Below are 57,671 nucleotides of genomic sequence, written 5' to 3'. Positions count from 1 at the left end.
GAGAAATGTAGTAGAAAAAATGCAAAAAGAATACCAAGTGGACGTTGCTGGCTTTGGAAATCGATTGAGAATTGAGCACCCCAAAGTATGGAAGAAGGTCAAAAAGGATTGGGATAAAAGATTTAGTGAAACTACTATAAACTATGATGTGAAATTAACCATTAACGATTATGGAACATCAGGAGGATTAAAGAAGTGAGCCCTCAGGATAAACACATTGAACCTTCTAGCCTCCATTAAATGTGAACAATGAAAAGATTAAAAGAAGATGTTTAAATTGCAAAATGTCTAAACATCTTCGTTAAATAGGTCTTAAATACTCTATTCGTAAACGACAAGTAGTCCTGATAACACAATTTTTATCGTTATTTGGGGCTACTTGACGTTTACTTTTATTTCTTGTTTAATTGCTTCAACATTGCTGCACGACTTTTATTTCCGTACACTCCATCGACAGGATTACAATAAACAGACTGGAACCTTTTCATCGCTGAAGTTGTAGCCTTGCCCCATTGTCCATCCACTTTTCCACATTTGAAGTTAAGGGTATTTAATGCCTCTTGAATTTGTTTAACAGCAGTTCCTCTGTCGCCTTCTTTATAAACTCCATTTGGTAAGCTCACAGACTTCACAGGAGCAGTTTTGACAGGTGCTTTAGGTTTTGTAGTGGCTTTGCCTACGTTTTGCTTAGAATCACCGGATTTCACTTCTACATCCTTAAATACAGGTCGTTTACCATTTTGTAAATCTTTAAGAGTTAATCCACAAGTCATTTGGAAATGGGGGCTATCCTTGAAACTTTTCCAATCTCCACCCCATTCAAATCCAAGTTTCTTAGCTTCTTCAACTACTTCTTTCCAATCTGATAATCCATCTTTATCAAAGTCAGTGTATGTATCCCAAACAGCTTTCTTCCCATCAGGGGTAATTAAACAGAAATCAATTGCCAAGCCATAGTTGTGCATGGATTGACCACCTTTAGCATTTGTTACAATACTTCCCTTTTTAGTTCTTCCTTGAGCATAAATTGCATTCTGTTCTGCAAAGGATCTAAAACCATGAGTAATTTTCATTTTATATTTCGTAAGCCTTTTATTTGCATTTACTTCTAATAATTTTGCTTGTTTCTCCACATAAGGATTTAATTCGTTCAAGTTAACCATTATAATTCCTCCTCGATTTTATTGGTCTTTAAATCCAGTCCCGTTAGATGGGTTATTGAAAATACCTGCTCCTATTAGTACAGCCAGGATAGCATTGACGTACTGATCATACTTTTCTGGAGTTAACACTCCTAAGTCGTTCATAAATAGACCACCTAATGCTGCAATCGCAATCCATAACGGATAGTTTTTTAATCGTTCCATGTTAAATTCCCCCTTTTAAAATTAAGCCTAGTAATGCCAAAACAATTGCTCCAACAATGATTCTCAATATCCACGTTGTGTTACTTTTAATTGAGGAAATATCCTCTTTAACATCTTTAATGTTGGATTCTGCAACTGCCAATCGCGTCTTAACATCAGTCATGTCGACCTCCAGACTTTTCACACGATTTTCCAATCCAATCCACCCCTTTCATTGCAATATAAAAAGCCGCCCATAAGGACGACTTGGATTTCTTGCTTATTTATTTATCCTGCTGTAAATACTGGTGCACCTGCATCTGATACAGTCATTTTGTAACGTGTTCCATTTGCACTATACATATATGTTCCTTCAAATCCACCAACTGAATTATTCAATATTGCTCTAGTCAATCCAACTACATCGTTATTGAATGTCTGGATATTTTGAGTGCCAGATGTACATTCGATTCCATACTTTTGATACGTACCTCGTACCTTGTTATTGTAAACACGACCATTTTTTGTAGAACTGGATAAGCTCATAGAACTTCTTGTACTTCCACTTGCATTATCAAGTGCAATGTCAGTAAGTATGTTATTATGAATTTCTACTCCATCTAGACCAGAAATAAGGAATCCAGTACGCCCCCCTCTTTCAGCTCTATTTCCACTAATATAATAATCCTTTGTATACCCTTTACCAAGGTGTTCCGCAATATCACCATCATTTACGAATAATATTTCTGTGGTTAGATCAATTGCTAAATTATCTTTAATTTGAACGTTATTACAGTATGCAGACATGATAAATCTATAAGCTGTTCTACATGAATTACCCTGAATCAATACATTGTCACAGAAATTTATCAAGATAGATTCATTAGTAGTCCCTCCATAACCTTCGGAGATGTTATTAAGTATTTGAACATTCTTAAATTTAGCAACTACACCGTTATAAGCCCATGCAGCAAGGTAAACATCTCTTTTCTTTGACTGATAAAAATAATTGCCCTCAACGATAAGATTCTTACCTGCTTCTGGAAGACCGTTATCGTATGAACCTTTACCATCTGGATTTGAGAATCTTACTCCATATTCACAGTTAAGAAACGTATTATTCCTAATTGTAGTATTTTCATATTTGTAAGGTCGAACTCCTGCATAAGTCATACCGTCAAATGTGTTGTCATAAATGCGAATGTATTTGATGAAACTGCCCGGTGTATGTCCATGATTTCCAACACCACAAGGATAAGCAGGACGATTAGCACTTGCTCCAAAATAGTTATTTCTTATTGTAACGTTCATACAAGGTGTGCCATCATATGCACCAAAGGAGCTGAATCCATCTTCTGTGTGGGATGCAACTTGAATAGCTTCACGGAAATATGATGCACCATCTCCATCGACTGTATAGTTAATGTCATAACCTTTAAATTTACAACCTTCAATCAATACGTCTCTACTTGAGTTCAAATCAACTGCATGAGCACCACGTACATCTAGAATCTCAATATCACGTAGAACAATATTATAACCATGAGCAAGACCAATACCGTTGAATGACTTGTTGTGGTTTAAAATATTTCCGTCTAATATTCCACCCTCAATAGTGATATTTCCGTTTCCGTTATACTCTGTGAAGCTATCTGTTGACTTTCCATTTATAAACCAACCAGAATTATGATCACGTAGAAGCCTTGCATTTTTGTCCATGATAATTTTCGTATTCTTACTTAGATACAACTTATTTGTAAGTCGATAAGTACCTTTGGGAATATGGCAATAAACCGCCCCTTTAGTTATAGCGACATCTAGGATAGCTTGTATGTAAGGAGTATCATCTTGAATTCCATCACCCTTTGCACCCTTTTGTTGAGGTGTATACATAGGGAAATAAACGTCACCTGCACCTGAAACTTTAAAATCAAAATCATTCATACGTTCTTTTAGGGATGGAAAAGTTACACCTAGTCCATTCGTTCTTGCTTCTATTGTTTCAGCTACTGTCTGATTGTTATTAGCTTCACTAATCTTTGCTTGTTCTGCATGTTGTAATGCGTTTTGTTCGTGAATAATTGTATTACTTAGTGCTGTTTCAGCATCAGACACGATTTTATTTAAAGCTGTAAAACTATTTGAGCTTTCAAGTGTTTCTGCATTAAACAAACCTTTAACTGCTGTATATGCAAATTTGTTTGTAACAGCAATCCTATCTAGCGAATAGTACACCATTACCTCTGCCTCATGATTGCCCTGTACTTCAAAAGCTTCTGTGTTTAAAACAACTGTACATAATCCTTTTGCTGGATCAATTATCGTACAATCCTGAAAGACTAACTTATTATCAGGTTTCTCTATTTCTATTCTTACTTTTACACCCTCGGCTAGAATGACTGGTTCGCCATTTTGTTCAATAGTTATTAGTAATTTTGGTGTATTTAAATCATTTGTATTTATAGAAAACATGTTATTTTGAACTTTTTTCATCGTGTCCAAAGTTATCGCATATGGTTTATACATTTCATTTCCCCTTTCAAAAACATAAAAAAATAAGCACCCTATAAAGAGTGCTTAAACAATTCCTCCACTTACAATTTGTCCACCAGAATAATAGTGTTCATTCTTTGTTGTTCCAGTAACAGTATGACTACCTGATTTATGGATAGTGGAACGAGCAGAAGTTATTCCGTTTGTATTGCCTGTGCCAGTGTTGTTAGATTCGACTGTTATTTGTGAATTGAAATTAGCAATAATTCCATTTACATTATTTGATACAGTACAACCAGAGATAACACCCCTACTTGCTGAGTAAAGAATCCCATTCAATCCACTTGCCTTTTTATTAACTTGTACTACACAGTTATTCGTATTTACGTAAGAACAACGATCATAAAGAAATCCATTAGTTATAGCTGTCGTAGCTTCTATTCCACTGATATTAAGATAAGCATCTATATTGACTGCATAAAATGAATTTATCTTTACATTAGTAGGAACTTCTTGATTCCCTACAATTCTAATATCCGAACCTTGTTTATTTCTTAAAACTAAATCCTCTTCATATACGTCATCAGTTATAAATATGGTAACTGCCCCACCTGTAGTTGATTGAGGAATCATATCTAATGCTTTCTGAATTGTCTTAAAAGGTGCAAATGAAGTATTTCCTACGTTTTCATCCCAACCCCAATTCCCATCAACGTAGTAATATTTATCTTCGGCTTCATCGATATTTATTTTCATTTGCAATCTTTCTTGATATTCCATTAAGGCTTGTATATTAACTTTGTCATCTAAAATGTCTTTTTCCATTGCAGTTAAATGTGCAAATAATGAAGGATGCTCTTCCCCTTCTCTGGACATTCTCGCAGCTACTACTTCTGGATTACCTCCACCAGTAGGGTTAAGTATTACTGATGTCAAGCGAGCATCCATCGTCTCATTCTGTTTGTTTATTTCTATAATTTCATCTTTAATTCCCTCAAAATTTTCATCTAAATCATCTCTGTACTGTCTGTTAAATTGTAAGTGATCCATTTTTTTAGGATTATATACCATTATTTATTTCCCCTTTCTTATAACTATTTCTTCTGCTCCATTGAAAAGAACATTTCCAATTGTGATAACAGGTGGAGTATCAACTCCGGGGTAATCTAATATCTCTACAACTCTCGTATAGATTTCAATTCCTAAAGCCTCATGGATAAGCCAACCTGCATCCCCTTTCCCAATCTCCTGACCAATCTCACCGACAACTGTATGATAATCAAACTTAATGGAAATTTTAGGAGTATCTTGAAGTTTAGAAGCTATGTGGTTTCTTAAATTTTCAGCAATCGTGAATGTCTCATTGCTAATTGGGTCTGCGTGTAGTCTGCCAAATACAGAAGCATTGGGGCTTTCATATGAAACACTAATTAAAGGTTTCCCATTAGCATCTAGTTTCCCTGTTCCTTCGATATATGTAGTTAAATCATTCGTATCAATTTGTTCGTCTACTGCTGTGATATTATGTTTGTATCTAAATTGAAAGTCGTTATCTACACCTATTCGCTTTTTTAGGGTAATGTGAAATTTCTTTACTTCTAATTCAGCACCATATTCCTCTAATACCTTTTGAAGAAGAGTGTAAGAATCGTCTTTCCCAAATTCCTCAAATACTACTCCATCAAAAGTTCCTTCAACTGTAAATGTAAATTTTGTGTTAGCTGTAATGAGTGTCATTGCTTGCTCAATACTAACTGTATTATTCAAAGTGGAATACACTCGATTCTTTTCCAAGTCAAACAATACGTGTAAGCAAGATACGGTTTTATACTGTGTACTCGACCTTAATTGTTTTCCTACTTGCTTTACTCTAAAATAATCATCATCGACTTCAATCAAGCATTGTCCCTGTATTAAATCAAAAGATTCTTCATTGCTAAATGACCGATATATATTAAAGCTAAGTGACTTATCACCATTCAAAACCCATCTTCTTTGCGGTAATTCACAATCAACTAATGGCTCAATTTGTCCATCTAATGAGTGAACAACTAACATGTTCAAACCCCTTTCTTATAAATAATAAAACCGAAAGTCAAAAGCTATTTCAAAAGTTGAAGTTGCACCGCTAACAGTGAATTCATTCCAACCTTTTACTAGCTTTAATGACATTCGGTTTGTATCATTAAATATACTTTTATCATTTTTCTTAAAGAAAACACGATCTAGTTTAATTGTGTCGTGTGAGTCCGATGTGCCATAATACTTCCAAGATTGACCAAGAGTAACATTACGGATTGATAAATTCTCCGAAGCACCTTTAAACGTGATTGTCATTGGTTTTTCTCTAGGGTCAACTTCGATATCTCCTGCATTGTAGACTCTAAATCTATCACCAGTAAAAGTATACATTTGGTCTTCTGCAAGTAAATGTTGACCAATTCCCCAAGATTCAGAATCAAATGTTAATGGAGTTAATGTGCTTCCTGTAGACTCACACATCCCATCCATAGCAGTGAAGGTAATGGTATGTTTACTAATAAGTGCAACGTCTTCGAAATCCCAACTTTCAATGTTAACTCTCCACCGTTTAAAAGGCTGTCTTGAATCAATTATGTAGAATGGTTCTTCACTATCAAATAATGAATGCAACTCATCTCTTCTCAAAACAAAATCAGCATTATCACGAGCTTTAAAATAAAACTCAACGTTTATGGTACGAGTTGTTAAAGCATTTGAAGCAGGTAAGGAACCTCTCCTACCATCAATTTCTTGAAAGATAGGAATCCTTGTTGGCGCAGAAGGTTGAAATCTCTGTAAAGTAATTAATTCACTTGTATCAATTAATTCTTCATTTTCTTTTTGTATATAAAGTGTCACCCAATAACCCCCCTCGGTCTTGACATACGAATATCTTTACCTAGTAAATCATTAATTGTATCGAATGTAGCTTCTCCAATCGTCCTACCATCTAGATTGATTTGGATAGTTCCACCTTGATTTCCGTTTTGATTTGAATTTGACTTCATACCATTTGAAGAATAAATAGAATTATTTGAATCCGGTGCTCTATATCCTGCTTCAATATTTGTCTTTATGTCTTTAATATCTGGTGTAGCTGTTTCGGACAATCTTTGAACTGATTTTTCAACCACTCCTAGACCACTTTCGATACCTTCTGCTGCCCCGATTGGAACCCACTTCATGAGCGCTTTTACTACCCTTGAAGGAGAATGAATTCCAAGGAAATCCTTAAGTCCATCTGGTACTAATTCGGCTAATGATGCAACTTTATCTGATATTGCCCCTGCCATTGATCCAAGACCGTCTATCAAGCCTTGAATGATATCTGAGCCTATTCCTGCTAAGTCGATTCCTTCAAAGAAAGCTTCTATGTTGTTCCAAATATCCTCGGCTATTCCCTTAATAGCATCCCAAGCGCCTTCCCAATCGCCCTCTAAAAGCGACATTCCTGCATCGATTAGTCCAGTTATTATGTCTACACCTGTGGAAATAGCAGTTTTAATTAAACCCCATGCAATTTTTACTAGTCCAGAAATAACAGGCCAAACTACCTGAAAAATCCCTTGTATAAATTTCATTCCAGATTGAATATTTTTCCAGATATACGACATGAATCCTTCAACAATAGCCATAATAGTTGCACCATGTTCATCCCAAAGTGCAGAAAATTTAGCTAATATTTCTTGACCAAAGGAAACTAATGCATCCCAAATTGGAATAAGTATGCCATTCAAGATAAAATCCCAAGCTGCTTGTGTCCCAGATTTTATAGCCTCCCAAACCGCAATTACCGCTGTACTAAACCAAGTTGTCTTAGTCCATAGCAAATAAAGAACTGCAATGAGTCCTACGATAATCCCTGCAACTAATAATACTGTTCCTGCAATAGACATAAATCCTGCAACGATAGGCATAATTATAGGTGCAATCGCTGCGAAAGCTGCGGAAAGTCCACCGAATAATCCAATACCAATTGCTAATGGTGCTAAAATTAAGAATAAAGCAGGTAATAACATTAAGAATCCTTGAATAATTAACGCTATCATTGGATGAGCTTCATTGAATTTGACCACTAATGCTGCGACTGCTGTAACAAATTCAAAAACCTTCATCATGACTGCTGCGAAAATCTCAACCATAGGCTGAAAAGCTTCTCTTATCGTTGACATCATGGTTTCTATTGATTCGGAATAGCCCGGAATACTTTTTGAGGCTTCATGTAATGCACCATATACGAGAACGGATGCACCTGCAGCGATTAAAGCAACACCTGCCATACGCAAAAGACCGCCATTAATTAACTTAATCTGATCATTTAAGTCTTTCATGTTGGCATTCGGCCCTAATTTTTGCAAGGCAAGATAAACAGGAGTACCCTTCTTCGCCATATTTTCCATACCTTGTGAAATCTTCAAGAATCCATTGTTTAACTTGTATAAAGGATTGTTCATTTTGTCAAAGTTTTGAGCAATTTTTTCACTCGCTGTACTACGTGCTTGCATTGTAGCAATACCTTCGATAAAGCCAGCCTTCATGAAATCATTATTCTTCATCATGTTATCAGTAATTTTTTTGTGTTTACTTCCCAAAGAATTGAGTTCATTCATAAATTGCGCTGTAGTACCTTTGTAATCACCCATACCTTGCGATAGCTTAAAAAATCCGTACTCAACTTCCAACAAATCTTGCTTGAAGGGGTTAAGTACGGATTGGGCATCTTTGTAAGCTGATTGCATTTCACTAGACATCATGCCCCATTTATTAGAAAATCCTTGAACATTCTCACCCATTGACTTAGCCATTTCTGATACACTTGTACCCATGCTATCAATAGTGCTTGTAGCTTCACTAACACCTCTTTGAATCCCACTTACATCTACACCTATTTCTACCATTAGATCTGCTACTGTTTGTGCCATTACCCCACCCCCATTTCTTTTTGCAACTCATCTAAAATGTGTTTACTTTCATCCGGCGTGGTTTTTTGAGGAGTTTGTTTCTTGTCGGGGTTATAAAAATCTTTTGGTTTCATAGGCTTCTTCAAATGTGGTGCTGTTAGCCAGCTTGCTAAAATAGATAGCCTTGTCATTTCTATTTCATGCATTTTTTCAATTTCCTCGACTCGTCTTTTCTCTCTCCATTTCCAACCATCATATAAGTCAATAAATTCAGACGGAGTTAATTTCCAAAACTCTTCATGACTTAGATTGAGCGCACCAAACGCTATGTCATAAACAAAATCCCAATCTAAGCCACCTATTAGTTTTTTGAGTCTTCTCTAGCTTGTTTAGCCTCAGCACGTTTCATCATAAGTTTGAATGCTTTTGAATTAGTCAAAGCTTTTACTGCTTCTTCCATATGTTCTTGAATATCAAAATCTTCATTTTCTTCCATTTCCTGCTCAAGCATTGCACCAACATGATGTGGTTGTAAGTTTGGATTCTTCCATAACATACCTGCCCAATAAAAATTACGAACTGTATTGAAGCCGATAGTTGCACCCTGTACAACACTAAAAATTCCTTTTTGGTAATGTTCCTCTAAGTCAGAAATTGCATTGAATGTAAATTTAAGAATGTATTCTTCACCGTTAATTTTAATTTTTGAAAAAGTTGCTTGTGTCATTTTATATTTCCTCCAATTTAAGCCGCTTGAAATTATCCAAACGGCTAGTTAATTTTATTTTTAATTAATTTTACTTGTTATACTACTGGTCTAATTGCTCCTGAAACACGTAAAGACGCTGTATAAGTTGTTTCTCCATCATAAGGAGCAGACGTTTCCATATTTGTAATAAGACATGTTGCTTCTTCTGTCGCTGCATCATCTTCTTTAATTTGAACTTTAATCATTTCTCTGTCACGGAATGCACCTTTCAAACCTTGATAACCTGCTGATGTTGGAATATATAAACCATCACATTCAATAGTTGCACTGTAAAGACCATGACCAAATTCGGACGCACCATTTGAATCCTCTGTTGTTAAATCAATTTCTCCTACTTCTTCGGCAAGAGTTGCATTTCTTTGTCCACCTACGGGACTGTATACTGGTAATTGCTCTGTTCCTGTGTTGATAAATAGCAATATTCTTACGTTTTTAGTTTCTGCCATGCTTAAAACCCTCCATTATTATTGTGAAATTTTAAATCTAAATCGTATTACACCATGACGAGTTATCTTGTCTGGATCATTGTAAACTTCCATGAAATCGAGTTTAGAAAACTCAATAGAAAAACCATCATCAAGTGACAATGGCTGTGAAAGACTTTGTAATATTAAATTCATGATTTCTTTTGCTTCTTTTTTACCGCCATGCTGTGACCAAATGTGTAATGTATGAGTAACTTCCTCACCAAACTCTAATTTTGTTGACCAATCATTTACTGTATCCTCACCAATTTCTATGTAAGGAAAAGGCTTAGTTTCTGGAACATTATCTAATACCTTTACGCCTTTAGCATTAATAGCTGAATCAGTTGATAGTCTTTTGTAAATACCTTCTTGTAATGAAAGTAACGCTGTACGTCTAAACATCACACTTCACCTAAAGTATCTTTAAGATTGCTTAGGAATTCTGGTCTTTCTTCTTCGTGTGCAGGAACCATGAAAGGTTGAGCAGGAGTATCATTAGTACCAAATTCAAGTGGTACTGCATACTCCACATCATCGCCCCTAGTACCGATTAATGCACTCAATCCATCTGATGCTATTTCAACTTTAATATTTCGTTTTGTATGTCCAGTATCCACTGCTACTCTAGTTTTTCCGTTTGCTTGAATCTTAAAAGCTGTATCTGTTACAATTTCAATTGCTTCTTGTGTCTTATCTTCTCTGTATGTTTCAAGCTTAGTAGTTAATTGATCCAAACCTTTAAATTTTGTTTTGAATTTCATGCCTTCACCTACTTTTCACACAATACAAGTAATATTTCATTTTGCCCGCCTTGGTCGATTACATCATTGATACGTAACTTTTTCTCACCATGTATAACCCTCATAGTAGAATTAATTTCTTCATCATATTCCATGAATACTTTATGTCCCTCTGTAGTTGGTATAACAAGTGCGTCAGATGCTTCTTTGAATGTAAGCCAACCTAAATATTCACCGCCCACTCCATCAGGAATGTTACCCTCTTTTTCAATAGTTACGATATGTGGAAATTCGTTCATACTCTTATCCTGTTGTATGGCTGTAGGAGTCTCATGATGGAAGGAGGGAAGTCAGTATCAAAGGAATAGGCAACATCACCAAAAGTGCGGGTTTTCTGTCCTACTTTATTCATGTTGAACTCAATCATTTTTGCAATAGCAATCTTAATTCCACCTTTTACGGTAACTACACCTAAATCATTGGTGAAATCGTTGTTACAATGCTCTTGGATGAATTCTAAGAATAAAGGTATTGCAACATCAATATAAGCATCATGCTTACTGGTTGTAATACCTGCAAGCTGTTTTACTATTTCTTTATCCACTTAAATCACCCTCTCGCTTTTTGCTGAGTGGCTTTTTTCTCTTTTTTAGTTACTTTAACTTCTTCAACAACTACTTCTTCTTTTTCAATATCCTCTTGAACCTCTTCAACTTGAACTTCTTCAACTATTTCTTGTTTTTTAAGTTCTTCTTCTTCTCTACGTCTCCTGTTGAAACCAGTTATACTCAAATTAATCACTCTTTCTAATAAAGACTAAAAAAGGGAAGGAGTAATCTCCCTCCCCGTTTAAAATTAAGCTAATTTATGGACATATTTAACGATACGAATATTCTTGTTGTCATACACTTTATTCCAGTTTACAGCATTACCAAGTTCTGCATTTGTTGGAGAAGAACCAGCCACACTTGCAGATTGGAATGCGATACCACGAGGATGCAAGATGAAATGTTGACGGTTGATAAGGATGTCTTCACCTTTCAAAGAATCACGGTCAGTTTCAGTTGGTACTGGAGCTGAACCATTACCTTCGCCTACTGCACCTTGACCAAATAGGTATGTAGTGTAAACGCCATTAGTTACAGGGCAACCATCATCAACAATAACCCTTTTGTCAAGATAAACAGGGAATGATACACCAGATACAGGGTCTTGTTTGTAAGTAATTAATTGGTCTTTTTGCAATTTAGCATAAGTAGCACTATGCATAGCTACAGCAGTTAAAAGACCTGCAGCATCACCTAGTTTATATTGAGCATCAATGAAACCAGTAGCAGAAATAACTTCTTGTCCAACTACAGCAGATACATCATGTACATTTCCAGCCATAGAAGCTGATTCAAAAGCACCTTTAAGAACAGCAAATAGTGTCTTTTGGCGTTGTCTTGCCCAATAAGTTGCAACTAAATCACCAATCGCTTTCATTGGATCAGCACCAGATAATGCTTTAGCAAGGTCATTTACTCCCCATGCCTTACCTCTCATTAATAGTACAGCTACATCTTGACCTGTTGAAATCTTTTGTGGAGTTAGTGCTCCATCATCACTTAATACTTCATCATCACCTGTAAGGTCATTGAAGAAAGGCATGTTAATAGTTTTCCCACCGCTTGAAGCTAGGCTATCAAGTTCATTATTTGGAACCACGATTCCACTTTGCACTAGTGCAGATAGTTCAGCAGTACGGTTAATTACATAAGGATTAAATACCTCAGGGACGATAATATCAGAAATTTTTGTTGACATAAAAAATACACTCCTCTAAATTTAAGTTTTTTATTTTGGTTTTTTATTTTGATTGTGAAGCTAATTGTTTTGCTAAATTTGGATTTTCTTTTAGAATCTTCGCTTGTTCAGTAAGATTAAAAGTATCCTTATTCCACGGATTTTTCACACCAAGATGATTTTTATTATCACCGGGTGGCTTGTACGAACCATTAAGTCTTTCAGTTACTTGTGCTTTAATATAAGTTTCCATCGCTGTTTCAAATGCACTTAAATTACTAATTGTTGTTGATTCATCTTGACCAATAAAGAAGTCAATAATTTGAGCTGGAATTTTCTTTTCTGATGCTACAGTTAAAGCTTTATTTTTCAATGACTCTCTAACTTTTTCATTTTCCATTTGTTCAAATTTCGCTTTAAGATTATCTAACTCTAGTTCTGCAGGTGTCTTATCAGGATTACGTTTCTTGATTTCTTCATCAATCAGGGTAGGCATTGTCTTTTGTTTGAACGTCTCCAAACCTTTTGAGTAATGTCTATCCTTTTCAGAATCTAACCATCTTTTTGCTTCATCGTTTGTTTCAAGTAGCTGTTTTGCTTGCTCAAATCCAAATTCTTGATTAGGAGCATATTGCTTTACCAATCCAAGTACATCTTGATTCTCTTTGTTCTGCTCTAAAAATAATTTAACGTCTTCGATATTCATTACATTTTCCTCCATGTGCCCTTACAACACTACGAATAGCCCAATAAGTGCAAGTATTTTTTTACAATACAAATAACCCTAACGATAGTTCGCAGGGGTACTTTACTTGAAATTTTTATTTTTCATCCATTCATCATAATTTGAATAATCAACGATAGGTTTAATCTCATCTTCATTCTTAACATTCTCTTTTTTAACTCTAGGCTTCCAATCATCAATAATTGGAATGATATCTGACCTACATTGTACGTGTGTATCTTCAGGTATCCTTGGATGCTCACCAAACTTGTATTTAACACCATCATGGTCACGACAATACTTACTTGTCTTCTTATCTAAAGTTGCATCAAACATAACCTCTTTGACTCTTCCTGATTGCTCATACACTTGATCCTGTGCTTGTCGTGAAACCCTTGCCACTTCATTATTAATTAACCTTTTAGACTCATATGCCGTTACATTAAAGATACGTTGGACTTCCCTAGACAGCTTACGTGGGTCTGTGCCTTGCATCATAGCTTGTTGAACACTGAATCGTACTTGTTTAACTAATTTCTCTTTGTTCTTCCATATACGACTACTGAACATTTCTTCCTTAATTGGAGTATTAACGATTGCTTTAATATCATTTTCCTTTAGGGGATTTAGCTTAATAGCCTTCTCCAAACCCGCTTCCAATAGGAAACCTGTACGATAATAAGATTCAAAAACTGTTTCATTGAGTATCTTTGTTGTAATTTCAATTTCCTTATTACCCATAATTTTAGCTTCTGCTTTTACACTCTTATCAATTTGTCTTAACAACTTAGCTCGCTTAGTCAAAGGAACATTCAACTTACCATTCACTATGTAAGGTAATAACATTGAATCGATTCCAGTTTGAGTTTTCTTCATAGACGATTTAAACACTTTGAATAATCCATTTATATTACCTGATACGAGTAACTCTATAATTTGACGAATAAGTTGGAAATACTTATTCAATGGTATCCGCTTCCTCTAGAGGAACTTCATCACTCGCTGTATCGTCTGAAATAGCGTCTAAATCTGGTTCAAATCCCATCATATTCTCTTGTTGCTTTATGAACTTCTCATACTCCATTTGAGGATTTTCAACAAAAGGTAATAACCCATAAATAGTTTCCAATGACATAACATCCTTGAATTTAGAAGCTATATCGGCTAATGCAAGTAAATCCTGGGGAATATTCATCGTAAATTTCAGCTTAATCAAACGGTAATTATAATCGATACTGTCTGTTGCTTTTAAAATGGTAAAGTATTCTTTAAGTCTTGATTTAATGACCTGTTCAAGCATCGTATGAATAGTTGAGCATTTGTTCTCTAACGTAATCAATCGTCCTCTGAGGGCACTTGAGCTGGTGTTCGAGGTCATTTTTTCGTTAGTATCAATATGTGATGCTAACTTGTAAATATTCTCTTTGATTTCTCTTAGTGAGCTATTTGCAAAAGCATCAGGTAAGTTTTTAATAAGATAATCAATGTCTGAACCAGTTTGTAATTGAATAACTCCTTTTTTACTCATTGCTGCTACATCATCTTCATTATTAAACTTAGTACCAATAACTTTTAGGATGGCCATTCTGAAGTCACTCAACTCGTTGCACATGTTTGAAATTGTACAGTTATATGCATCGATTAATTCTTTAATATCATCTAGCATTGATCTTCGATATAAATTTGCTTCTGAAACAGTTACAGGAACATTCATGAATGCGTGTTCACTACGTCCAATTTCTTTTAAATCGTCACCATCCATCTCGTAATGGATCACTTGTTTATTGGGTAGATATAAGTCACACATTTCTTTTTCAGAGAAACGATTTTTCTTGAAAAAGTTCATAGCCAACTCAACAGTTTTATCTGCGTCTTGACCTTCCAACACAAAACAGTTTAATGGTGTTAATACGGTTGCTTTAAACTCATTATCCTTAAAATATCGTAATTCAAATGAGTGCCCAAAAATATTTGTATTTAAAACTAGCTTCTGGTCATGCACCTTTTCCCATGTAGAGAAATCGGTGTCAATTCGGTCAATGTATTCTGTATTACCTAGCTTATCAATGTAATTAACTGGATTATTTAAGCTGTAAGCTAATTCATCAGTTAAAAACTTCTTGAAAAAGTTAACTACAATCTTCATATTGGATCGATTTTCACTAAATTGATAGTTATTTAAGATATCGTGCTTTCCATCATAGTAATTTTGATACTTTGTGTAAGCTAATTGCTGTTCTCTGAATGCTTTAACACAGTTATCCAATAATTCTTTATTAATTTCCACTAACCCACCCCCTAAAATCCAATTTTACTCCTATCAAATAATACGATAGGTACAATTACTTCAATTTGGTCAATCCTGTTTGCTAATTCTGCTAATACATCGGCTGCGTCATCATGTAAGCTAAACTTTTGACCACAGAAAGCCATGACTTGATCCAAAAATTCTTTTTCTACACGTTCCTCACAGAATATGATTCTTCCATTATTCACATCAGATACTATTGTAGATATTTTTTCATCTTTATTGCGTCTTTGCATTTCATTGATAAATGTAATATTTCTAGATGATAATTCATCATCTTTTTCAATACGTTTCTTAATATCATCTACGTCCAAACCGTTGTATGTATTTTTCTCAATGAAAACGTGTGTAAGGTCTTTAAACTCTTTGAGTAAGGCCACTACATGTTCCACATATTCATTAAACTCTTCAAACTTACGCAAATGAGCATTCCTAATGTACTTAAATCCATTATTAGAAAGAGACCCAACCGCAAAAGCAAATGAGTCACTGCGTTTCTTATCCTTATTCTTAACCCCTGCAGTATCCACAGTTAGCATTGTCTTAGTAAATTTATGTGCTTCTACATCTTCCTTCGATTGTGTGATATTTGATTTAAACCATCTGTCACCAATATTCTCAGACGTACACATTAACTCTTGCATGAAGGCTATACGCTTATCAAAGTATTTCATGGCAAGTTTATAGCACTCATACTTACCTTCCCACAGCGTCTTATAGTACATCTCAGCTTTGTTGTCATAATAATACTGTTTAGCTGCTTCTAATGGATCATCACGCTTAGAATCGTACAGAATACGCTTAAACTCTTGCCAATGTTCATGATTCTCAAAATAATCGTCTACATCAAAACCAACTACAGCTTTATGGAATACTTTATATTCAGGATTCTTTTTAATGGAGTCGATATAATCACCCGGTGCTAATGGAGTACCAATTACAATAAATTTAGTTGCTGATTTGATTAATTTACCATCACGGTAAGTCGCTTCATCACCAGCCTCTTCCACTTCTTTTTGCCAACGTGAATATTTCTTAGCTTTACTTTCATCTGTCAGGATATCGGATTCAGATATGTAATCATCAGCGATAACACAAGTTGGACGGAATATCCCATTAGGAGCGATATAAGATGTACCACGAACAGAAGTTTGAGAAGAGTAGGCTTTAACCTTTGTATCATTATCCAATTCTAATTCAAGCTTATTAACTGTACGATTACGTGGAACAACTAATGTACCGAATGTATGTAGGATATAAGGTGTTTGTAATGCTTTCTTCGTCTTATCTACAAATTCGATTGCATCTGCTTCCAAGTTTGCTAATACAATAGTATAAGTGCTTAATTTATAACAGTGATTGAATGTAGTTAAGGCAGTATCGATAATAGTTGATTTCCCAATTCCACGAGGTAAGATAAATTCTTGCTTATCGTGAGTATGATCAATGAATATATTCTCCAACACCTTCCATATGTCATAGTGAACAGGAGCAAGAGGCCTAGATGTATTCGTATCCTTGGGAACAAAGAAATCCTGTAACCACATTAGACAGAAGTATTCGAATGAACGTTTACCTAGTGACCATGCTAAGCCTTTATTATCGAATAGATTACCGTCATGCTTTTTCATTAATGTGCCTACACGTTGAATAGCGATATGTTTATCTATGCCGGATTTAATGAAGTCCTTGTATAGATACTTTCGTAATAAGTCCCGATTCTCAGGAGTATTAATAATGTCAGTCGTTATTGCTTCCACCCTCCAAACTTTGAAAAAATTTTATAAAAAATTGTAGTGTCCCTCGACAGGATTTTTTCCATTTTCAAAAAAGAAACACCCCCCATACTTTTATTGGGGAATTTCAGGCTAGGAATCTGGGAGAGAATAAGATAATTATTTTATTTTTTAATTAAAAAATATTTATTATTTTATTTGTTATAATTATTTAATTAATATTATTTATTTTATTTAATTGTTCATGCAGTATCCTATACATACATCAGTCACTCATCATACACATCAGCAATCATACATCGAACATCACTACTCATTACGTTATACATACACTAACCTATATGTACCAAGGGATAGCGTACTGTTATGCATACTGTGTGTAGTGTGGGTAGTGTGTAGCTATTACCTATCAAGTACATATACTCAACAGCTAAAGCTTATAGCATCAAGGGTTAGGTATCTACTTCCTATAAACAGCATTATGTTAACAGGCGTGAGTATTAGCTGTAATGACTATTATGAACCACACTCAGTATATGTAGGGTGAATAGTAATGCATATGATATACAGATAAAAGAAACGTTTTATTCAATCTCCTTATACTCCGCTTCCACTACATCACCCATATCCTTCAACCAACGTTCATGTTCAGTATCTAATATATCCTCATCTACCTTAGTTACTGTATTATCCACGCTTATCTCAGTCTTATTGGATAGCTTACCTAGACTTCTCTCAATAAAGAATTCATACCCAGACTTCTTAACCATATCATTATTAGATTCACTGATCAGTTTCCAATATCCATTAACAGCATCCACTAATTTAGATTCAATTAATTGATGTCCAAAATTTCTATGTTCCCGTTTGAGTCTGTCCACCTCAGCATTAAAATTATCATCCTTCTTCATCCAGTTATATAAGGTTGTTCTACTCACTCCGACTGTCTGAGCAATCTCCTTTTTCTCAATGTTCCCAGTAGCTAACAACTCAGCAGCAGTCTGTTGTGCAATCCCTAGATTACTTACACTATCCTTATCCACCTCATCTCCTACCCCCTTTACATGTTTAATAAGAAAGGACAATTTACATCCCAATATTAATCATTCATCAAAGAAATTAACTTCAACCATCGCTGCCATTATATCCACTTGAATATGTGAGTTTAGAAGCTGTTTAGTGCCTACATCAGCATTGTAATACGATGTTGCTATTAACCCTTCATCTTCACCTTGCAACTCTGCAGCAAACGCATAATTCTTTATCTTACCTTCCCTTGCTTGTTCGGTAATGTATTCTAACTGTTCGATTAAATCTTCATCCTTGTTAGGAAAATGTATAATTTTAGCCATTACTTATACCATCTTTATTATTAAATTATCAAACTCTAATAATTTCATAAATTCTTCAACATACATATCATCAAAGTCGCTTACTTTCATATCATATTTGTCCACTAGATACTGTCTTGCTTCTTTTAAAGATGTAAAATCCATTTTGTAAACCACTCCCTCTTTTTCTCCAAAATAAAAAACACCCGATTTTTACTCGGATGCCTTCAATAGTTATTTACTTTCTAAAAGTTTAGTTAGTTTTTCATCAATACTTATTAATAATGAATTATCAGGTTGTCCTTCTGCCATCCTAGAATAAACTGCATTGCCTACGATCTGATCTAAATCTATTACCGATTTTTTAATTGATTCTCTAGTTCTTTTTAATTCCTTTATTAATTCTTTTTGTAGACTTTCTTCAGACATCCTAACAAACTCCTCTCCCTGATTATCGCCAACCGTTAGTAGAAGATATTGAAGACTGTTTATATTCAACTATTGAAAAAGAGGTCACAAGATTCATGTTAATAACATTTAATACGCCTTTATTATCCTCATGCTCATACCAATCTTTATTAGAGACAATAAAACTGTATAACATCTCTTTGCTTTCTGCATCAATGATAAATGAAGTAGAGTTTTCGTTATCAAATTTAAATCTCACTCTGAATTTTTGCATTTTAACCCACCTCCTTCTACCTACAACTTTCGACGTAAGGGATGCAATTTCCTGCATATTATTCCCTATAAATGTTATAATTAGAAGAATGAAAGTTTGGTACAGAAATCATTTACTCTCCTTTCCTCAATAAATTTGGTATATTAAGGTTATAAAGATTATTTTGGAGGTATTTATATGAGAAAAGAAAACCCTGCTTCTAAGTTACATAACCTACTTGAAATAGCATACAAATTTCAAACAACCTCAACTTTTAGAACGGTATGGTCAAACGTTTATGATATTGAGCCATCAGACACATCAGCCATGTTACTAAGATACAATGAAATGTTACAACTATTTTTTTCTACAAAAGATTACATAGAAACCACTCCCCGTTTGAACACTGAAAGGAATATGGTCTTTATTAATAAAATCGGACATGTACTTGCGTTTATTGATTTTAACTCTAGCATTTCCCAATTTAAGCAATCTTTAGACTATGAAACTCTTACTGCACTTTACTATTTAGCTGAAAACATCTCTTTAGTGCACGACCTAGAAGATTCAATTATTAGCGATGAACAAATTAATGAGTTAATTGAAGAGGTAGATACGTTAATTTCTCACATTACTGAGTCAGATTTATCCAAAGGAGTTAAGGAAATTCTAGTGAAAAACCTACATAACATAAGAGAATCTTTACATAGGTATTTCATTTCAGGAATTGAGGGAGTTCAAACTGCTTTAGAACAATCATTAGGCTCGTTAATCATGAATAACCAAGATATCCGACCCGAAGTGGAAGATGAAAATGTTAGAGGTGTATTTAAGTTTATGGGTCGATTAAACGAAATAATCTCAACTGCCAATGGAGTAAAAGATTTTATCGCACCAATAACCAAATTTTTCATTAACGAGTAAATCCAGCTTTCAACTGGATTTTTTATTTGCCCCCTTTCGCCAAGAAAAAAACACCCGATTACTCGGATGCTATTAGTTATCTACTATTCTTGTTAATCTTTTCTGCAGTTTTGATAGCCTTTTTTAAGTGTTTCTTCCTTTGACTTAAATTACCCTTTTTGTCTGGTTCTACTAATTTAAATAGTTTCAATGAAATCATCTCCTTTTATTAAAGGCTATGAAACTATTTATTTGAATATGTCACTATATTATTCCATCTAGTCCTCTGAAATCGTAAACCATAGGCACCAATTCCGAATCATTTTCTTCAAGATATGCCCACTTGGAAAAACCATTTTTCCCATAAAAATTCAGCAATTTTTCATCTTTGTAAGCTTCTAACACTATAAAAGAAATTCCAATTTGTTTCTTGGCATGATATGTATTTGCGATTACCCATTCTAGAATTTGTGAGCCAATACCAAACTCTTGATATTCTTTTTGAACCCCTATCGAATAAAGTTGAACGGCCGGGTAATAAGTAGGAAATTCCCCCTGTAAAAAAACCCTTGTGTTACTTTTTGAAATCCTGTCTGCTAAGAGAGTGCAAAAACCCACTAGTTGTCCGTTTAAAAAGAAAAGATTTGTATTTGCTTTACCTTCACTTAATAAGATTGCAGCATAATTCTTAAGTATATAATCGATGTTATCATTACCACAAGAAAAACCAGAAACTATAGATTCTGGCTTAAAACTTGTCACACTTAAATTCCCCATAGTCTATTATCCTCTAGAATACTTTAATTTTAGATGCTGACTCTAACGAGTTTTTTAAAATTTGCTGTCTTTTTTCTTTGTTTTCAACAACAGGTAAATTATTTAAATTAGAATATTTAGGGGCAATGTTAATAGATCTAAGTGGCTTGTTAATAGTAGGTCTAGTAGCAATAGTCATAATTACCCTCCTAATACAACTCTATTTTAGCTAATTTTAACAAAAGACAACTTGGAATACTAGTAAAATATAGATCTTACAGGGCAAAATATCCTTAATAGTATACATATTCCTCTTAGAAGGTTAAATAAACCATAATTGAGATAGTTTTTATATAACTCTTTGTGTAATAATCAATTTATACTCATTTCATTCACACATCCATTTAATTAATTCGCTTCTTCAATTTCAATTGATCCAGTATAAGTATTGGTTAACTCGATTTTATGTACAGCTTGATACTTAGGTAATCCGTGTTTTTCAATCTTGTTATATACGATTTCTTCAACCATCTTCATATCTTCATCAGATAATAATCCATTTTCTTTAACATTGTTATGTTCAGCGAACTCACCATATAAATAAGTGGCAGCCACATCATAAGCGTACCCTGAGAGTTCTAGAGCGCTCTCAAACTTATTAATATTAAATCCCCCAAGGTAATACTTCTTACCCTTAATCCTCGTCTGAACCTTATAAATCGCCTTATCCAAGCTAACTCCTTTAAAAAGTGAAGTATTATCTATTCTCACCCTTGAATTCTGTTGATTCTGTTGGTTTGAACAAGGCCTTAAATTATCAAATCTATTGTCTAATTTGTCCTGAATTTTATTATCAGTATTTCCAATGTGATCTGTATGCTCACCCTTAAAATTAGTAATCAAACGATGCATGAAAATCATTTTCCCATTCACGCAAGTATACACATAGCCTTTTGCACTGCAGAACCATCTGTAACCGTCTATTTTGTGTTTAATGAATGATTTAACATCTGTAATAGCGACTCTGTCCGAATACTTACCCAACATTGTAATGTAAACTAAATCCCCAACAATAATAATTTTATTTCTATCTGATATTTTCATTTAATAAACTCTCCCTTATTTTAGAATGTAAAAAAAAGACGACTCCCATTGGGAACCGCCTTGGTAAATAATTATGTATGTACTATTAATCCTATTTTAATTGTTCAGGCTTATTGTTCGTCCACGCTAACAATATGTCACTAATTTCATCAGAGTTGAAAATCCAATACGATTTCCCATTCTCATGAAGTCCTTTACTCATTGGTTTAATTCCATGAGCCGAGATAAAGCGCAACAAATTAATACTGAAGCACTTGAACGGCTTAAATCCATTTCCCATTTATAAATCATCCTTTCTATAAATTTCTTTATTAGGTGAACTACACCACTTTGATCGACTGTATATTTGATACGTTTCTTCATGATTTATCCACCCACTTATTATGTAATTTTATATACTTGCAACTTATGCATTTTCGTGTTATTGTATATTTACGGAATCGTATTTGGTTTTTTAATAAAAATAAAAAAGAAGAGAATTCTTGCCCTTAGTTGTGTATATTAGCTTTCTTTTTCTCTCCCTAATAGACCATTATCTAATCCTACAAAGAAGGCTAGAAACCCTTTAGTGTCAAGGTTCCTAGCTCTTTTGGATATTTATGTCACGGTCAAGCAATCTTTTTATTTTTCTCTCTTTGTTTTTTCTTCCTCAATCTTGCATTCTCCCTCTCTCTTACTTTTTGACATTTCTCACTACATGTAACCTGAGTTTCTCTAAGCTTTCTAAATTCACTTCCACAATGATCACATATAGCAGCCTCATTTAAATTACGCTCCAAGTTACGCTCAATAATTTCCCCAAAGCTCAACCATAGCGTATCTTTATATGCACTGTCTTTGACTCCATATAGATATTCGATCAAAACATCTGTTATGTATGTAGAATTCGGGTTAATTTTTAAAAGTTCTAGCTTTATGTATTTATAAACGTACATTTTCCCTTTTTTCTTAAACTCACCATCATTAGCTTTAATCATTTTATTCTTATTCTTATCTAATTCCTTGTACCTTTTTATAATATCCATATCTTCAGTCACTTTAATCTGTTTGCGGTTCATAAGAAACCTGTAGTCGAACGTACCCCCTGCCACTTCTTTAAAATGAATATTATTCTTAGGTATGATTCGTTCCAATCTATTCACGGTGCTCTCATTAATAAATTCAACTTTCAACTTAGTTTTTCTACTCTTTTTATTTTTCCTTTTGTCATAAAGGAAAAAGTGTGGCAATTTTAGTTTTATGTATTCCTTAATTTTTTCATCAATATGAGGTGGTCTAATTGGACGAAATAAAGATTTCGCGAAATCAATTTCAAAATTATTTTCCATACACATGATTTTAATGATGTCTAGATCAAGATTATTAGAATTCCATGCCTTGCAAATGTTGTTTGAAATTTCACCGATATTAGCTTCAAACGAAAGAATTAGACTATCGTAGATGTTCTGATTATTAATTTCTTGTGCCTTTGCTTTTTCCATTTCGTAATACAAAGGAACAATTTTATCATTTCTCATGTTGCGCTCAGCTACATGTAGGAGTGTTTCGTCTTTATGTTCACTCAAAACTAAAACTTTATCGCCATCCCAATCATTTTGAATCAGTTTACTAAGAGGACTATTGTTCGAGACATAAATGGCATCCGTTTTAAAATATTCATTGATTTTCAAATTATCCGAACTAACCGTAACGTTATCCTTGAGTCCCCATTCACGTGACAAATGCGGGCTCCTGAGTATTCCGACCTTTCCTTCAGGTTGGAGACTACAATAGACTTCATTTTCTTTAAGTAATGCCTTAGCTTCTCCATTGAATAGGAACTCACAGAAACTATATAAATCAGGAATGACAAACGTATATGATCCATCCACATTCAATTTTCCTGTTTTAGCTTCATTAACCAAAGATCTCTTTTTAGTCATTATCGCTTCTTTGGAATATGCATCATTGAGTAGCTGTGGATACTTCAGTAATGCCTTCTGAAAGCTTCTCTTGCGTTCATTTGCTTCTGTTGCACCCAAGACCTTTAACATTGTTAATTTATCTTCCCCAAGCACCTTTATATCTTGGATAGAAGAAGAAGCTATCTCCTTTAACTCATCATCCGAAACATCTGTTAAACTTTCTAACATTTGATAATTGATTTTTCCATCATTGAAATCATCCTCTTCCTCATTCAACTTGGCTGCTTTACAGTTATACTCTTTAAATCGCTTCTTATAATCCTCCCATGAATCAAAATAAGCGTGCATCTTCCATTGTGACCTAGTAAAAATAATCGATATACCATCATCTACAACATCCCAAACTTTATTATCAATATCCGTTACTTTTGTATTTCCATGTTTAGTAAAATCGTAGACTGCGAGTAACCCTTTTATCCATGGTAATCTGCACATGAAGTTTTTTTCTGATACGCTTGGTAACATCATCCCAACTCCATCTGTAGCTGTAATTGGAACGTTCATTTTTTCACGCTTAATTTTATAAGTATCCCTGTCTATATAGTCAACTTCAGAAAATACATTCAATTCCAGATCCTCAACAACAATACATTTATCTATATCAAAACTATCTACATCAGGATTAGGGAAGCTCCATTCCTCTGACGCCGAAAATATTAATGCTTTGTAACTCAAATATTTGTTAACGTTACATCCTTTTTTCTCACTATTGTTTATTTCTTCAAGACTTAATCCACAAGTTAATGAATCCTTATGTTCATCCCATAACTTCTTCTTGATCCACACACCTTTTTTCTGTCTAATCTGACCAGCACTTGAACTCATGTAAATATATTTCTCTCCATCAGGATTTACGAAACCATCTTTAATCAATCCTTCTAACACTTTTTCATGATAAGACTGGATGACCATTATATCCTCTGACAATTCATCAATTTTCATTTCAAGTGTCCTGCTTAATACGGAATCAAACACCGAGATGATTTGGTTTTCCTTCATCTCTTCCTTTCTTAGAGTACGATTACCAGTGTGATTATCGATTAATTTGTATAAATCCTCTTTAAGTTCATTGATACCCTTTTCTGTATCAGATCCATTATTAACCTTTTTAATTTCTGTGTTTATTTTCTTTTTTTCCACTTTAATTTGTTTCTTAGTCAAACTTTCACCCTCAGCCAAATTGGATTTCATCTTGCCTAACTTTTTCTTATATCCTTTCAGATTCTGGATTCGCCTAAAAATTTTATATTCCTCATCATTAAAAAATGAATATGTCCCTAAAGAATAAATAAACACCTGATTTTCTAAACCTTTTCCCATTAAATCATTCTCCTTTTGTATAATTGTTTAATTTCATTTCTAACTAACCGATTATGTAAAATTAAATTAAAAACTTATGATATGAATAATGTAATTCCACATTTCGAAGCGTATTTTTTCGAAATTGAAATACTGTATATTGTTTTATCTTGTATGTATATTAATATTTTAAATTGTATACTACTTACAGTACTGCCAATGCTGCACTAGGAGTACCGCACCTCTGCATTCTAAATTTCTACTTCTGCATTCTTAAACGCTACCTCTGCATGTAGAGTACTTAGAGAAAACCCTTGTTTTTAGTGGAGAATATCAGCCACAAAATAATGATTATTATAGCGGTCATATTGCAGCTCATCGTCTATGTATTCATGAGTTGGTTCCAGTTTATGTTTGACTATTTTAAGCAACTTCGCTTTCTTTAATTGCTTATTCGCCTCTTCCACTTTTGATTTCGATATACGAAACCTCTTAGTCATTGACTCAAAACCTGAAAAACAATAATCATGTCCGTTTCCGTCTAGGTTTTTATTGATACGACTCTTATAGTAGAAAATTTGTCTAAAGGCATAGGTATCAATCTGATCGTTATTAAAGTATGTAAAAATTGAAGCTGATAATTTTGTAAATGTTCTACCTTCTGCGATTGAATCATTAAATACGATATTTATTTTCCCTTTAGTGGGGACTTTTTCGACTCTATTTTTAATTAAATCCAAACTATGTAAGTGATTAATCCTCTTCTTAAAAGTTCTCGTGTCGGTTATTTTCAAGAAGTTCATTAAAGTACGATGATCTAATTTCAGGATATTTCCCTTATCCTTCGGGTTTCTAAAGTGTAAAAAACACAACCTTGCATACATTGCGAACTCTTCATTGTTCAAAAAGATTTCCTCATTTCTCACAATTTTAGTAGGCACATGCACATATAACTTTTTCCTTTGGGTAGTTTCTTCCATACGCATCCTCCTGAATAAATTAGCTAACTGAATAATTAGTTAATTTAACGTTTTAGTATGTTCTTTCATGATATTCTCGATTTCTTTACACCTTGGATATAGCCTCAGTCTTCTATCGGATAAGCTAATTGCAGATAAGAGATAAGAATATCCTTCACACTTTATTTTTCTCATAAGGAATACATCGTAAATAAAATTAAGTCTTCTTTTTTTACCATTTAAAATTCCCCTTTTCCAATCGATTGTATTAATTGCATTTAGGGTAGGAGCACCTACCCCTATATGTATTTCAAGTAACTTAATATTCCGAAATTCACTTCTACCTTGATTGAATTTGATACCCTTCATCAAAATTTTTACAATATAACCACCTCCTCGGTAGAAAAATTTCTATTTTATTTCTTCTGATAATACTCATAAATTTCATCAAATTTTCCCTCAACGTTTTTATCTTTAATCTCAAAACCTCCAAAACCATGATCCCGATACAATAGAAAATCGATTACATCAGATAACATTCTAACTTTCCCTCTTTCTTTAGAATCCAATATAGATAGTACCCCTCTCATAATATCTTGATAAGAATGATTGAATTCACCCAATTCGCGCTCTAATAACTGCTGGACATCTTCTATTACAGATTTTACTTTTTCTTCTTCATGAAGCTGTCTCGATACATCTTGTTCAGGACTATAGTATTTTGTAATGACATGTTCTACTCCATCATCATCTACAAAAAAATCCTCATACTCTTCAAAGGTAGCATTTCTGTCTATGTATATCCTTTGAAGTTCCAACACTTCCGAACCTTTTAATAAAGATTTTCCAAACCATCTTTCATCTAGGTTAAAAATTGCTGCGATTTTAGGGATATGCTTCTTTGGAATAGGTCTTCTTCTTTTGCCAACCCATTCATTTACCGTTTGCCTTTTGACATCCAATTCATTTGCAATATAAGCCAATGAAATTTGAAATATCTGAGATATTTGCTTTAAAGGATGAATAGTTTCCATATTAATCAACTCCATAAACTTACTTGTACGTCTTTCTATATTCAATATACTATTTACGTACATGTACGTCAAGAGCATTTGGAAATTTTTATAAAAAAACTTAAAGCATCTCAGGTATTAATCTAATAAGTGATTATAAATGTTGGTTTTTGCTAATGAACCTTTAACTTTTTGCATAAATAAGATACAATTTAAATGATGCACAGTTTAAAACATACAAGAGCGTAAACTGCTGTTTGTGTGAATCAGCGTAAAACTAATGAAACAAAGTGTTGGACACGTTGAAACAAAAGTATTTTGGAGGAATGTAAATAAATGATTACAGTAAATAATGTTGGTTTACGCTATGGCGATCGTAAACTGTTTGAAGATGTTAATATAAAATTCACGCCTGGTAACTGCTATGGCCTGATTGGTGCGAATGGTGCGGGTAAATCCACTTTCTTAAAAATCCTTTCCGGTGAAATTGAAGCGCAATCCGGTGATGTCCATATGGGGCCTGGCGAACGCCTTGCCGTTCTAAAACAAGATCACTTCGCTTATGAAGAGGAAGAAGTCCTAAAAGTTGTCATTATGGGACATGAAAGATTATATGAAGTCATGCAAGAAAAAGATGCCATTTATATGAAGGAAAACTTCACGGACGAAGACGGAATGAAAGCGGCCGAGCTTGAAGGTGAATTTGCCGAATTAAACGGCTGGGAAGCTGAACCTGAAGCTTCAATCCTCTTAAAAGGCCTTGGGATTACAGAAGACTTGCATACAAAGAAAATGGCTGAATTGAACGGTGGCGACAAAGTTAAAGTATTGCTTGCCCAGGCACTATTCGGTAAACCGGATGTTCTTTTACTGGATGAGCCTACCAACCACTTGGACTTAAAAGCGATCAAATGGCTGGAAGAATTCTTAATCAACTTTGAAAACACTGTTATCGTAGTTTCCCATGACCGTTACTTCCTTAACAAAGTTTGTACACATATCGCGGATCTTGATTTCGGTAAAATCAAAGTTTATATCGGTAACTATGACTTCTGGTATGAATCAAGCCAGCTTGCCCTTAAACTGACTCAAGATGCCAATAAGAAAAAAGAAGAAAAAATCAAAGAGCTTCAAAATTTCATCGCTCGATTCAGCGCCAATGCATCCAAATCGAGCCAGGCGACATCCCGTAAGAAATTATTGGACAAAATCAGTTTGGATGACATAGAGCCATCTTCGCGCCGCTATCCTTATGTCGGCTTTACACCTGATCGTGAAATCGGGAACGACCTGCTTCGTGTAGATGGAATCTCGAAAACGATCGATGGCGTAAAAATATTGGATAATGTCAGCTTCACGATGAATAAAGGCGACAAGATTGCATTTGTGGGTAAAGATGAGATTGCTAAAACAACAATGTTCAAAATCTTGGCAGGTGAAATTGAACCGGATAGCGGCTCATTCAAATGGGGCGTTACGACCTCTCAGGCATATTTCCCTAAGGATAATGCTGAATTCTTTGAAGGTGTCGATTTAACTCTTGTCGACTGGCTCCGTCAATATTCGCCTAATGACCAGAGCGAAAGCTTCCTGCGCGGTTTCTTGGGCAGAATGTTATTCTCTGGCGATGAAGTCACGAAAAAGGCTAGTGTACTTTCTGGGGGCGAAAAAGTCCGCTGTATGCTTTCCAAAATGATGTTAAGCGGTTCGAACGTCCTAATGCTTGATGAACCTACTAACCATCTGGACTTAGAGTCGATTACGGCATTGAACAACGGTTTGATCAGCTTTAAAGGGTCAATGATCTTCTCTTCTCATGATCATCAGTTCATCCAAACTATAGCGAACCGAATCATTGAACTTACTCCAAAAGGTACAGTCGATAAGCAAATTAGTTATGATGAGTACCTTGAAAATAGCGAATTGCAAAAACAAGTGGCTGAAATGTACAAATAATACTTTTATGAAAGCACATCCTTATCGGATGTGCTTTTTGTTCCCGCTACAATGGTCATACAGTGAAAATACTTTTGATGATACAGGATACCTTTTAACAGAACTCTATAACACTCTCAGCTAGTCTACTTTCTCCGGCTGTTAATACCGCCTCTGAAGTAGGATATTCCTTTAACATCAATAAAGAAACCTTCGAATATAGATCCCCAAAAACCTTCCGGTATTCAGGAAATACTTAATCTAAAATGGTGTGAAACTGAAGTTTAACTTCCACATACATATTCGTTACGATTTCCTGTTGTCTTGACAAATTCCAAAGGAAAAGCTGAATTCCTCTAATTTTATGAGGTTCAAAACCCTCTTTGTAATACAGCACACACAACTGGTACGCATCGATTGCGTCCGTTTTTACATTCCGTAAACTGGCTTCTTTGCCTGATAAGAAATAATCGGATTTAGTAAGATATATCGAATCCCTTGTTCCTCCAAGTATTGAATAACGGGAGAATGGTAATGCCCTGTAGATTCTAAAATGACCATAGGCATCTTCCCTGCCACCTCCTCAACTTCTTTTAGAAAGTCTAAGAAATGATCCAATTCCTCCTTGGTATGCTTCATTGAAAAGCTCTTCCCATACGGTTTAGATTGTTCTAAAAATGCCTGAACTTGGCTCTCTCTCCTTTTGCCGCATCCAAACCAACAACAGGATTCATTGTTTTTTCCGCCTCTACTTACTAACTAGTACCCCCAGTCCTCCATGCGGTGTCGTATAATAGATTCAATTTTAAAAAAGTCAACCAGTAAAAACTGGCTAACCTTTTAGTACGAACACACCCGCTATCTAATAAAAGGTTCCTCCAACATTTTATCCAAAGAACAGAGATGATGTCACGTTGTGAATCAGGTGTGAAGAAGGTTTTGGATTTGGTGGAGGTTTCGTCTTTATAGTCGTTTTGTTATACTCTTAATCATTGACCGGGCAATAGTTCCGGCTACATCCGCACATTTTAAGAGATGTCCTCTCTCTGCCCTCCCATTTTCCTCTTCTTTTGCATTTTATAAGTATAGACATTTGATACACGAAAACATCATGTACTGGCTGGCATCGATCTTTTTCTATCTGCCTGCTGTAGTGACTAACGAGATTATATGGAGATGAGCTTATGAATTTAAAAGATCTAAAAGGGAGCTACGATGCTATTTATAGTTTAGGTCATAATTGTTTAGCTGGCATTCAGCTTAGAAATAACAATCTAAGACCATTTGCAGGAGTATTGGATTGGGTGGGTTCTCCTTCTCTACCGGATGTAACCCGGCTTCTGCAGAATCAATTTGCTGGTTTCCTCGAAAAACCCAATTTGGAATTTCGGGGTTACGCTACTGATAAGGATTTGCTGGTGTCAGATAATGCTTATAAAATATATTTCAATCATGATTTTAAAACAAATGTAAATACTCCTACTAATCTGGCCGCATATCCTGAGGTTAAGCAAAAATATGACCGGCGTGTAGCACGTTTTAAAGACAAAATGGCTAACGGCCGGAGTCTGCTTTTTATTAGGACACAGGGAACGTTAGAAGAAATTGCAGAACTTGAGAAGGTGTTATCGCGGGTTGTTAAACATGACTTCCGGATCCTCGTTGTAAATCATACAAAAGTTAAAGGAATTGTTGAAAGAAACTGGCCATTGCAACGAGTCTGCGTAGTCGAACTACCAGATACGGGCTTTGGCACCGGAGATATGTTTCATGTCAATGATGCCCTGTGGAAGACTTTATTATCTGGCATAAACGTAACGGTTTAAATACTGTACCAAAGCGCCCCCTTTAACTCCTCAGATATGGTTTCTATCTAAATTTTATAACAAGGTTGATTGGGGAGGAAGGTGCGAGACTCCTGCGGGAAAAAGCGCTTCTAGGGTAGACCCCGCAGGCTCAAGCCGAGGACGGACCGCCCGCGGAAAGCGAGTGCCTGGAGTGGAAATCAACGTCCAAATTGTACAAGCCATAAAAAAACTATAGAAAACTCGATTTTCATCGAGTTTGTCTACAGCCTGAGCACATCCACAAAAGATGTGCTTTTTTGGTTCCCCATACTTGCTACCTACATTTATTTCATACCTTTAATGCATGGAAGGTATAAAAAACACGTTGCAGTAAATATAATAATATTCCCGAAAGATGAGCACTGAATAATTTCATCGATAAAAAGGTATATTGGTAAGGAAGGAGTGAGTTAGAATTGGATGGTCATACAGTGAAAAATATCTTTGATGATACAGGATACCTTTTTTTATATGATAAATTCAGTTATCATTTTTATGTATCCGGATTGTTCGACTTAGTGGATCAAGAAAAAACAATCTCGGATTTTTTAAATTCTTATGGCTTCGATGATAAGAATCCTCTCTTTTTTGACGACTTTTCCTTTTATTTTAATTGCTTTCATTATTCCCAACAAAAACAAAAGCTGATAAATTACTTGAAAACCGAGTATGACGAACATATATGTTAAGTACAAAAGAGCAGATAAACTGATCCTGCCTTTTTAAACGAGCACTATTCAAAAAAAGGTAAGAGCAAATAAGTGCTCTTACCTTTCTTCATTTTATTCTATACTGTTACTCTTCCTTGCCTGCTGCCATATTCATGTTCGCTTCGACATTCTCCTGGTTGATGATGGTAAATGGTAAATTCCGCTTTCCTGAGAAATTCTCAAGCAAGTCTTTGACATCAATTCCCGAAGATGCCTTTAATGACTCCTGCAATGTTGCCATTCATTCCGCTTCCACCTGTATCCACTACAGTGATCTTGTCTATTCGCCCTTAAACGAGCGCTTCTGATTTTCTTATAATTTAATCATGTTTTATTCACGGGCATTTTTTTCAAGAATTACCTTCACCGCTTCACTAACCGTCTCAACGATATATACTGCTTCTTTTTTGACATCTTTATGGGCATGCGACATCGCAAAGCTGTTTGGTGTTAGTTTAAACATAGGGATGTCATTAAAAGAATCACCAATGCATGCGATCTCTTCGGGCTTGAGTTGCAAGTGTTTTATAAGGATTAATAAGGCATTTCCTTTACTGATGTTTTTCGGCATAATGTCAAGACAGCCTTCTTCAGAAACGAATGTATCCACATCTTCGTGAAAAACATCTTGAATTGCTTGCTGCATTTCCGATATTTCCTCATGATGGCTCAATACCGTAATTTTAGAAGGAGCAAGGGATTGGCCAATTGCCTTTACCATGTCACTTTTCTCCTTAATCGGAAAGAAAAAGCGTTCCTCGATTTGCCGAATGACATCATCTATTTGTGCCACATAGTTGGTGTTATCGGAACAAATGATTGTGATGTTACGATCTGAACAAGCCGATTCATACAGTTTTTTTGCGATCTCATGTTCAAACGTTTGCGAGTGAAGAGAAACGTGTTCATTGGTTATGACAAACGCTCCGTTTTGGCTCACGCGGTGGAACTGGTCTCCAATTGCCTTAGCCACTTCCATAATTTCGTTGTCCATTCTTCCTGAGGCAAGACAGATGTCTACATTTTGTTTCCGTAATTTTTTCAATGCCTCAACGTCATGTGGAGCCACTTGATTCTTTTTATCAATTAACGTTCCATCTAAATCACTAACTAACATTTTAATCATCTTTAAACTCCTCTCGTTGTAAAACAATTCTATGTCAAAATTGGTCATATCTTTTACATTCATTAGCTGGAAATTAACCAGTTATTATCCAACGCTCTCCCACTGATGAATGTGCCATCTGCTTCAAAAATAGTGGAGATTTAAAAATAATTCTCCCCTTGATCAGAAAGTTTTTATTCTGTATCTGTAACTAGCACTTCCACACCCTGTTCTTCTAAAAATCTATATAAATTATTGGACATTGATTGATTGGTAATAATGGTATCAATGGATTCAAATGTTAAAGCTCTGTAATTCTGTCGATGATTGTGTTTTGTATGATCTATCAATAAGAAGACTTGATCAGCATGTTTTATCAATTCCCTCTTAAAGTGAATTTCTTCTTCAGATCCATAATAAATGCCGTCTTCCGTAATACCTGCTGCTCCAATAAACACCTTATTGAAATGGTAATCTTTTAGTTTTTCTAAGGAGGAGAATCCTGTGACATGTCGAGTTGATTTATTTAAAATACCTCCCAGGAAGTGTATAGTTGTATCTTCTGATTGAGCCAATACATAAGCACTATCAATTGAATTGGTTACAATGGTCACTTGTCTCGCTTTTAAGAATTGAGCTATAAAATTGACTGTGGTTGAAACGTCTAGATAAATCATCTCATTATCCGTTATCATACTTGCAGCTTTTTTTCCAATTAATTTCTTTGTTTCTGATTCGGTGTTTAATCGATACCGATAATCATCAATTTTTTTATGAAATGATGGTAATGCAACTCCACCATGAGTTCTAACTACCATTTTTTGCTTTGTAAGCTCTACTATATCCCTTCTTGCAGTATCACGGGAAATATCAAATGATTCACACATCTGTTTGATGTTCATTGTTTTGTGAGTTTCTAAATAGTTAAGGATTCTTATCCAACGTTCTTCTTGATTCATTTTCAACCTCCTCAACTTTATAATAAGCTATTTTAAGTTATAATAAAAGTCATTATAAGTAAAAATTCACCTATCATAAGTTGTTTTAAGTTATTTAATATAGATTGATGCTAGTAAAGTTTCCTGGGCACATCGTAGTTAACAATCGCTCATCCCAAAGTACGACGACAACTACTTTCATCCAGGTGATTTTGAAAATGGCCGTTATTACAATAAATTAAGACTCTTATTGATTAAAAATCTTTCTACAAATAAGGAATCCTTATTCATTATTAAACGTTTCGTAAAGACTGGCCAGTAGAGGAAAGCCGTTGGAAATTCCTTTGGATTTCAAAGAATAGTCAAACTAAAGTGGCAACGTTTTTGATAATACAGAAAGAAATACCATTCCTTATCGAACTGCTTTCATCAATGAAGCGATGGTTCCCCCTATTATCCGACCTATTTGTATGCATTACACTACTCTATCCATGGTTGATAACGTTACGGGGATTATCACTTACAATATTTAGAAGCAATCATCGATTCCTTTTTAATAAAGCCAATAATATCTTAATTAGTCTTATTCTAATAGCATGCTCAAGAAGTGCGCCCTATAAAATTTCACCTCCAATTGTTAGTAGTGTCTAACAATTGGAGGTGCAGTTCATTCCTTAGTGTAGGAAAAATCGGCTTTCTTTATATCAAAATTTGCTTAGCATATGTTTTTCGGAATTATCCAAGTTGGAGTAATATCTCCGGTATTAGTCAATGTATATCCTCATTATGTCCTCTACTTATGGGTTGAAAAAGGGCTAGGAAAAGTGTAAGGGACAAGCATACATAGTGAGGAGGTATGAAGATGATTGTGTGTCACGAATGCAAACAAAGTGTGCTTGAAAAGCACTCTTAGTACGCAATGTTGCACCCAAGATGAGAGAAGGCCTCTCCAACCGCTATACAGGTAGAGATTGCAAATCACTTTAAGGTGATATAGTCAAAAATTATGGTATTGAGCGTTAGGGAAAGGCAGTGAATGACATTTTCAGGTAATTATTAAGAAGACGAATACCATTGAACCGCTGAAGAAGTATCGAAAGTGTAGAATTGTTATAAAAACTGAGGGGGAGTCGTTAACTCAGGATGAGTTCGGAAGAAACCTGCTTGCTTGCCGTTCCGTGACCGGTATAAAGGCGGCGTAACTTTAATACTTTCACCCAGCCGTTAAAGCTGTGGAAATGCCTAAGAAAGCAGGCGGTACAAGAATACTTGGAATTCCAATGGTTGCGGATAAAATTGCACAAATGACAGTGAAATTATATTTTGACTTCGGTCGAACCAATCTTAAAACCACATCAGTTCCTTCACACTGCCCGTTTTCGAATACGATCCAGTTCCCTCTTCCGCCATCCAAGAAAGTATCTGGAAACCAAATCCTTAATGAATGTACCCAGGCTATCTTTAAACTGAGTAGTGTCCAATAAGGCAAATCCATCACAACGATATCTGCTTGAAGATTTTCCTTGATGTCAATCCATTTTTCGAGAATTTCATCTTCATTACCAAAACGATCCAGTGAATGGATGTACCCCTTTACGAATCAACTTTAATAATTGAATTGAACTCGATTCCTTTTTTAGATTAATAGTATCAATACGTCCATGATTTATTAATTGTAATTATCTTGGAGATTTTGCACCACAACCCTTTTTTATAAGCTGCCAATCAATTTCAATATTTCCTTTTATTCTTTGAAGAAAAATTTAAAACTAATTGCTGTTCTTCTATATTAATACTCTGAAGAGCTGATGTATTAAAGTCTGGCTCTTTTTTTTCCATCAGTTTATATATTTCTTTTCCTTTTACTGTAGGGAATAGTTTTTTTATTTTTCTGTTCTCCCTATCTCCTACTCTTTTTATTAATTCATTTATTTCTAACTTTTTTATAGCGCGAGCTGCTGTAGTTCTGTCTACTTTAATCACTTCAGCTATCTTTTCTTGAATCATTCCAGGGTGTTCACAGATTTGAATAAGATACAAGTACTGTCCCTTAGAAAGTTGAAATTCTTTATATAGTATATTGCTGAGTGCATCTAAGCACCTTGCAATAACTTTAATCTCTTCAATAATTCTTTCCATGATTCTTCCCCACTTATTTTTCAAATAAGTTTATATAGAGCATAATCTAGAATTGCTTCTCTCTTTATCCAAAATAAGTCATATAATAAGACGTTATTAATGCTGAAAATCTATGAAACTCTCCAGATTGGCAAAATATTGGATCATCATTATTCAAATTAACTCTGTGCACAAGGAGGCCTTTGCTTCATTGGGGATTCTATCCAATAAAGGTCGATCATTACGAACAGGCGCAGTTTCAAGCGGTTATTTATCAATTTGTTGCATCTCTGAAGATTACAGAATTTACCTACTAACTAAACCCCAGTATCTTGCTGTAGTTAACAATTGACCGAAACTATTGATGAAAAAGCAAGCGTTGCTTGAATGTATGTAAATGTTGCTTTTACATATCATGCAAAAGAAATCATTGTAAAAGGTTTACGCTAATCCTGTTCTTTATCAAATACTCTGTACTTATCCGCTAACATCATTCCCATTTGAAGAGTACGATACCACCAGAAAACGCAGATTAACATCGTTTAGGATACTTCTGTGTTAAAATCCCAATCTCTCAGTAATATAAATAAGAAATTGGGATTTAATTATTTATTAAGGTACTCCCCTCTTGTTGAATAAGGGTTATAACCTAGAAATCTAGTTATCTACTCTTGATATTATATAGAAACGCGATTCATAAATTTACTGGGTTTCATAGTTGGATTCACGAAAATACAATTATCACTTATCTTAAATCTTGATCGCATTGAAAACATTGGATAATTCGTACTATGAATCGAATTCCATAACATTTGCAGACAAAGTATCATTTTTACGATATTTGACTAATCAAAGATTGTAATTTGCCTATTATTAATATCTAACACTTCAACCTTCACAATACCACCAAGTTTATGTGACACTAAATCAGACAATTCTTTTAGCGCCATATGAAACTCATCACTTCTTGTTTCATCTATTAATTCAATACAGAGAAATGCATTTTTCGTATTTTCTGTTAGCATCGTCCTCAGAGTTTCACGCCAATTCCAGCATCTGCATATTGCTCCGTCATCATCTTTATAAACGATTTCACCTTCATATGGTGAAGCATTTTCATCATTTCCCAATGGGATAAACGGTTCGTTTCCATTTGCCTGCGTTAGCCGAATATCGCCTACGAAAGTGTCGATATCTTCTCCACCGCATGGAAGCCCATAACGCAATGAAATTGAATTGTAGATGTCAACAAGCGGGTTTATTGTTCCGATATGATTGCCAATTTTCACTCTTTTTAATAAAGCTTCAATGGAACACCTTGCCCCTTTCTTTGTTTTGAATTTCTGAAAAGCTTCTCGCCAAACGAATATGACTGGATTACTACTGAATTCCTCCAGACGGAGAAATTTATGTGCTTCTTTCTCTGCCTCCTGCAGCAGCTTCTCGTAGAATTCAAAGTCCTTTATAGAATTATCAATCCCCTGGCAAATAACGGTGCCTATTTTTGCATGAGGGAATAACAACCAAAAATCATCTTCAATGATAAAGCTAGACATAAAATATCTCTCCATTTCATTTTACTTATTGTCTTAGTAGAATCGATATTTGTTATGTAACAACTCGATGAATTTCATCAAACACTCTTATGTTTTGGAGGGGCTCGCAAAGGCAGAGAATACCCCTAGAACAATATATAAATAACCAGTTATCCGATTCTGTAACTTAGAATTCACATCACTGCCCAGAATCCGCTTTCTAATACTTGCTGCAAGAACTGCATACAGACCATCACTAATAAAAGCTAGGATAATAAATATAATTCCTAAAAGCAAAAATTGTATTGTGACCGATCCAGCAGAAGGTGATATGAATTGCGGAAAGAAGGCTAAAAAAAAGAGTGCTGTCTTAGGATTCATTACTTCTACGAGTGCTGATTCGTAAAATATCTTTAATAACTTTTTACGAGGGGCTTTTGGAATTTCTGAAGTCGTTCCATCGGATATAGAAAATAAAGTCTTACACCCCAAATAGATAAGATAAGCAGCACCCAAGTATTTAACGATATTAAAGGCTGTTGCTGATGTCATAAGGATCGCAGAAACTCCAATTGCTCCAGCTAAAACGTGAACAGAACCACCAAGAGATACACCAAGAACTGATACTATGCCCGCTTTCTTCCCTTGATCTATACTTCTTGCCATAATATACAACACAGCTGGTCCAGGTATTATTAACAATGTAGCAGCAGTAATTACAAATAGCCAAATATTTGAAAACTCCATAAAATGCAACTCCTTGTTGTATTTTGCACATGATTTATTAGGCTCCTCCTTGAATGGTGAACGCCAGGTTACACTTTTTTTATAGGTTCGCTTTCATCAAGGAGGCGATTTGTTGCTCATTTAGAAAAGGAAGTTCCAACTGTTTTATAATGAGCTTTTGTCTGTGTAAGGAATGGTTTTGACTTACCTTTGCTTTCCCTTAAAATGTGATAAACACCATTTTTACTTTTAGGGGTGCCACCAGCAAACCCTAGTAATATGCCAATCATTCAATTCACCCTTTCCGTTGCCCACGCATCCATTGCGCAACCTGAATTTCCCCTTGTTCATTTGATTTTTCAAGCTCTGTAATAATCGCTTTGTAATCGGTGTCATTACGATTTTGACTCATTTTGGCTGCAGCTTGAATAGATGTGATTTCAATTTCAAAGCCAACTATTCCTTTCATTTCACTCTTAAGCAACTCTGGATCAAACGATTCCCAGGTCCGACCATTTTCTCGGTGAGACTCATAGTGATTAAGCATAGTATCCAAGGAGGAAATCAGCTCGTCTTCAGTGATTACACGTGCTGATCCATACGCATGTACAGCTAGATAGTCCCATGTAGGAACCTCTTCGCACTGATACCAACTTGATGAAATGTAAGCGTGCTGCCCTTGAAAAATCAGTAACACATCACTATTATTTTCTAAAGTTTTTTTCTGCATGTTTCCGTATGCAATGTGCCCAGTCGCATAGATTTTCCCTCCATCTTCCCGAATTTCCAAAGGAATATGAGTAGCCATGGGACGATGTTCATCAACAGTAATCAATAAGGCAAACGGGTTAGACTTCATAATTTGAACTGCCTCTTCATTTTTCATACGATATTGCTTAGGAATGTACACAATAATCATCCTTTCAACTTGTATTTGAGTTTTTAAAAATATAAGGATTAAAAATAAATATCCGATAGAAAAATAATATGATACAAATTGACATGAAAAAAGGTACAATAATAAAAAAATATACATGTCAGAGGGAATGCAAATGAATAATACCATTTTCACTTTTAATGATAACTCCCCAAAATACAAACAAATCTACGAGAAATTTAAATCATATATTGAACAAGGAGACATTTTGGCGAATGAGCAATTACCCTCCATTCGTCAACTTGCAGATTCCTTACATGTAAGCCGTAATACAACTTTACTGGCATATGAACAACTTGTTGCTGAAGGATATATTCGTGGAGAGGGCAGAAAAGGTTATTTTGCAAATGAGTTAGAACCCCTAATATTTCAGGAGCCATTAACCTCATACAATAAAAAGCAGACTGAGTCCAAGAAACCACCGGTAGTTAATTTCAGGGCAGATGCCGTTGATCAAGCACATTTCCCACTAAAAATTTGGAGGAGAATTGCTAATCAAGTATTAACCTTACAGGATAGCTTTCGATACGGAGAACCATTTGGGGAAGAATGCCTGCGCGAACAAATCGCCACATATTTATTCCAATCACGCGGAGTGAAAACGAATGCAAATGCAATTATTATCGGAAGCAGTACCCAACAAATGCTTGTATACCTTGGACATATACTGAAGGATGAATTCCAGAGTATTATAGTTGAAGACCCTGGTTACGACGGCGCTAGGGAAGCTTTTCAATTCCATCGTTTTATGTTTGAAACTTTGCCTGTTTATGAAACAGGTGCTGAGCTTTCACAATTAGAACAAATGAAATCACGATTAATCTATGTAACCCCTTCCCATCAAAGTCCAATAGGAGTAAGTATGTCTATTCAACAACGGCAAATCCTTATTCATTGGGTTAACAAGATGCGTGGATATATTATAGAAGACGATTATGATAGTGAATTTCGCTATACACAAAAACCATTTCCTGCTCTTGCCTCCATTGATTCAGCAAGAGTCATTTATTTAGGGAATTTCTCGAAGTCCTTTCTTCCGGGAATTCGTTTAAGTTATATGGTCTTGCCACAGCCATTATTAAATCGGTTTAAAAATAAGTTTCTTCATTTTGAAGCTACTACCTCCCTGCTTAGCCAGCTAACGATGGCTAAACTTATGGAAGAGGGAGAATGGAATCGGCATATTAAACGAATGCGCCTTGTTTATAAAAGAAAAATGCAGCACTTAGTATCCGCATTAAAAGAGCAATTCGCTCAAAATATATCCATTATTGGTGAACAATCTGGTTTGTACGTATTAGTCAAAGTACATCTGAAGCATTCAGAAGAATGGTTAATTCAACAAGCTTCCTTTCATGGCGTTACGGTGTATCCTACGTCCCTCTACTTCATTAAAAATAACACCGGCGGACCAATGGTTAAACTAGGTTTCAGTAATCTTTCTTCCAATGAAATTGATGTGGGTGTGAAACTCTTAAAAAAGGCATGGTTCAAAGAATAACTCCACAATTCTTTGAACAAACGAATTGTAGCTGTTTTATCCTGTTTTACTTGAGATGTTTGGTGTTGTAAAAATAATCTTCATAGGGACCTTAAAAATCCCTAGCCTTATTAGTTATTGGATTTGGAGCGAGCTTCATATTTTTATCCTATGCAATGGAAACACTTCCTATGGGGACAGCTTATGGACTATGGACGGGAATTGGTGCGTCAGGTGGAGCAATATTTGGAATGACCTTATACAGATAACCCAAAGATTAGAATAAGTGGTTTTTATCAGGATATTATTAAGGGCAGCTGTAGGTCTAAAGCTTGTTTCTTAATAAATAAATTGAAGCCTAATTTCCATCTGAAATTAGGCTTAATTATTCAACAAATCTACGACATTAGTTGAACAAGACAAAGTCGAATAACTTTTATTTTTGTAGATTTTTCTTCATTAGAAATGCTATTTGTAGATTATCTTGTTGAGAAGTGTTTTCCAAATGCTTAATAATTAATCCTTGACGTTCCACAGGGTGATTTTGACTTAATTTAGCTTTCGCTTCAATTTTTGTGATCTTTATTTTAAATGCTACAATCCCTTTACTCATTCCTTCGATAAATCTGGAATCTGCATCGTTTAAATTGTATGGGCTAACTGGACTTTCATATTTGTTTACCATATCATTTAGAGAATCGAATATGACTTTTTGATCTTCGACAATCTCCATCTTTCCATATAAATGGATAGAGACATAATTCCAAGTAGGAACTGCCATCGTTGTTTCATACCAAGACGGAGATATATAACAGTGAGGACCTTGGAAAACCGCAAGAACTTGTTGGTATTCCATATCCTTCCATTGTTCGTTTGGTCGGGCAAAATGACCATATAAAGCACTTTCACCTTTATTTAACGTGAGTGGAAGATGGGTAGCGTATGGTTCTCCATTGTGTTGAGAAAATAAAGTGGCAAAGCTGTACTTTTCGATAAAATCATAAATTATTTCTTCATCCTTGAGTTGAAAATGTTTAGGGATATACATGATTTAGCGCCTCCTTGATAAAGCCTTTGTAATTTGCGGCTATCTCAAATTTTAAGTATTATATGTGATATTTTATTATGTAAACTGACATCTAAAAAGGTACAATTATTAATAAATGAACATGTCAATGGTGAATTTTTCTAATAGTGAATTAATTACGATTAAAAATAAAATAACTTCCACCCTATAAAATAAGGAATTTATGGGGAGCTATACAATCAAAATCCCTAAATCACGTCTAATTGCTGCTTCAATTTTGTAGTAACAAATAGAACGTGATTTCTGTTTAGCAAGCCCGACAAGTTATCCAACATCATAGAGAGCTATTTATGAACCAAAATAAAAGATAGTTACTGGTGTTTTTTAATTGTATCCAGCAATCAAGCCAAATTATGGAATAATCCCTTAAAATAAAGTAACTTAATAACTAGATTGTTTTATTGGAAGCATACAGATAGCCAATAATTATTTTCATTAGAAAGGATTGAAATAGTATCGAATTAAGACATTTAGAATATTTTTTAATGGTCAGTAAAGAACTACATTTTACAAAAGCAGCTGAAAAATTAGGAATTTCGCAACCAACTTTAAGCCATCAAATTAAAATGCTTGAACAAGATGTAGGCTATGCACTTTTTAACCGTATTGGTAAGAAGATTGAACTTACTAAGGTGGGAGAAATCGTCCAACAAGAAGCTTTGAATATTCAAAATTCCTTACAAAGTATATCTTCTCAAATTAAAGCCCTTACAAAAGTAGAAATCGGGGAATTGAAAATTGCTGTGTTACCAGGAGAAATAACTGATTTGGTATCTACTTTGTGTATTAAATTTAACCAATTATATCCGAACATAAAAGTGTTTGTTCAAAGTACGGATCAAGTGGAAAAGGCTGTTTTAGAGAATCAAGCTGATTTTGGTATTGGTTTTGAATTCAATCGTTATGAGATGTTGCTGGTGACGAAGTTGTATGATGAAGAATTTTACCTGATTAGTAATCAAAGTAATGGAGAGCAGAAGGTTTCATTTTCCGATGTTTTAGACAGTTCTCTTATTTTATTTCCAAATATCCATCAATGCAGAAAAATACTTGATAAAGCGAGTTTGGAGGCTGGCAGGCAGATAGAACCTATTATAGAAACGTCTAGCATTGAATCTATCTTGAAGCTCGTTCGAAATGGGGTTGGCCGCAGTTTTGTTTCGCGTACATTATATGAATTTTATGATACAGAGGATTTATTTTTCCAACGCATTGAAAAACCATCTTTGACTAGAACTGTTTATCTCGTGATGAAAAAGAATCGGTTTATCAATTATGCAGCACGTAAGTATATTAAGTTATTATTATGTGAAATCGAAAGGCTGCGTTTTCATACCGAAAAAGATGAGATAGCTTCTTTGAAAAGTTCTATATTATAGTTTTTATCTATTATTATCATAGAAATGAAAGGATAGATAAATGATAAATTCCTCTTTACAATGAATACAAGTTCATGAGGATGAGAACTATCAAATTGTAAAGGGGATTTTCAATTATGTTTCAAGAAGTAGCAGGTATTAAAATTCCAGATTCTCGATTGGCTAAAGAAGCAGCAGATCTTTTACGCGAGCATGGGGACGACTTGTTGTGGAATCATTCAAATCGTGTGTTTTTATTTGGTGCAGTCAACGGAAAAAAAACGAAGCATAATTATGATTTAGAGTTGCTATATGTTAGTGCATTATTCCATGATTTAGGCTTAACAAAAAAATTCAGCAGTCCAGATTTACGATTTGAAGTAGACGGAGCAAATGCAGCGAGAAGCTTTTTACAGCAGTATCAAATTCCAAATGAGTCGATTCGTCTTGTATGGGATGCTATTGCGTTACATACGACACCTGGCGTTGCAGAACATAAAGAGTCTGAAGTGGCACTACTCTTTTCAGGTGTTGGTTTAGATGTGATGGGAGATGGCTTTGAACAATTCCCTGACGACTTGCGTGAAGAAATTATAAAAGCCTTCCCACGTAACAATTTCAAAAAGGAAATTATCCCAGCGTTTTATGAGGGCTTTAAGCATAAGCCAGAAACTACTTTTGGCAATATGAAGGAAGATATTATTGAATATTTTAGTCCGGAATATAAAAATAAAAATTTCTGTGATTGCATTTTGCATTCACCATGGACAGAATAGGGTGCAAAAATGACAACGTAACAACGAATCGTGGTAGAAAGTTTATACCCAAAAGGTAATATCTACTAAGGAAGCTACCAACTTCATTAAAGATGGTCATAGCATAAGTATGAGTGGTGTTGTGCCTTAAAAAGACTGATTAATTTGAATGAAGCCATGCATATTCTTGATTAAAAAATAAAGCACACGAAAGCCACAGAGACGCAGTTATTATGACAATAAATCCTGGCTGCCTATTACAGATGAAACTTGGTATTGAACGTTAAGGACTCACACGAACCACGCGTGCCCTCATCTAATTGAATTTTTATTTGAAGCTGCCCGGATCGGGTTATTAAATTCCTTTTCTATTGGGCAAGGACTCCAGCCCAATAGAATTTTTAGTAAATAAGGTCTTTTTATTTTTAAAACGCATTCCACACTTTTTTGTTGAACATTGTATAACCGTATTTCACAGATGTTCAATTCCTTCATAATGTTTTGAATAGCCTGCTCATCTACACCGCCATAGAAGGATATTTCAGCGTTTGCCGTTTTGATATTGCAAATGCTAGTTAAAGGATCTTCTGAAGAAGTAGATCGTAAAGATTTTTTATTTTCGGTATGTAATGTAACGGGGACAATCGTTAATTTTTGTTGCGGCATAGGAAAAGCACCTCCTTTGATTGATACAAGTACCGTACCAGGAGGTGCTACGTATTTAATATGCGCTGTTTAAATGAGGGCTTACCTTTAATCGTAGTTTACGACCCACTATCTAACTGTTTGCGCTTAAAGATATAAGTTATCCTCTATCCTCCAAAACTCAGTTCGAGTGAGTGGCTAACTCTTATTCGGCGGGAATCCCACCCGATATATGTCACGACCTATGCTCGATCTCTCTGACAGGCACCGGATGCTGATCCTAACTAGCAGCCGAATCGATGTAAAATTATCGAAACCAAATCCACCTATTCAACACTTTAACACAATAATTGGAAACTTTAGCTGAGTGGGGTCCTGACCTTAATTTTGTATTTTGTTTGGGAAGTATAAATTTCGCCTGCTAAAAGAAGAATATCTCCAAAATCTTCAAACTCAATCGCTCCTGGAGCAGCTTGGGTTTCAAACGTTATTCCGCCGTGTTGAATTAATTTTTCTCCGTGCATAAGTGGCACACCTTTCACAAAGTTTGCAGTGTAAATGACAACCGCAGGCTCTTCTGTGTATACCTCGACTGTTATTTTCTGGTCAGGACTAATTAATTTGGCTGCAGTTTGATGAAGTCCTGAGCACGTAAGGAAGAATGGATGATCGATTCCTTGAACCTTTTTAACTTCTGCGTCAATTTCTTCAAAGGTTGATTTTAATTTCTTTGGGGTCCGAAAATCATAAGGTGTGCCAATTGTGCTTCGCTTTTCCCCAGTTACCGTGGTATCGTCATTTACTGGTGCAAATTCTTCAGAAAAGATTTGTAAGAAATGATCATCGATTGGATTGCTGGGATGTCCTGTTAAGTTAAAATAGACGTGATTGGTCGGATTAAAAATTGTGTCTTTATCACTATTTGCTTGATAGCTGACTGACCAAATATTTAAGTTGTCTAATGTATAAGTCACACTTACTTTCAAATGCCCCGGAAAACCATTTTCGCCATCAGGTGAGTGGGTTGAAAAGATGATCGATGCACTTTCATCCGTCTCCTTCACTTCATAATCCCAGATTTTTTCATCGAATCCAGGGTTGCCACCGTGTAATGTATTCCCTAATTGATTTACAGATGTTTGGTAACGTGATTCACCAATTGAAAATTCGCCATTTTTTATTCTTCCAGCGACTCTTCCTATTGTTGCTCCATAATATGTTTCTTTTTTGTAATCCTCTATCGAGTCAAATCCCAATACGATATTATTACGACCCGTTTCCGTTAGGACGAACAGATTGACGATTCTTGCACCAAAGTTTGTAACTTCCATTCTTACTCCATGATCATTTTCTATAGTAAACAGCAAGGCTTCATTTCCAAACGAGCTTTGTGATGCTTTCATTTTTTTCGGCTCCTTCCCTATTAAATTCCTTCATATAAATAAAAGCTAAAACACCATGAATTGCACAAAAAGTTCAGCAAACATTTTAATAGTTGAAAAGCCGAAGTAGCAACTTCGGCCTTAAGAAAGGGAATCATATGAGTAAATCAACATGTTCATGATGTGTATGTGTAGATCATAATTACAGAAGTATTTTCCCTTATGACCCCCTGATTTAAAATGCATGCTTAACTCTCCAATTTGCGTATATCTTCTTTGAATTCTGCTCCAAATCTCATAGGTCTAATTTAAGCACTTTTTCCCTTAGCTTGTCTTCTTTCTCCAATTTTTTCAATTTCCTCCAATGTATGACCTCGAGTTTCAGGAACGCATGTCCGGATAAATAAAACACCAAGTAAACAAATAGCACCAAAGATTGCAAAAACAGCTTCTTGAGACATCGAAGCGGTCATGATTGGAAATAGCAATCCAACCAAGAAAGAACCAATCCAGTTAAATGATGAAGCTAATCCTGACGCACGCCCGCGAATTACCAGCGGGAAAATTTCTCCAACTATGACCCAAGTTAAAGGAGCCCACGTGAATGAATAAAGTGCTACATAGATACTTAAAAAAACAACCATCATCATCGGATTTTCATTAGGAATTAATAAATTCAATATTGCCGGCAAAATAAAGGATAGCCCCATAATAGTTCCGCCTATTGTTAATAAAGTACGGCGATTAAATTTATCAGCAATCATAAGGAATATTAATGAACCTAGTACGAGAATAACCCCTTGAATAATTGGCCACATCAATACTGAGCTGGCTTCATGCCCTGTTGCTTTTTCCACAATCATAGGAATATAATAAAAAATTGCGTTTGCGCCCTGGAATTGTTGAAACGCAGCAACACCCACACCAGCAATTACTAAATAACGGTATTTGTTACTTAAAAGTGTACCCCATGATGCTTTTTGATTTACCTTTGCTTCCTCTTTAACAGTTTCTTGAATTTGTTTTATTTCAGAATCAATTTGTTCCTTGTTAGAGCGAATATAGCCCAACACCTTACGAGCTTCATCAATTTTATTGTTCTTAATTAAAAAACGCGGTGATTCGGGTAACCTTAACACTCCAATAAATAAGATCAAAGCAGGTACTGCAGCCAAACTAAGCATCAACCGCCATGCCATTGTTCCTGGTAAGTCTTTCAATAAATAAGCAACAATGTACGAAAGCAACATTCCAGAGACAATCATTGTTTGATTAATTCCTGACAGACGTCCACGTAATCGTGCAGGCGCCATTTCCGACATATAGGCTGGGACCAATGCAGAAGCAGCACCAACTGCCAACCCTAATAAAATCCGAGCAACAATCATAAAAAGGATCCCATTATGAGGGGATATTCCTGCCAAAATGGATCCAACAGCAAAAATGATAGAAGATATTAAAATCATTTTGCGCCGTCCTAAACGATCAGAAAGTTGTCCGGCCAGGGCACCTCCAAAAATAGCTCCAAACATCAACGAAGAGGTAATCCAGCCAATAGCACCAGGGTTGTTTTGAAGGTTCCAATCATGTTGCAGAAAAGGTAAAGCACCCGTCATAACGCCGATATCATAACCGAAGAGAATGCCTCCAAAAGCCCCAAAAAAATAAATGAATCCACTTGAGATTTTCTTTTCATTAACCATTAAAATTCCCTCCTCAAGGTTTTAAAATTATATTTTTAAAAAATCCCACTACTAAAAATATTGAGAGCTTTCTAAGAAAATAATAATAGTGTTTTCAAACTACAAATATATGCTAGTAGATTCATCCTAAAAATTATTTATTAGGATGAATTCTGTGTCGTTATTGTGCTATTAAAACGCTTTCATCTTTTTCCTGAAAACCACGAACACGCTTACGAATAAAGGGATCATACTAATGGTTACTATTTCCACTCTCCAACTTCTGGAGTACCTATTTCTTCCCTCCTAGGAAGCAGAGCCTCCTAGGAGGGGAGAGACATTACTTAATAACTACGTATTCCAAACCAACAAGTTTTGCATAGGTTATGATTTGGTCTGTTGTTAAGTTCAATGAAACAACTGTATGGTGACCGCCACCATTCTCAAGCCAAGCTTTCACTCCATCTTGGAAGTTTGGCTTCACTTCCCAAAGTACACGGGCCACTGGAAGGTTTGGTGCTGGAACAGTTGGCTCAAATGCAGAAACTTCATTAATCAAAAGTTTATAGTTTGTACCAAAGTCAGCCATGGAAACAACGACACCGTCTCCTGCTTTGCCGTCGAATACTAAACGTGCTGGATCTTCACGATCACCTATACCTAATGGAGATACGACAATTTTTGGTTTGTTACTTGCTAAAGATGGGTCGACTTCAAGCATATGTGATTGAAGGATGGATTCTTGTCCAGCAGCTAATTCATATGTGTAATCTTCCATAAAGCCAGTTGATTGGTTATGGCTCATCACTTTCAGCAATCGATCAAGTGCTGCCGTCTTCCAATCTCCTTCACCCGCAAAGCCATATCCTTGTGCCATCAAACGTTGGACGGCAAGACCAGGAAGTTGTTTCATCCCATATAAATCTTCGAAGTTCGTTGTGAAGGCCGTGTAACCACCATCATCAAGGAAACGTTTAATCGCAATTTCATAGCTTACCTGTACCTTTACGCTTTTCTCCCAATCTTCCCTACTGTAGGTACCATAATCAAATTCATAAAGGCCTTCGTATTCTGTAAATAAAGCATTAATTTCTTCATCAGTAACCGCCTTTACATATTGAACAAGGTCTCCGATTCCAAAATAGTCAACTGTCCACCCAAATTGGATTTGGGCTTCAACCTTATCCCCTTCGGTTACTCCAACGTTGCGCATGTTGTCTCCAAAGCGAGCGACCTTAATGTTGAAGCTTTCGTTATAAGCAACCGCTACATCCATCCATTGTGCAATTTGCTGTCGCACTTCAGGGCGCTCCCAATAACCTACAACAACTTTATTTTGTTTTTTCAAACGGGCATTGATAAAACCATATTCACGGTCACCATGAGCGGATTGGTTTAGGTTCATAAAGTCCATATCAATCGTTGCCCAAGGAATACTTTCATTGAATTGTGTTGCTAAATGAAGCAATGGTTTTTGTAATAATTTTGTTCCACGAATCCACATTTTTGCAGGTGAGAAAGTATGCATCCAAGTGATGACACCGGCAACTTCGTTACGATAGTTGACTTCTTTCATGATGCTTGTGATTTTATCTGCACTAACAGCTAAATCTTGCAATACAACTGGATAAGGTAAAATACCGCTTTCATTTAATTCATCGGTTATCGTTTGTGCATGCGCCTTGACCTCTGCTAACGCTTCTTCCCCATATAGATGTTGTGATCCTACGACAAACCAAAATTCCATTTTTTCTGTTGTTAACATAATAATCCTCTTTTCTTCATTCTAATGGTTTGGTAAATTGATAGAGTTAATCTTACTTTTGACCGTAATAAGCATATTTTCCATGTTTTCGTAAATAGTGTTTATCCAAAATATTTTGTGGTAATTCTTTTGCAAAATGATTTAATTCCCGTGTAAATAAATTCATTTTCGAAACTTCATCCAACACCACACTATTCATTACGGCGGATTTTGCATCTTTGCCCCAAGTAAACGGACCATGACCATGAAGTAAGACACCAGGAACGGCTAAAATGTCTAACCCACGATCTTCAAATGTTTCGATGATTAACTTCCCAGTCTCCACTTCGTACCCACGATCAATCTCCTCTTGTGTTAGGTATCGGGCACATGGGACGGATCCGTAAAATGTGTCTGCATGAGTGGTCCCCATCGCTGGAACATCAAGGCCTGCTTGAGCCCAGATTGTTGCCCAAGTTGAATGAGTATGCACAATGCCGCCGATTTCTTGATAATACTTATAAAGTACTGCGTGAGTCGCTGTATCTGATGAAGGCCTCAACTCTCCTTCAACAACATTGCCATCTAAATCAACAACAACCATATCACTGGCTTTCATCGTTTCGTAATCAACACCACTAGGTTTGATAACAAATAAACCACTTTCACGATCAATGGCACTTGCATTTCCCCATGTATATTTCACGAGTCCATATTTAGGCAAGTCCAAATTTGCTTGAAATACCTCTTCTTTCAGTTGTTCTAACACGTCAATCCCTCCAGTTTTCCACTCATAACATCAAATTGTCTACAGCGGCCTGCTCAATCACTAAACCCTTCCTGTATCTTTCAATAAATGCTTCAAATCCTTTAACATCTACTTGATCAGGATAAATTTCTTGCCCATCAACCTCTTCGAATACTTTTTTGTCGAGGAAGTCTTCTAAACTTTCTTTTTGATCTTTATTCATCATGTAAGATGCAAGAATCGCCATTCCCCACGCGCCGCCTTCTCCTGCTGTTGACATAATTGATACTGGAGTATTCATTGCAGCGGCAACAATTTTTTGTCCAACAAGAGGGGTTTTAAATAAACCACCGTGAGCCAAAATACGATCAATTGCAACATTTTCTTCCTTTGTCAAAATACCCATTCCGATTTTCAAAGCACCGAAAGCAGTAAAAAGGTGCGTCCGCATGAAGTTTGCTAAATTGAAATGACTCTCAGGCGAGCGTACAAATAATGGTCGCCCTTTTTCTAATCCTGTGATATTTTCACCTGAGAAATAACCGTAGCTAAGCAAACCTCCACCATCTGGATCCGCTTCCAAAGCCTTATTCAACATTACTTCAAATAATTTATTTGTATCAACCTTTTGTCCCATTGCCTCAGAAAATTCACGGAACAATCCCAGCCAAGCATTAAGATCACTTGAACAGTTATTCGCGTGAACCATTCCAACTGGACTTCCGTTTGGTGTAGTTACCAAATCAATTTCTGGATATACTTTTGAAAGTTCTTTCTCTAGTACAATCATGGCAAAAACGGAAGTTCCTACTGAGACGTTTCCGGTACGTTTCCTCACACTATTAGTAGCAACCATTCCAGTTCCAGCATCTCCTTCTGGTGGGCAAATTGGAGTGCCTGTTTGTAAATTTCTTGATCTATCCAGGATTTTCGCTCCAATTTCGGTTAATTCACCCGCTTGCTCGCCAGATATGTAGACTTTAGGGAGAATCTCTTTTAGCTTCCAAGGATAACCTTTCAACGCAATTAAATCGTCAAACTGCTTGACCATTGATTCATTGTAATCTTGCGTTGATTCATCAATTGGGAACATGCCTGAAGCATCTCCAATGCCAATTGCTTTATTACCCGTCAATAACCAGTGAATGTATCCAGCCAAAGTCGTAATACAATCAATGCGAGGCAAATGTTTCTCTTCATTTAATATTGCTTGATAAAGGTGAGCAATACTCCATCGTTCAGGGATATTAAATTGAAATTGATTAGTTAATTCTTTTGCTGCAACACCAGTTGTTGAGTTACGCCAAGTTCGAAACGGAACAAGTAGCTCCCCTGTACTGTCAAAAGCCATATACCCATGCATCATTGCAGAAAATCCAATAGAACCTATTTTCCGAATTGTAATTCCGTAATTTCGTTCAACTTCTTGCTTCATTTCACTATAAGCTGTTTGCAGACCAGTGATAATATCCACTAAGTTGTACGTCCAAATTCCATCTTCTAAGAGGTTCTCCCACTCATAACTTCCAGATGCGATTGTTTCATAACGATTATCAATCAACACCGCTTTAATACGTGTGGATCCAAACTCAATTCCAAGTGAAGTTTCTCCCTCGGTAATCGCTTGTTTAATTTTTAATCGATTCGTTTGCACGTTAATCCCCCTCCTGACAGCGCTTTCAATAAAAAGGAGGCGCTTAAATTTATTAACAACCATATTATATTTTTTGTACGTACATTTGTCAACAGTCAGTAATATTTATACTTACAACTTCCGAGGAAAACCCTCCATCCTCACCATAAAGTTAGTAAAATAGGAATAAAGGAATTTATATGACATAAAACCTAAGTGGTAAATAGGAGGAATTTATAACTTTTCAATAATTTATACAAAAAACTAAGGCGATTTGTTTTAATTTAATCAAAACTATGTTAAAATATGTCCGCACAAATATTTTAAGCATTTAATTAGAATGCAAACAACTATGAAAGAAGTGAGGTTTAATGAAACCAAAGTATCAGGTAATCATTGATGATTTAAAAAATAAAATCCTTACAGGTGAATATAGTGTAGGGGAACAAATCCCTACTGAAACCGCCATGCAAGAAATGTACAACGTTAGCCGACACACTGTACGAAAGTCCATTTTAGAATTATCAAACGAGGGATTCTTAAGAAGTGAAAAAGGATCTGGTACATATGTTAGTAACCAATATCAATCAAAATCTGGTGGCAATTCCAAAAATAAAACGATCGGTGTAATCACGACCTACATTTCTGATTATATTTTCCCTTCTATTATCCGCGGAATTGAAAGAAGATTGAATGAAGATAATTATTCGTTACTATTGGCCAGTACAAATAATGATGTCGAACAAGAAAAAAAAGCCTTGGAAATGATGTTGTCATTTGGCGTGGATGGTTTGATTATTGAACCTACAAAAAGCAATCTATACAATCCCAACATCGCTTACTACCTATTGTTTAAGGAACAAGAGGTTCCATTCATCATGATCAACGCTTTTTATGAAGAATTAGAGGTTCCTTTCTTTTGCCTAGATGATGTGCAGTCAAGCTATCTCGCAACAAAAGAATTGATTTCGAAAGGACACACCCAAATTGGACTCATTTCGAAAATGGATGATTTACAAGGAAAGTATCGAATGAAGGGATATATAAAAGCACTTGGAGAAGCCAAATTACGCTTTCAACCAGAGCAATTGCTTTCGTATACTACAGAAACGAAGCTAGACCTATACACGAACTTGAAAGGGTTCCTAAATGAAAATAGAGACGTGTTGACTGCCATTGTTTGCTATAACGACGAGGTAGGGTTGGAAGTAGCAAATGTATGCAGACAACTTGATATTTCTATTCCCGAACAATTATCAATTATTGGCCAAGACAATTCTTATATTGCGAAAAATGCTAATATCAAACTAACGACATTGACACACCCACAAGAACATATGGGACATGATGCAGCTGATTGGGTCATTAAGAAATTACAAGGAAAGAAGGATTTACCAAACGAAACCTATTATCAACCAATATTAATTGAAGGCGAAACTGTCAAAGAGTTAGAAATACAATAATCTTAGTGTGTGATCAATCACTATATAAATGGAATTAAAGGTTTTTGGGAATGTTTGTCTAGTTCTTATAGGTAACCAATCATACCTATGTGGAGGTAGTCAAATGATGAAAACCATTCAAAAGGAACCCTTAACCCAGAAATCCAAGAAATAAAAAAATGCTTGCACGGTTTAAAAGATTTACGGATGTTTTAACGCTACCAATGTATCTTGATTTATTTTAAAGGGTCGAAACTATGCGGAAATCGCCGATATGATAGGATCTACCCAGCAAACGCTGTACAATTATATACTGGCTATCGAGCTAACCGATTAAATGGCCTAGTTCCCGGACAATCTCCTGGAGGACCTTGTCAATTGACAGAGGAGCAAGAACAGGAACTCTATCAGCTGATCGTTGATAAAAAACCTGCTACTTACAGTAGTTGATATTACTTCTTGTTTTTGAATTAGAGAGACGCACCTGCACTTCTACATTTTCCATTTTCGCTGTAATTTCATCAAATCTTCCAGCCCAAGTTGGACTATCTTTTTCTGGAGAAAGATAAAGCCTGAAACGCCAACTAATTTCGTCTGGTATAAAAGCAAAACCTTCATAGCTATCGTATATCCAATAAGAAGATGGTTCTGGAAGGTGTACCCCAAGAATACTTACATTAGTTCGTGCAAAACTTGGTGGGCGTAACTGCACTTTATAAACCAATGCTGTTACTTGATTGGAGTCTATAGATAAAAAGATTACAAATGCAAAGGGAACATCCAGTAATGGCCTGTAGGTTTCATTTCCTCGATGGCTACCTCAAGTTTATTTAATCTTTGAAGCTTTTCCATCCATTTTAATAAACTAGCAAATCCATCTTCATTATTTATGCAAGTGGATCTCCGACATAATTCCACGGAAATTCACCTGCTCTAGCACATGTAATTGTTGGGCAATATCCACTCTAACAACAAGGTGTTTATCGGAATTTCTCTCGATTAGTTGATTTTGTTTATCTCGCATTTTAAACATTCATATTAGGGTTCCCCCTAAGGTTTTGGGTTAGAGTGGTGTCTTACTCATCTCTTACTAAGGAGCCCTGTTTTTTTCGAAGCTGAAAAATAACGAACTACAGGAATGCTAACCTGCCCCGTTTTGTTCCAAAAGAAAAAGGCTGCCTCAGCAACCTCCCTTTTTGAAGTATGCACCTATTAGTTCAGTAAGGGTGTAAGGGTTCTTGGAAGTATTTTAATAAAACAAGTATCATCTAGCGTTTTACTTTCCCTTCTGGATCTACGATACATAAAAAGACTATTCCCATTGCTACTGTTCCAGTCGCCCATCCCATACTTGGAACGATTCAAGACGATTGGGCATACATTATCCTCCTAAGAATAAAAATATATTTATTATATTGTGGCAGTCAACGGATTATGTTGCTTAATCTCTTGTATTGATAGATATAAAGAATAGTTCCCATAATCGAGAATTTTATTAAGAAAAAGATTCAATAGTTCTTGAGAGTTAACTTTTATTTTTAAATGGTAACAGCCTTCTCCCGATACTCGGTGAGCTTCAACTATCTCATTTCTATCATTAATAAAACGTATAAACGAATCATGGTTTGCTGTTTTCATATAAATAATGACAAATGCTGTATAAGAAAGTCCTAATTTCATTTCATCGACTATTAGAGAGTAGGCTTTAATTACACCATTTTCCTCAAGTTTTTTAATACGATTTCCTACTGCTTGTCCCGTCATATGAATTTTTTCACCTAAATCTTTCCATTGAATACGTGAATTTTCAGATAATAACCGAAGGATTTGAAAATCAATGTTATCAAGTTCCATAATAAATTCCTTTCACCATGAAATGCTTTGATATAAAAGTGTTTCATCAAAGTATCGATAGAAATCAATATATCATTTATCATTATATTGTACTAAAATTTTTTAAAGAGGTGGAAAAAATGAGCACAGCTTTAATCATTGTCGATATTCAAAATGACTATTTTCCAAATGGAAAGATGGAATTACGCAACCCTGAAAAAGCAGCCGCTAATGCTGCTAAAGTTCTTGAATGGTTTAGACAGAATAACAAAGATAATATTTTTCATGTCCAGCATATCGCAAGTGATCCAGGGTTAGGCTTCTTTCTTCCGAATACGGAGGGAGTTAAACTAAATGAGGCTGTTCTACCATTAGAACACGAAAGCATTATCATAAAACATTTCCCTAACAGTTTTTTAAAGACTGAATTAGAAAGCAAATTAAAAGAAAAAGGAGTAACCAAGCTAGTGATTGTAGGTATGATGACGCATATGTGCATTGATGCCACAGTCAGAGCTGCAGTGGATCTAGGCTTTGAAACTACACTTATTGAAGATGCATGTGCGACCAGAGACTTATCTTATCAAGATAAGGTCGTTCCAGCTGAACAGGTTCATTATGCGTTTGTCAGTGCACTTAACGGTATGTATGCCAATGTAATTTCGACCGAGGATTTCCTGCAAAAAAAAACTAACACAACCTTGTAGAACCAATAATTTATTATAAGTGGGAGTTTGTTTTAAAACAAGCTCCCTTTTTTACTGATGGTAGACTTGTTATCCAAGTTATATCTTGCTGTTTCCTGCAAATGTGCAACTACCCGTCGCACAAAAAAAACTCATACAAAAAAAGAAAAATGATGTTAAAGGTATACCGCCACATGCCCATCAAGCTAGGGCATGTAACAGTCCCTCAATACTAAAATACCTGTATCAAATAAACACTTTTCTCACGACCAGATGCAATGATTTTTTCGAGAACAATAACTGGCTTTTGACAAGGGTGAACTCTCACTTCCTTTTACTTTAATTGCTTTCATCATTCCCACCAAAAACAAAAGCTGATAAATGACTTAAAAACCGAGTATGACGACCATATTTTTTAAGTATAATAGGCCAGATAAATTGATCATTCCTTATTTAAATGAACACGATTCAAAAAAAGGTAAGAGCATACAAGTAGCTCTTACCTTCCTTCATTTTATTTTCCCCTGTTACACTTCCTTCGCTGCTGCCATATTCATGTTCGCTTCGACATTCTCCTGGTTGATGGTGGAAATGATAAATTCTGCTTTCCCGAGAAATTCTCAAGCAAGTCTTTGACTTCAATTCCCGAAGATGCCTCTAATGACTCCTGCAATGTTGCCATTAAATCCGTTGCATATCCAGTCACTTTATTAGCCCCGCCATTCACACCGTTTCCACCTGTATCCACTACAGTAATCTTGTCTATATTACTAAGCGGACTTGCCACTTGTTTTGCATACTCCGGCAGCATTTTCAAAATCATGTCCATTACGGCCGCTTGTCCAAACTGTTCAAAAGCTTCAGCGATCTTCTGATAGGCTTCTGCCTCTGCTACCCTTTTTAACCGGATAATTTCCGCTTCTGCCGTACCTTGCGCCCTTTGTGCGTCCGTTTTAGCAAGACCGTCCATCCGAACACGTTCCGCTTTCGCCATGGCTTCAATTTTATACTTAACGGCATCCGCTTCTGTTATCTGTTTCATCTTGTTCGCAGAGGCTGCCTGCTCTACCGCATAACGGTCGGCATCCGCCTTTTTCTTCACTTCTGTATCATATTGCTTTTCACGGCGAAGGATTTCTTTTTCCTCGCTCTGTTACTTCCTGTTTAGATCTGGCCGTTTCAAGATCGTAAGCTTGGTCAGCTCGTGCTTTGGCCATATCCGCTCGCGACGGAATTCCGCAACCTTTAGCTTGTTGATTTTTTCGGCTTATCATATAGAGAATACTTTCTTTGGCCCCCAGAACCTTTATTATTATATGTTTTTCTGTGAAATGGATTTTATGTATCGGCAATACTTTCAGGAAGTTCGTAAAAGTGAATATGAGTTCGTGAACGTTCGTAAACTGTTTTCGCACTTAAATGAACGTGAAAACTGGCTGTTTTATAAAGAAATCGAACCGTTCGCAAAATTGTACTTTTACGAACGGGTGTAACAATGCTATACCGACAATTTCGGAAATTTTTTAGCTTTAAACGGCGCTCAACCATTTTTGTGAAATACAACATTTTCTTTTTTGGATATTATTAAAATAATAAATCTGCTGATTTTGTTAATTTTAGCCCCTTCATCCTATCAGCCTGTCATCCTTTTATCATACCAAGAGGTTTTTGCTCGTATTTCCAAATGAAATTCTTGACAATGTAAGCGCTTTCTTTTATGATGATAATAGGTTGGATGGCATGCGTGGCCGTCATAGTATCTGGCGTAGGTGGGGCCAATACCCGGAACAGTACATAGAAGAAATCCCCTATTTTATGCAACAGCTAGCTTCTTCCGAATAGGAAACAGTGATTCATCAATCATGTTATTAAATACAAAAAAACTCTGTATTCGGTCAAATTCAGGGTTTCCCTAGCTTGAAAGCTCCCCTTAAAACCCCTTATGTTTTTATTACAAATATGTATGCTAGTTTTATTGTAGAATGAGGAGGTGCTTTATGGAGAACAAAAAAAGTTCCCTTTACGATGAATTACCGTTAGAATTATTGGCAGGATTTTATTATGA

At 35.5% G+C, this 57,671-nt stretch carries 58 protein-coding genes and 8 pseudogenes (1 of these 66 running past the window's edge); 10 read left to right on the top strand and 56 right to left on the bottom strand.

The annotated features are described in order from the left end of the window. Positions 1–199: the final stretch of a Ger(x)C family spore germination protein gene (locus Q8G36_RS13840; protein WP_305160503.1), read on the top strand. Its footprint begins 1,016 nt before the window's first position; the window shows 199 of its 1,215 coding nt (coding positions 1,017–1,215); its start codon lies off the left edge, out of view; the stop codon is at positions 197–199. A gap of 193 nt (positions 200–392) precedes the next feature. On the opposite strand, the gene Q8G36_RS13835 is transcribed toward Q8G36_RS13840, so the two are convergent. The 27 genes and pseudogenes from Q8G36_RS13835 to Q8G36_RS13710 form a co-directional block, all read right to left on the bottom strand. Continuing rightward, positions 393–1,163, bottom strand: coding sequence for a M15 family metallopeptidase (locus Q8G36_RS13835; RefSeq protein ID WP_305160504.1), 771 nt, complete (start codon positions 1,161–1,163; stop codon positions 393–395). Positions 1,164–1,181: 18 nt separating this feature from the next. After that, positions 1,182–1,367 (bottom strand): holin, encoded by a 186-nt coding sequence (locus Q8G36_RS13830; protein WP_305160505.1) that lies wholly within the window; start codon positions 1,365–1,367, stop codon positions 1,182–1,184. Between the two features lies 1 nt (position 1,368). Beyond that, positions 1,369–1,563: a hemolysin XhlA family protein gene (locus tag Q8G36_RS13825; protein WP_305160506.1), complete on the bottom strand. Its 195-nt coding sequence runs from the start codon at positions 1,561–1,563 to the stop codon at positions 1,369–1,371. A 71-nt stretch (positions 1,564–1,634) separates the two neighbouring features. Beyond that, positions 1,635–3,872: a BppU family phage baseplate upper protein gene (locus tag Q8G36_RS13820; RefSeq protein WP_305160507.1), complete on the bottom strand. Its 2,238-nt coding sequence runs from the start codon at positions 3,870–3,872 to the stop codon at positions 1,635–1,637. A 51-nt stretch (positions 3,873–3,923) separates the two neighbouring features. Then, a complete protein-coding gene (locus Q8G36_RS13815; protein WP_305160509.1) occupies positions 3,924–4,910 on the bottom strand; it encodes a hypothetical protein in 987 nt (328 codons plus the stop codon). A gap of 3 nt (positions 4,911–4,913) precedes the next feature. Continuing rightward, positions 4,914–5,897, bottom strand: a complete 984-nt coding sequence (locus Q8G36_RS13810) for a phage tail protein (protein ID WP_305160510.1) — start codon at positions 5,895–5,897, stop codon at positions 4,914–4,916. A gap of 15 nt (positions 5,898–5,912) precedes the next feature. Continuing rightward, positions 5,913–6,719, bottom strand: a complete 807-nt coding sequence (locus Q8G36_RS13805) for a phage tail family protein (RefSeq protein WP_305160511.1) — start codon at positions 6,717–6,719, stop codon at positions 5,913–5,915. Continuing rightward, on the bottom strand, positions 6,716–8,782 hold the full coding sequence (locus Q8G36_RS13800) for a phage tail protein (RefSeq protein WP_305160512.1): 2,067 nt from the start codon (positions 8,780–8,782) through the stop codon (positions 6,716–6,718). The genes Q8G36_RS13805 and Q8G36_RS13800 overlap by 4 nt, the downstream gene beginning before the upstream one ends. After that, the gene (locus Q8G36_RS13795; protein ID WP_305160513.1) at positions 8,782–8,967 is read right to left on the bottom strand and encodes a hypothetical protein; all 186 of its coding nucleotides are present in this window, start codon (positions 8,965–8,967) and stop codon (positions 8,782–8,784) included. Before Q8G36_RS13795 ends, Q8G36_RS13800 begins: the two co-directional genes overlap by 1 nt. A gap of 66 nt (positions 8,968–9,033) precedes the next feature. After that, a pseudogene (locus tag Q8G36_RS29285) lies at positions 9,034–9,123 on the bottom strand (hypothetical protein); the annotation flags it as partial. Further along, positions 9,123–9,488 carry a tail assembly chaperone gene (locus Q8G36_RS13790; RefSeq protein ID WP_305160514.1) on the bottom strand — a complete coding sequence of 122 codons (366 nt, stop codon included), beginning with the start codon at positions 9,486–9,488 and terminating at the stop codon, positions 9,123–9,125. The gene Q8G36_RS13790 and the pseudogene Q8G36_RS29285, both read right to left, overlap by 1 nt. A gap of 77 nt (positions 9,489–9,565) precedes the next feature. Further along, the gene (locus Q8G36_RS13785; protein ID WP_305160515.1) at positions 9,566–9,976 is read right to left on the bottom strand and encodes a phage tail tube protein; all 411 of its coding nucleotides are present in this window, start codon (positions 9,974–9,976) and stop codon (positions 9,566–9,568) included. Between the two features lie 18 nt (positions 9,977–9,994). Beyond that, positions 9,995–10,399, bottom strand: coding sequence for a DUF3168 domain-containing protein (locus Q8G36_RS13780; protein WP_305160516.1), 405 nt, complete (start codon positions 10,397–10,399; stop codon positions 9,995–9,997). Further along, positions 10,399–10,758: an HK97-gp10 family putative phage morphogenesis protein gene (locus tag Q8G36_RS13775; protein ID WP_305160517.1), complete on the bottom strand. Its 360-nt coding sequence runs from the start codon at positions 10,756–10,758 to the stop codon at positions 10,399–10,401. Before Q8G36_RS13775 ends, Q8G36_RS13780 begins: the two co-directional genes overlap by 1 nt. An 8-nt stretch (positions 10,759–10,766) precedes the next feature. Continuing rightward, a complete protein-coding gene (locus Q8G36_RS13770) occupies positions 10,767–11,036 on the bottom strand; it encodes a phage head closure protein (RefSeq protein WP_305160518.1) in 270 nt (89 codons plus the stop codon). Then, positions 11,033–11,341 (bottom strand): phage head-tail connector protein, encoded by a 309-nt coding sequence (locus Q8G36_RS13765; RefSeq protein WP_305160519.1) that lies wholly within the window; start codon positions 11,339–11,341, stop codon positions 11,033–11,035. The genes Q8G36_RS13770 and Q8G36_RS13765 overlap by 4 nt, the downstream gene beginning before the upstream one ends. 5 nt (positions 11,342–11,346) lie before the next feature. Then, positions 11,347–11,529 (bottom strand): hypothetical protein, encoded by a 183-nt coding sequence (locus tag Q8G36_RS13760; protein ID WP_305160520.1) that lies wholly within the window; start codon positions 11,527–11,529, stop codon positions 11,347–11,349. 63 nt (positions 11,530–11,592) lie between these two features. Further along, the gene (locus Q8G36_RS13755; protein ID WP_305160521.1) at positions 11,593–12,543 is read right to left on the bottom strand and encodes a major capsid protein; all 951 of its coding nucleotides are present in this window, start codon (positions 12,541–12,543) and stop codon (positions 11,593–11,595) included. A gap of 43 nt (positions 12,544–12,586) precedes the next feature. After that, positions 12,587–13,228: a DUF4355 domain-containing protein gene (locus tag Q8G36_RS13750; protein WP_305160522.1), complete on the bottom strand. Its 642-nt coding sequence runs from the start codon at positions 13,226–13,228 to the stop codon at positions 12,587–12,589. Between the two features lie 102 nt (positions 13,229–13,330). Beyond that, a complete protein-coding gene (locus Q8G36_RS13745; protein WP_305160523.1) occupies positions 13,331–14,212 on the bottom strand; it encodes a minor capsid protein in 882 nt (293 codons plus the stop codon). Then, positions 14,205–15,533, bottom strand: coding sequence for a phage portal protein (locus Q8G36_RS13740; protein WP_305160524.1), 1,329 nt, complete (start codon positions 15,531–15,533; stop codon positions 14,205–14,207). Before Q8G36_RS13740 ends, Q8G36_RS13745 begins: the two co-directional genes overlap by 8 nt. 11 nt (positions 15,534–15,544) lie before the next feature. Continuing rightward, positions 15,545–17,314, bottom strand: a complete 1,770-nt coding sequence (locus Q8G36_RS13735) for a hypothetical protein (RefSeq protein ID WP_305160525.1) — start codon at positions 17,312–17,314, stop codon at positions 15,545–15,547. 560 nt (positions 17,315–17,874) lie between these two features. Then, positions 17,875–18,375, bottom strand: coding sequence for a phBC6A51 family helix-turn-helix protein (locus Q8G36_RS13730; RefSeq protein WP_305160526.1), 501 nt, complete (start codon positions 18,373–18,375; stop codon positions 17,875–17,877). Positions 18,376–18,393: 18 nt separating this feature from the next. After that, positions 18,394–18,642: a hypothetical protein gene (locus Q8G36_RS13725; RefSeq protein ID WP_305160527.1), complete on the bottom strand. Its 249-nt coding sequence runs from the start codon at positions 18,640–18,642 to the stop codon at positions 18,394–18,396. A gap of 3 nt (positions 18,643–18,645) precedes the next feature. Then, positions 18,646–18,786, bottom strand: a complete 141-nt coding sequence (locus Q8G36_RS13720) for a hypothetical protein (RefSeq protein WP_305160528.1) — start codon at positions 18,784–18,786, stop codon at positions 18,646–18,648. A gap of 69 nt (positions 18,787–18,855) precedes the next feature. Continuing rightward, positions 18,856–19,050 (bottom strand): hypothetical protein, encoded by a 195-nt coding sequence (locus Q8G36_RS13715; RefSeq protein ID WP_305160529.1) that lies wholly within the window; start codon positions 19,048–19,050, stop codon positions 18,856–18,858. A 22-nt stretch (positions 19,051–19,072) separates the two neighbouring features. After that, positions 19,073–19,303 carry a hypothetical protein gene (locus Q8G36_RS13710; RefSeq protein ID WP_305160530.1) on the bottom strand — a complete coding sequence of 77 codons (231 nt, stop codon included), beginning with the start codon at positions 19,301–19,303 and terminating at the stop codon, positions 19,073–19,075. Positions 19,304–19,480: 177 nt separating this feature from the next. On the opposite strand from Q8G36_RS13710, the gene Q8G36_RS13705 reads away from it, so the two are divergent. Beyond that, complete coding sequence (locus tag Q8G36_RS13705; protein ID WP_305160531.1) at positions 19,481–20,206, top strand: hypothetical protein; 726 nt, start codon at positions 19,481–19,483, stop codon at positions 20,204–20,206. Between the two features lie 243 nt (positions 20,207–20,449). Here Q8G36_RS13705 and Q8G36_RS13700 read toward each other — a convergent pair whose 3' ends face one another. The 7 genes from Q8G36_RS13700 to Q8G36_RS13670 form a co-directional block, all read right to left on the bottom strand. Then, entirely contained in the window at positions 20,450–20,962 is a 513-nt protein-coding gene (locus Q8G36_RS13700; RefSeq protein ID WP_305160532.1) for a GNAT family N-acetyltransferase, read from the bottom strand. A gap of 13 nt (positions 20,963–20,975) precedes the next feature. Beyond that, the gene (locus tag Q8G36_RS13695; RefSeq protein WP_305160533.1) at positions 20,976–21,140 is read right to left on the bottom strand and encodes a hypothetical protein; all 165 of its coding nucleotides are present in this window, start codon (positions 21,138–21,140) and stop codon (positions 20,976–20,978) included. A gap of 209 nt (positions 21,141–21,349) precedes the next feature. Then, a complete protein-coding gene (locus Q8G36_RS13690; protein WP_305160534.1) occupies positions 21,350–22,045 on the bottom strand; it encodes a hypothetical protein in 696 nt (231 codons plus the stop codon). A gap of 198 nt (positions 22,046–22,243) precedes the next feature. Then, positions 22,244–22,408, bottom strand: coding sequence for a hypothetical protein (locus tag Q8G36_RS13685; RefSeq protein ID WP_305160536.1), 165 nt, complete (start codon positions 22,406–22,408; stop codon positions 22,244–22,246). A gap of 245 nt (positions 22,409–22,653) precedes the next feature. Then, the gene (locus tag Q8G36_RS13680; RefSeq protein ID WP_305160537.1) at positions 22,654–25,329 is read right to left on the bottom strand and encodes a hypothetical protein; all 2,676 of its coding nucleotides are present in this window, start codon (positions 25,327–25,329) and stop codon (positions 22,654–22,656) included. Between the two features lie 299 nt (positions 25,330–25,628). Continuing rightward, entirely contained in the window at positions 25,629–26,288 is a 660-nt protein-coding gene (locus Q8G36_RS13675; RefSeq protein ID WP_305160538.1) for a hypothetical protein, read from the bottom strand. Between the two features lie 395 nt (positions 26,289–26,683). After that, on the bottom strand, positions 26,684–27,301 hold the full coding sequence (locus Q8G36_RS13670; protein ID WP_305160539.1) for a helix-turn-helix domain-containing protein: 618 nt from the start codon (positions 27,299–27,301) through the stop codon (positions 26,684–26,686). Positions 27,302–27,616: 315 nt separating this feature from the next. Between Q8G36_RS13670 and Q8G36_RS13665 the strand changes: the two genes are divergently transcribed. Continuing rightward, the gene (locus tag Q8G36_RS13665; RefSeq protein ID WP_305160540.1) at positions 27,617–29,236 is read left to right on the top strand and encodes an ABC-F family ATP-binding cassette domain-containing protein; all 1,620 of its coding nucleotides are present in this window, start codon (positions 27,617–27,619) and stop codon (positions 29,234–29,236) included. A gap of 97 nt (positions 29,237–29,333) precedes the next feature. On the opposite strand, the pseudogene Q8G36_RS29280 reads toward Q8G36_RS13665, so the two are convergent. Beyond that, positions 29,334–29,949: pseudogene (locus Q8G36_RS29280) on the bottom strand (IS110 family transposase); the annotation flags it as partial. Positions 29,950–30,399: 450 nt separating this feature from the next. On the opposite strand from Q8G36_RS29280, the gene Q8G36_RS13655 reads away from it, so the two are divergent. Further along, entirely contained in the window at positions 30,400–31,041 is a 642-nt protein-coding gene (locus Q8G36_RS13655; protein ID WP_305160542.1) for a DUF1796 family putative cysteine peptidase, read from the top strand. Positions 31,042–31,857: 816 nt separating this feature from the next. Here Q8G36_RS13655 and Q8G36_RS13650 read toward each other — a convergent pair. The 10 genes and pseudogenes from Q8G36_RS13650 to Q8G36_RS13605 all read right to left on the bottom strand — a co-directional run. After that, positions 31,858–32,056, bottom strand: a pseudogene (locus Q8G36_RS13650) (flotillin family protein); the annotation flags it as partial. 47 nt (positions 32,057–32,103) lie between these two features. Beyond that, positions 32,104–32,898: an HAD family hydrolase gene (locus tag Q8G36_RS13645; RefSeq protein ID WP_305160543.1), complete on the bottom strand. Its 795-nt coding sequence runs from the start codon at positions 32,896–32,898 to the stop codon at positions 32,104–32,106. 173 nt (positions 32,899–33,071) lie between these two features. Further along, the gene (locus tag Q8G36_RS13640) at positions 33,072–33,836 is read right to left on the bottom strand and encodes a DeoR/GlpR family DNA-binding transcription regulator (protein WP_305160544.1); all 765 of its coding nucleotides are present in this window, start codon (positions 33,834–33,836) and stop codon (positions 33,072–33,074) included. A 1,192-nt stretch (positions 33,837–35,028) separates the two neighbouring features. After that, complete coding sequence (locus Q8G36_RS13635) at positions 35,029–35,169, bottom strand: hypothetical protein (RefSeq protein WP_305160545.1); 141 nt, start codon at positions 35,167–35,169, stop codon at positions 35,029–35,031. Between the two features lie 44 nt (positions 35,170–35,213). After that, positions 35,214–35,403 (bottom strand): annotated as a pseudogene (locus tag Q8G36_RS13630) (recombinase family protein); the annotation flags it as partial. Between the two features lie 91 nt (positions 35,404–35,494). Beyond that, positions 35,495–35,954: pseudogene (locus Q8G36_RS13625) on the bottom strand (MarR family winged helix-turn-helix transcriptional regulator). Positions 35,955–36,778: 824 nt separating this feature from the next. Next, positions 36,779–37,489, bottom strand: a complete 711-nt coding sequence (locus Q8G36_RS13620) for a B3/B4 domain-containing protein (RefSeq protein ID WP_305160546.1) — start codon at positions 37,487–37,489, stop codon at positions 36,779–36,781. An 87-nt stretch (positions 37,490–37,576) separates the two neighbouring features. Continuing rightward, on the bottom strand, positions 37,577–38,215 hold the full coding sequence (locus Q8G36_RS13615; protein WP_305160547.1) for a LysE family translocator: 639 nt from the start codon (positions 38,213–38,215) through the stop codon (positions 37,577–37,579). Positions 38,216–38,331: 116 nt separating this feature from the next. Beyond that, positions 38,332–38,484, bottom strand: a complete 153-nt coding sequence (locus Q8G36_RS13610; RefSeq protein WP_305160548.1) for a hypothetical protein — start codon at positions 38,482–38,484, stop codon at positions 38,332–38,334. A 5-nt stretch (positions 38,485–38,489) separates the two neighbouring features. After that, positions 38,490–39,104 carry an FMN-binding negative transcriptional regulator gene (locus tag Q8G36_RS13605; protein ID WP_305160549.1) on the bottom strand — a complete coding sequence of 205 codons (615 nt, stop codon included), beginning with the start codon at positions 39,102–39,104 and terminating at the stop codon, positions 38,490–38,492. A gap of 142 nt (positions 39,105–39,246) precedes the next feature. Here Q8G36_RS13605 and Q8G36_RS13600 point away from each other — a divergent pair, with 142 nt between their 5' ends. Together Q8G36_RS13600 and Q8G36_RS13595 are read left to right on the top strand one after the other, a co-directional pair. Beyond that, a complete protein-coding gene (locus Q8G36_RS13600) occupies positions 39,247–40,632 on the top strand; it encodes a PLP-dependent aminotransferase family protein (RefSeq protein WP_305160550.1) in 1,386 nt (461 codons plus the stop codon). Between the two features lie 95 nt (positions 40,633–40,727). Next, positions 40,728–40,897: pseudogene (locus tag Q8G36_RS13595) on the top strand (DMT family transporter); the annotation flags it as partial. A 150-nt stretch (positions 40,898–41,047) separates the two neighbouring features. Here Q8G36_RS13595 and Q8G36_RS13590 read toward each other — a convergent pair. Continuing rightward, positions 41,048–41,659, bottom strand: coding sequence for an FMN-binding negative transcriptional regulator (locus tag Q8G36_RS13590; RefSeq protein WP_305160551.1), 612 nt, complete (start codon positions 41,657–41,659; stop codon positions 41,048–41,050). Between the two features lie 494 nt (positions 41,660–42,153). Here Q8G36_RS13590 and Q8G36_RS13585 point away from each other — a divergent pair, with 494 nt between their 5' ends. Then, entirely contained in the window at positions 42,154–43,077 is a 924-nt protein-coding gene (locus Q8G36_RS13585) for a LysR family transcriptional regulator (protein ID WP_305160570.1), read from the top strand. 116 nt (positions 43,078–43,193) lie between these two features. Continuing rightward, complete coding sequence (locus Q8G36_RS13580) at positions 43,194–43,832, top strand: HD domain-containing protein (RefSeq protein ID WP_305160552.1); 639 nt, start codon at positions 43,194–43,196, stop codon at positions 43,830–43,832. Positions 43,833–44,123: 291 nt separating this feature from the next. Here Q8G36_RS13580 and Q8G36_RS13575 read toward each other — a convergent pair whose 3' ends face one another. The 6 genes from Q8G36_RS13575 to Q8G36_RS13550 all read right to left on the bottom strand — a co-directional run bounded on the left by Q8G36_RS13575 (position 44,124) and on the right by Q8G36_RS13550 (position 51,666). Beyond that, a complete protein-coding gene (locus tag Q8G36_RS13575; protein WP_305160553.1) occupies positions 44,124–44,477 on the bottom strand; it encodes a hypothetical protein in 354 nt (117 codons plus the stop codon). A 338-nt stretch (positions 44,478–44,815) separates the two neighbouring features. After that, the gene (locus Q8G36_RS13570) at positions 44,816–45,859 is read right to left on the bottom strand and encodes an aldose epimerase family protein (RefSeq protein ID WP_305160554.1); all 1,044 of its coding nucleotides are present in this window, start codon (positions 45,857–45,859) and stop codon (positions 44,816–44,818) included. A gap of 287 nt (positions 45,860–46,146) precedes the next feature. Then, the gene (locus tag Q8G36_RS13565; RefSeq protein ID WP_305160555.1) at positions 46,147–47,541 is read right to left on the bottom strand and encodes a sugar porter family MFS transporter; all 1,395 of its coding nucleotides are present in this window, start codon (positions 47,539–47,541) and stop codon (positions 46,147–46,149) included. A 319-nt stretch (positions 47,542–47,860) separates the two neighbouring features. Next, entirely contained in the window at positions 47,861–49,285 is a 1,425-nt protein-coding gene (gene araA / locus Q8G36_RS13560; RefSeq protein WP_305160556.1) for an L-arabinose isomerase, read from the bottom strand. A gap of 52 nt (positions 49,286–49,337) precedes the next feature. After that, a complete protein-coding gene (locus tag Q8G36_RS13555; RefSeq protein ID WP_305160557.1) occupies positions 49,338–50,033 on the bottom strand; it encodes an L-ribulose-5-phosphate 4-epimerase in 696 nt (231 codons plus the stop codon). 22 nt (positions 50,034–50,055) lie between these two features. Next, positions 50,056–51,666: a xylulokinase gene (locus Q8G36_RS13550; protein WP_305160558.1), complete on the bottom strand. Its 1,611-nt coding sequence runs from the start codon at positions 51,664–51,666 to the stop codon at positions 50,056–50,058. Between the two features lie 350 nt (positions 51,667–52,016). Here Q8G36_RS13550 and Q8G36_RS13545 point away from each other — a divergent pair, with 350 nt between their 5' ends. Then, complete coding sequence (locus tag Q8G36_RS13545) at positions 52,017–53,108, top strand: GntR family transcriptional regulator (RefSeq protein WP_305160559.1); 1,092 nt, start codon at positions 52,017–52,019, stop codon at positions 53,106–53,108. Positions 53,109–53,520: 412 nt separating this feature from the next. On the opposite strand, the pseudogene Q8G36_RS13540 reads toward Q8G36_RS13545, so the two are convergent. From Q8G36_RS13540 to Q8G36_RS13530, 3 genes and pseudogenes are all read right to left on the bottom strand, one after another. Next, positions 53,521–53,814: pseudogene (locus tag Q8G36_RS13540) on the bottom strand (hypothetical protein); the annotation flags it as partial. 156 nt (positions 53,815–53,970) lie between these two features. Then, a complete protein-coding gene (locus tag Q8G36_RS13535) occupies positions 53,971–54,120 on the bottom strand; it encodes a hypothetical protein (RefSeq protein WP_305160560.1) in 150 nt (49 codons plus the stop codon). A gap of 377 nt (positions 54,121–54,497) precedes the next feature. Further along, complete coding sequence (locus Q8G36_RS13530; protein ID WP_305160561.1) at positions 54,498–54,941, bottom strand: Lrp/AsnC family transcriptional regulator; 444 nt, start codon at positions 54,939–54,941, stop codon at positions 54,498–54,500. Positions 54,942–55,060: 119 nt separating this feature from the next. Between Q8G36_RS13530 and Q8G36_RS13525 the strand changes: the two genes are divergently transcribed. Continuing rightward, positions 55,061–55,627 (top strand): cysteine hydrolase family protein, encoded by a 567-nt coding sequence (locus Q8G36_RS13525; RefSeq protein WP_305160562.1) that lies wholly within the window; start codon positions 55,061–55,063, stop codon positions 55,625–55,627. Between the two features lie 532 nt (positions 55,628–56,159). Here the strand turns inward: Q8G36_RS13525 and Q8G36_RS13520 are convergent. Continuing rightward, a pseudogene (locus Q8G36_RS13520) lies at positions 56,160–56,873 on the bottom strand (flotillin domain-containing protein); the annotation flags it as partial. Positions 56,874–57,671: the final 798 nt, after the last annotated feature.

The sequence above is a fragment of the Peribacillus frigoritolerans genome (assembly GCF_030676415.1).
Classification (GTDB): domain Bacteria; phylum Bacillota; class Bacilli; order Bacillales; family DSM-1321; genus Peribacillus; species Peribacillus frigoritolerans_A.
The sequence above is the reverse complement of the archived record's forward strand: the minus strand, read 5'-3'. Positions and strand labels throughout refer to the sequence as shown.

Bases quoted from the DNA above. Each gene is read 5' to 3' on its own strand.
- Q8G36_RS13835 (WP_305160504.1), bottom strand. From the start codon at position 1,163: ATGGTTAACTTGAACGAATTAAATCCTTATGTGGAGAAACAAGCAAAA.
- Q8G36_RS13830 (WP_305160505.1), bottom strand. From the start codon at position 1,367: ATGGAACGATTAAAAAACTATCCGTTATGGATTGCGATTGCAGCATTA.
- Q8G36_RS13820 (WP_305160507.1), bottom strand. From the start codon at position 3,872: ATGTATAAACCATATGCGATAACTTTGGACACGATGAAAAAAGTTCAA.
- Q8G36_RS13815 (WP_305160509.1), bottom strand. From the start codon at position 4,910: ATGGTATATAATCCTAAAAAAATGGATCACTTACAATTTAACAGACAG.
- Q8G36_RS13810 (WP_305160510.1), bottom strand. From the start codon at position 5,897: ATGTTAGTTGTTCACTCATTAGATGGACAAATTGAGCCATTAGTTGAT.
- Q8G36_RS13800 (WP_305160512.1), bottom strand. From the start codon at position 8,782: ATGGCACAAACAGTAGCAGATCTAATGGTAGAAATAGGTGTAGATGTA.
- Q8G36_RS13795 (WP_305160513.1), bottom strand. From the start codon at position 8,967: ATGCATGAAATAGAAATGACAAGGCTATCTATTTTAGCAAGCTGGCTA.
- Q8G36_RS13790 (WP_305160514.1), bottom strand. From the start codon at position 9,488: ATGACACAAGCAACTTTTTCAAAAATTAAAATTAACGGTGAAGAATAC.
- Q8G36_RS13785 (WP_305160515.1), bottom strand. From the start codon at position 9,976: ATGGCAGAAACTAAAAACGTAAGAATATTGCTATTTATCAACACAGGA.
- Q8G36_RS13780 (WP_305160516.1), bottom strand. From the start codon at position 10,399: ATGTTTAGACGTACAGCGTTACTTTCATTACAAGAAGGTATTTACAAA.
- Q8G36_RS13775 (WP_305160517.1), bottom strand. From the start codon at position 10,758: ATGAAATTCAAAACAAAATTTAAAGGTTTGGATCAATTAACTACTAAG.
- Q8G36_RS13770 (WP_305160518.1), bottom strand. From the start codon at position 11,036: ATGAACGAATTTCCACATATCGTAACTATTGAAAAAGAGGGTAACATT.
- Q8G36_RS13755 (WP_305160521.1), bottom strand. From the start codon at position 12,543: ATGTCAACAAAAATTTCTGATATTATCGTCCCTGAGGTATTTAATCCT.
- Q8G36_RS13750 (WP_305160522.1), bottom strand. From the start codon at position 13,228: ATGAATATCGAAGACGTTAAATTATTTTTAGAGCAGAACAAAGAGAAT.
- Q8G36_RS13725 (WP_305160527.1), bottom strand. From the start codon at position 18,642: ATGGCTAAAATTATACATTTTCCTAACAAGGATGAAGATTTAATCGAA.
- Q8G36_RS13720 (WP_305160528.1), bottom strand. From the start codon at position 18,786: ATGGATTTTACATCTTTAAAAGAAGCAAGACAGTATCTAGTGGACAAA.
- Q8G36_RS13715 (WP_305160529.1), bottom strand. From the start codon at position 19,050: ATGTCTGAAGAAAGTCTACAAAAAGAATTAATAAAGGAATTAAAAAGA.
- Q8G36_RS13710 (WP_305160530.1), bottom strand. From the start codon at position 19,303: ATGCAAAAATTCAGAGTGAGATTTAAATTTGATAACGAAAACTCTACT.
- Q8G36_RS13705 (WP_305160531.1), top strand. From the start codon at position 19,481: ATGAGAAAAGAAAACCCTGCTTCTAAGTTACATAACCTACTTGAAATA.
- Q8G36_RS13700 (WP_305160532.1), bottom strand. From the start codon at position 20,962: ATGGGGAATTTAAGTGTGACAAGTTTTAAGCCAGAATCTATAGTTTCT.
- Q8G36_RS13695 (WP_305160533.1), bottom strand. From the start codon at position 21,140: ATGACTATTGCTACTAGACCTACTATTAACAAGCCACTTAGATCTATT.
- Q8G36_RS13690 (WP_305160534.1), bottom strand. From the start codon at position 22,045: ATGAAAATATCAGATAGAAATAAAATTATTATTGTTGGGGATTTAGTT.
- Q8G36_RS13685 (WP_305160536.1), bottom strand. From the start codon at position 22,408: ATGAAGAAACGTATCAAATATACAGTCGATCAAAGTGGTGTAGTTCAC.
- Q8G36_RS13680 (WP_305160537.1), bottom strand. From the start codon at position 25,329: ATGGGAAAAGGTTTAGAAAATCAGGTGTTTATTTATTCTTTAGGGACA.
- Q8G36_RS13675 (WP_305160538.1), bottom strand. From the start codon at position 26,288: ATGGAAGAAACTACCCAAAGGAAAAAGTTATATGTGCATGTGCCTACT.
- Q8G36_RS13670 (WP_305160539.1), bottom strand. From the start codon at position 27,301: ATGGAAACTATTCATCCTTTAAAGCAAATATCTCAGATATTTCAAATT.
- Q8G36_RS13665 (WP_305160540.1), top strand. From the start codon at position 27,617: ATGATTACAGTAAATAATGTTGGTTTACGCTATGGCGATCGTAAACTG.
- Q8G36_RS13655 (WP_305160542.1), top strand. From the start codon at position 30,400: ATGAATTTAAAAGATCTAAAAGGGAGCTACGATGCTATTTATAGTTTA.
- Q8G36_RS13645 (WP_305160543.1), bottom strand. From the start codon at position 32,898: ATGATTAAAATGTTAGTTAGTGATTTAGATGGAACGTTAATTGATAAA.
- Q8G36_RS13640 (WP_305160544.1), bottom strand. From the start codon at position 33,836: ATGAATCAAGAAGAACGTTGGATAAGAATCCTTAACTATTTAGAAACT.
- Q8G36_RS13620 (WP_305160546.1), bottom strand. From the start codon at position 37,489: ATGTCTAGCTTTATCATTGAAGATGATTTTTGGTTGTTATTCCCTCAT.
- Q8G36_RS13615 (WP_305160547.1), bottom strand. From the start codon at position 38,215: ATGGAGTTTTCAAATATTTGGCTATTTGTAATTACTGCTGCTACATTG.
- Q8G36_RS13610 (WP_305160548.1), bottom strand. From the start codon at position 38,484: ATGATTGGCATATTACTAGGGTTTGCTGGTGGCACCCCTAAAAGTAAA.
- Q8G36_RS13600 (WP_305160550.1), top strand. From the start codon at position 39,247: ATGAATAATACCATTTTCACTTTTAATGATAACTCCCCAAAATACAAA.
- Q8G36_RS13590 (WP_305160551.1), bottom strand. From the start codon at position 41,659: ATGTATATCCCTAAACATTTTCAACTCAAGGATGAAGAAATAATTTAT.
- Q8G36_RS13580 (WP_305160552.1), top strand. From the start codon at position 43,194: ATGTTTCAAGAAGTAGCAGGTATTAAAATTCCAGATTCTCGATTGGCT.
- Q8G36_RS13575 (WP_305160553.1), bottom strand. From the start codon at position 44,477: ATGCCGCAACAAAAATTAACGATTGTCCCCGTTACATTACATACCGAA.
- Q8G36_RS13570 (WP_305160554.1), bottom strand. From the start codon at position 45,859: ATGAAAGCATCACAAAGCTCGTTTGGAAATGAAGCCTTGCTGTTTACT.
- Q8G36_RS13565 (WP_305160555.1), bottom strand. From the start codon at position 47,541: ATGGTTAATGAAAAGAAAATCTCAAGTGGATTCATTTATTTTTTTGGG.
- araA (WP_305160556.1), bottom strand. From the start codon at position 49,285: ATGTTAACAACAGAAAAAATGGAATTTTGGTTTGTCGTAGGATCACAA.
- Q8G36_RS13545 (WP_305160559.1), top strand. From the start codon at position 52,017: ATGAAACCAAAGTATCAGGTAATCATTGATGATTTAAAAAATAAAATC.
- Q8G36_RS13535 (WP_305160560.1), bottom strand. From the start codon at position 54,120: ATGTTTAAAATGCGAGATAAACAAAATCAACTAATCGAGAGAAATTCC.
- Q8G36_RS13530 (WP_305160561.1), bottom strand. From the start codon at position 54,941: ATGGAACTTGATAACATTGATTTTCAAATCCTTCGGTTATTATCTGAA.
- Q8G36_RS13525 (WP_305160562.1), top strand. From the start codon at position 55,061: ATGAGCACAGCTTTAATCATTGTCGATATTCAAAATGACTATTTTCCA.